At 68.3% G+C, this 56,941-nt stretch carries 55 protein-coding genes, 1 rRNA gene and 1 riboswitch; of the genes, 43 read left to right on the forward strand and 13 right to left on the reverse strand.

From position 1 onward, the window contains the following. The first annotated feature begins 3 nt into the window (after window positions 1–3). Together rrf and ACWPOC_RS03335 are read left to right on the forward strand one after the other, a co-directional pair. Window positions 4–120, forward strand: a 5S ribosomal RNA gene (gene rrf / locus ACWPOC_RS03330). Window positions 121–287: 167 nt separating this feature from the next. Then, a complete protein-coding gene (locus ACWPOC_RS03335; protein ID WP_183070782.1) occupies window positions 288–794 on the forward strand; it encodes a putative immunity protein in 507 nt (168 codons plus the stop codon). 99 nt (window positions 795–893) lie between these two features. On the opposite strand, the gene ACWPOC_RS03340 is transcribed toward ACWPOC_RS03335, so the two are convergent. Next, window positions 894–1,661, reverse strand: a complete 768-nt coding sequence (locus ACWPOC_RS03340; protein WP_060653486.1) for an SDR family NAD(P)-dependent oxidoreductase — start codon at window positions 1,659–1,661, stop codon at window positions 894–896. Then, window positions 1,651–2,946 (reverse strand): cytochrome P450, encoded by a 1,296-nt coding sequence (locus tag ACWPOC_RS03345; RefSeq protein ID WP_120281237.1) that lies wholly within the window; start codon window positions 2,944–2,946, stop codon window positions 1,651–1,653. Before ACWPOC_RS03345 ends, ACWPOC_RS03340 begins: the two co-directional genes overlap by 11 nt. Window positions 2,947–3,173: 227 nt before the next feature. On the opposite strand from ACWPOC_RS03345, the gene ACWPOC_RS03350 reads away from it, so the two are divergent. From ACWPOC_RS03350 to ACWPOC_RS03395, 10 genes are all read left to right on the forward strand, one after another. Next, window positions 3,174–3,803 carry a TetR/AcrR family transcriptional regulator gene (locus ACWPOC_RS03350; protein WP_120281238.1) on the forward strand — a complete coding sequence of 210 codons (630 nt, stop codon included), beginning with the start codon at window positions 3,174–3,176 and terminating at the stop codon, window positions 3,801–3,803. A gap of 390 nt (window positions 3,804–4,193) precedes the next feature. Continuing rightward, the gene (locus tag ACWPOC_RS03355; RefSeq protein ID WP_120281239.1) at window positions 4,194–5,027 is read left to right on the forward strand and encodes an MlaE family ABC transporter permease; all 834 of its coding nucleotides are present in this window, start codon (window positions 4,194–4,196) and stop codon (window positions 5,025–5,027) included. Window positions 5,028–5,029: 2 nt separating this feature from the next. After that, window positions 5,030–5,884, forward strand: coding sequence for an ABC transporter permease (locus ACWPOC_RS03360; protein WP_120281240.1), 855 nt, complete (start codon window positions 5,030–5,032; stop codon window positions 5,882–5,884). 2 nt (window positions 5,885–5,886) lie between these two features. Beyond that, on the forward strand, window positions 5,887–7,203 hold the full coding sequence (locus ACWPOC_RS03365; protein WP_120281241.1) for an MCE family protein: 1,317 nt from the start codon (window positions 5,887–5,889) through the stop codon (window positions 7,201–7,203). Next, complete coding sequence (locus ACWPOC_RS03370) at window positions 7,200–8,237, forward strand: MCE family protein (RefSeq protein ID WP_120281242.1); 1,038 nt, start codon at window positions 7,200–7,202, stop codon at window positions 8,235–8,237. Before ACWPOC_RS03365 ends, ACWPOC_RS03370 begins: the two co-directional genes overlap by 4 nt. Before the next feature lie 4 nt (window positions 8,238–8,241). Continuing rightward, entirely contained in the window at window positions 8,242–9,264 is a 1,023-nt protein-coding gene (locus ACWPOC_RS03375; protein ID WP_455408016.1) for an MCE family protein, read from the forward strand. Beyond that, window positions 9,261–10,367, forward strand: a complete 1,107-nt coding sequence (locus ACWPOC_RS03380) for an MCE family protein (RefSeq protein ID WP_120283905.1) — start codon at window positions 9,261–9,263, stop codon at window positions 10,365–10,367. The genes ACWPOC_RS03375 and ACWPOC_RS03380 overlap by 4 nt, the downstream gene beginning before the upstream one ends. Beyond that, entirely contained in the window at window positions 10,364–11,485 is a 1,122-nt protein-coding gene (locus ACWPOC_RS03385) for an MlaD family protein (protein ID WP_120281243.1), read from the forward strand. The genes ACWPOC_RS03380 and ACWPOC_RS03385 overlap by 4 nt, the downstream gene beginning before the upstream one ends. Further along, window positions 11,482–12,744 carry an MlaD family protein gene (locus tag ACWPOC_RS03390; protein WP_120281244.1) on the forward strand — a complete coding sequence of 421 codons (1,263 nt, stop codon included), beginning with the start codon at window positions 11,482–11,484 and terminating at the stop codon, window positions 12,742–12,744. The genes ACWPOC_RS03385 and ACWPOC_RS03390 overlap by 4 nt, the downstream gene beginning before the upstream one ends. 39 nt (window positions 12,745–12,783) lie before the next feature. After that, window positions 12,784–13,350 (forward strand): hypothetical protein, encoded by a 567-nt coding sequence (locus tag ACWPOC_RS03395; RefSeq protein WP_120281245.1) that lies wholly within the window; start codon window positions 12,784–12,786, stop codon window positions 13,348–13,350. 12 nt (window positions 13,351–13,362) lie between these two features. Here ACWPOC_RS03395 and ACWPOC_RS03400 read toward each other — a convergent pair whose 3' ends face one another. Then, window positions 13,363–14,742, reverse strand: coding sequence for a M1 family metallopeptidase (locus tag ACWPOC_RS03400; protein ID WP_120281246.1), 1,380 nt, complete (start codon window positions 14,740–14,742; stop codon window positions 13,363–13,365). Next, window positions 14,709–18,614 carry a Pls/PosA family non-ribosomal peptide synthetase gene (locus ACWPOC_RS03405; protein WP_120281247.1) on the reverse strand — a complete coding sequence of 1,302 codons (3,906 nt, stop codon included), beginning with the start codon at window positions 18,612–18,614 and terminating at the stop codon, window positions 14,709–14,711. Before ACWPOC_RS03405 ends, ACWPOC_RS03400 begins: the two co-directional genes overlap by 34 nt. Window positions 18,615–18,779: 165 nt before the next feature. Next, a riboswitch (SAM riboswitch) is annotated at window positions 18,780–18,897 on the forward strand. 68 nt (window positions 18,898–18,965) lie between these two features. Between ACWPOC_RS03405 and ACWPOC_RS03410 the strand changes: the two genes are divergently transcribed. Continuing rightward, window positions 18,966–20,279, forward strand: a complete 1,314-nt coding sequence (locus ACWPOC_RS03410) for an aminotransferase class V-fold PLP-dependent enzyme (RefSeq protein ID WP_120281248.1) — start codon at window positions 18,966–18,968, stop codon at window positions 20,277–20,279. A 207-nt stretch (window positions 20,280–20,486) separates the two neighbouring features. Then, window positions 20,487–21,119: a hypothetical protein gene (locus ACWPOC_RS03415; protein WP_174246946.1), complete on the forward strand. Its 633-nt coding sequence runs from the start codon at window positions 20,487–20,489 to the stop codon at window positions 21,117–21,119. Between the two features lie 61 nt (window positions 21,120–21,180). Here the strand turns inward: ACWPOC_RS03415 and ACWPOC_RS03420 are convergent, their stop codons facing one another. Together ACWPOC_RS03420 and ACWPOC_RS03425 are read right to left on the reverse strand one after the other, a co-directional pair. Further along, complete coding sequence (locus ACWPOC_RS03420) at window positions 21,181–21,711, reverse strand: winged helix-turn-helix domain-containing protein (RefSeq protein WP_120281249.1); 531 nt, start codon at window positions 21,709–21,711, stop codon at window positions 21,181–21,183. Between the two features lie 219 nt (window positions 21,712–21,930). Beyond that, entirely contained in the window at window positions 21,931–22,404 is a 474-nt protein-coding gene (locus tag ACWPOC_RS03425; protein WP_120281250.1) for a YbaK/EbsC family protein, read from the reverse strand. A gap of 113 nt (window positions 22,405–22,517) precedes the next feature. Between ACWPOC_RS03425 and ACWPOC_RS03430 the strand changes: the two genes are divergently transcribed. Next, window positions 22,518–23,348, forward strand: coding sequence for a crotonase/enoyl-CoA hydratase family protein (locus ACWPOC_RS03430; RefSeq protein ID WP_455408017.1), 831 nt, complete (start codon window positions 22,518–22,520; stop codon window positions 23,346–23,348). 68 nt (window positions 23,349–23,416) lie between these two features. Here ACWPOC_RS03430 and ACWPOC_RS03435 read toward each other — a convergent pair whose 3' ends face one another. After that, on the reverse strand, window positions 23,417–23,908 hold the full coding sequence (locus tag ACWPOC_RS03435; protein ID WP_016933994.1) for an inorganic diphosphatase: 492 nt from the start codon (window positions 23,906–23,908) through the stop codon (window positions 23,417–23,419). A gap of 262 nt (window positions 23,909–24,170) precedes the next feature. On the opposite strand from ACWPOC_RS03435, the gene dacB reads away from it, so the two are divergent. The 21 genes from dacB to ACWPOC_RS03540 all read left to right on the forward strand — a co-directional run bounded on the left by dacB (window position 24,171) and on the right by ACWPOC_RS03540 (window position 46,296). After that, the gene (dacB, locus tag ACWPOC_RS03440; RefSeq protein WP_120281252.1) at window positions 24,171–25,514 is read left to right on the forward strand and encodes a D-alanyl-D-alanine carboxypeptidase/D-alanyl-D-alanine endopeptidase; all 1,344 of its coding nucleotides are present in this window, start codon (window positions 24,171–24,173) and stop codon (window positions 25,512–25,514) included. Continuing rightward, the gene (locus tag ACWPOC_RS03445; RefSeq protein ID WP_174246945.1) at window positions 25,511–26,560 is read left to right on the forward strand and encodes a zinc-dependent metalloprotease; all 1,050 of its coding nucleotides are present in this window, start codon (window positions 25,511–25,513) and stop codon (window positions 26,558–26,560) included. The genes dacB and ACWPOC_RS03445 overlap by 4 nt, the downstream gene beginning before the upstream one ends. A gap of 2 nt (window positions 26,561–26,562) precedes the next feature. After that, a complete protein-coding gene (gene tilS / locus ACWPOC_RS03450; RefSeq protein ID WP_455408018.1) occupies window positions 26,563–27,615 on the forward strand; it encodes a tRNA lysidine(34) synthetase TilS in 1,053 nt (350 codons plus the stop codon). After that, a complete protein-coding gene (gene hpt / locus ACWPOC_RS03455; protein ID WP_060653514.1) occupies window positions 27,597–28,151 on the forward strand; it encodes a hypoxanthine phosphoribosyltransferase in 555 nt (184 codons plus the stop codon). Before tilS ends, hpt begins: the two co-directional genes overlap by 19 nt. A gap of 251 nt (window positions 28,152–28,402) precedes the next feature. After that, window positions 28,403–30,958 (forward strand): ATP-dependent zinc metalloprotease FtsH, encoded by a 2,556-nt coding sequence (gene ftsH, locus ACWPOC_RS03460; RefSeq protein ID WP_455408019.1) that lies wholly within the window; start codon window positions 28,403–28,405, stop codon window positions 30,956–30,958. Window positions 30,959–31,008: 50 nt separating this feature from the next. Continuing rightward, window positions 31,009–31,695 (forward strand): GTP cyclohydrolase I FolE, encoded by a 687-nt coding sequence (gene folE / locus ACWPOC_RS03465; protein ID WP_269072366.1) that lies wholly within the window; start codon window positions 31,009–31,011, stop codon window positions 31,693–31,695. Between the two features lie 32 nt (window positions 31,696–31,727). Then, complete coding sequence (gene folP / locus ACWPOC_RS03470) at window positions 31,728–32,549, forward strand: dihydropteroate synthase (RefSeq protein WP_174247090.1); 822 nt, start codon at window positions 31,728–31,730, stop codon at window positions 32,547–32,549. Beyond that, window positions 32,546–32,929, forward strand: a complete 384-nt coding sequence (gene folB, locus ACWPOC_RS03475; RefSeq protein WP_120281258.1) for a dihydroneopterin aldolase — start codon at window positions 32,546–32,548, stop codon at window positions 32,927–32,929. Before folP ends, folB begins: the two co-directional genes overlap by 4 nt. Beyond that, window positions 32,926–33,450 carry a 2-amino-4-hydroxy-6-hydroxymethyldihydropteridine diphosphokinase gene (gene folK / locus ACWPOC_RS03480; protein ID WP_120281259.1) on the forward strand — a complete coding sequence of 175 codons (525 nt, stop codon included), beginning with the start codon at window positions 32,926–32,928 and terminating at the stop codon, window positions 33,448–33,450. Before folB ends, folK begins: the two co-directional genes overlap by 4 nt. 11 nt (window positions 33,451–33,461) lie before the next feature. Next, window positions 33,462–33,938, forward strand: a complete 477-nt coding sequence (locus tag ACWPOC_RS03485; protein ID WP_120281260.1) for a DUF3180 domain-containing protein — start codon at window positions 33,462–33,464, stop codon at window positions 33,936–33,938. A gap of 74 nt (window positions 33,939–34,012) precedes the next feature. Continuing rightward, window positions 34,013–35,194 (forward strand): DUF6779 domain-containing protein, encoded by a 1,182-nt coding sequence (locus ACWPOC_RS03490; protein ID WP_183070633.1) that lies wholly within the window; start codon window positions 34,013–34,015, stop codon window positions 35,192–35,194. A 159-nt stretch (window positions 35,195–35,353) separates the two neighbouring features. After that, entirely contained in the window at window positions 35,354–36,289 is a 936-nt protein-coding gene (locus ACWPOC_RS03495; RefSeq protein ID WP_120281262.1) for a DUF2520 domain-containing protein, read from the forward strand. Beyond that, window positions 36,282–37,220 (forward strand): pantoate--beta-alanine ligase, encoded by a 939-nt coding sequence (gene panC / locus ACWPOC_RS03500; RefSeq protein ID WP_120281263.1) that lies wholly within the window; start codon window positions 36,282–36,284, stop codon window positions 37,218–37,220. The genes ACWPOC_RS03495 and panC overlap by 8 nt, the downstream gene beginning before the upstream one ends. 44 nt (window positions 37,221–37,264) lie before the next feature. After that, entirely contained in the window at window positions 37,265–37,702 is a 438-nt protein-coding gene (panD, locus tag ACWPOC_RS03505; RefSeq protein WP_060653532.1) for an aspartate 1-decarboxylase, read from the forward strand. A 2-nt stretch (window positions 37,703–37,704) separates the two neighbouring features. After that, a complete protein-coding gene (locus ACWPOC_RS03510; protein WP_006550509.1) occupies window positions 37,705–38,538 on the forward strand; it encodes a type III pantothenate kinase in 834 nt (277 codons plus the stop codon). A 93-nt stretch (window positions 38,539–38,631) separates the two neighbouring features. Then, complete coding sequence (locus ACWPOC_RS03515) at window positions 38,632–39,084, forward strand: rhodanese-like domain-containing protein (protein WP_455408020.1); 453 nt, start codon at window positions 38,632–38,634, stop codon at window positions 39,082–39,084. A 98-nt stretch (window positions 39,085–39,182) separates the two neighbouring features. Continuing rightward, window positions 39,183–40,649 (forward strand): lysine--tRNA ligase, encoded by a 1,467-nt coding sequence (gene lysS, locus ACWPOC_RS03520; protein ID WP_455408237.1) that lies wholly within the window; start codon window positions 39,183–39,185, stop codon window positions 40,647–40,649. A gap of 95 nt (window positions 40,650–40,744) precedes the next feature. Next, on the forward strand, window positions 40,745–41,104 hold the full coding sequence (locus tag ACWPOC_RS03525; RefSeq protein ID WP_006550504.1) for a histone-like nucleoid-structuring protein Lsr2: 360 nt from the start codon (window positions 40,745–40,747) through the stop codon (window positions 41,102–41,104). A 150-nt stretch (window positions 41,105–41,254) separates the two neighbouring features. Next, window positions 41,255–42,685: a phospholipase D-like domain-containing protein gene (locus tag ACWPOC_RS03530; protein ID WP_120281266.1), complete on the forward strand. Its 1,431-nt coding sequence runs from the start codon at window positions 41,255–41,257 to the stop codon at window positions 42,683–42,685. A 270-nt stretch (window positions 42,686–42,955) separates the two neighbouring features. Then, on the forward strand, window positions 42,956–45,499 hold the full coding sequence (locus ACWPOC_RS03535; protein ID WP_455408021.1) for an ATP-dependent Clp protease ATP-binding subunit: 2,544 nt from the start codon (window positions 42,956–42,958) through the stop codon (window positions 45,497–45,499). Between the two features lie 152 nt (window positions 45,500–45,651). Then, a complete protein-coding gene (locus ACWPOC_RS03540) occupies window positions 45,652–46,296 on the forward strand; it encodes an MBL fold metallo-hydrolase (protein ID WP_455408022.1) in 645 nt (214 codons plus the stop codon). A 63-nt stretch (window positions 46,297–46,359) separates the two neighbouring features. Here the strand turns inward: ACWPOC_RS03540 and ACWPOC_RS03545 are convergent, their stop codons facing one another. After that, window positions 46,360–46,986: a TetR/AcrR family transcriptional regulator gene (locus ACWPOC_RS03545; RefSeq protein WP_060653547.1), complete on the reverse strand. Its 627-nt coding sequence runs from the start codon at window positions 46,984–46,986 to the stop codon at window positions 46,360–46,362. Window positions 46,987–47,105: 119 nt separating this feature from the next. Here ACWPOC_RS03545 and ACWPOC_RS03550 point away from each other — a divergent pair, with 119 nt between their 5' ends. The 3 genes from ACWPOC_RS03550 (at window position 47,106) to ACWPOC_RS03560 (ending at window position 49,710) form a co-directional block, all read left to right on the forward strand. Further along, the gene (locus ACWPOC_RS03550; protein WP_120281269.1) at window positions 47,106–48,404 is read left to right on the forward strand and encodes an oxygenase MpaB family protein; all 1,299 of its coding nucleotides are present in this window, start codon (window positions 47,106–47,108) and stop codon (window positions 48,402–48,404) included. 117 nt (window positions 48,405–48,521) lie between these two features. Further along, window positions 48,522–48,962 carry an OsmC family protein gene (locus tag ACWPOC_RS03555; protein ID WP_060653552.1) on the forward strand — a complete coding sequence of 147 codons (441 nt, stop codon included), beginning with the start codon at window positions 48,522–48,524 and terminating at the stop codon, window positions 48,960–48,962. A gap of 61 nt (window positions 48,963–49,023) precedes the next feature. Next, on the forward strand, window positions 49,024–49,710 hold the full coding sequence (locus ACWPOC_RS03560) for a DsbA family oxidoreductase (protein WP_120281270.1): 687 nt from the start codon (window positions 49,024–49,026) through the stop codon (window positions 49,708–49,710). Here the strand turns inward: ACWPOC_RS03560 and ACWPOC_RS03565 are convergent. Beyond that, entirely contained in the window at window positions 49,700–50,230 is a 531-nt protein-coding gene (locus ACWPOC_RS03565) for a DUF1990 family protein (RefSeq protein ID WP_120281271.1), read from the reverse strand. The genes ACWPOC_RS03560 and ACWPOC_RS03565 overlap by 11 nt on opposite strands. A 1-nt stretch (window position 50,231) precedes the next feature. After that, window positions 50,232–50,537, reverse strand: a complete 306-nt coding sequence (locus ACWPOC_RS03570) for an antibiotic biosynthesis monooxygenase family protein (protein ID WP_006550495.1) — start codon at window positions 50,535–50,537, stop codon at window positions 50,232–50,234. A gap of 33 nt (window positions 50,538–50,570) precedes the next feature. Here ACWPOC_RS03570 and ACWPOC_RS03575 point away from each other — a divergent pair, with 33 nt between their 5' ends. Then, entirely contained in the window at window positions 50,571–51,329 is a 759-nt protein-coding gene (locus ACWPOC_RS03575) for an alpha/beta fold hydrolase (protein WP_120281272.1), read from the forward strand. 97 nt (window positions 51,330–51,426) lie between these two features. Here ACWPOC_RS03575 and ACWPOC_RS03580 read toward each other — a convergent pair whose 3' ends face one another. Beyond that, window positions 51,427–52,311, reverse strand: coding sequence for an HhH-GPD family protein (locus tag ACWPOC_RS03580; RefSeq protein WP_120281273.1), 885 nt, complete (start codon window positions 52,309–52,311; stop codon window positions 51,427–51,429). Between the two features lie 93 nt (window positions 52,312–52,404). Between ACWPOC_RS03580 and ACWPOC_RS03585 the strand changes: the two genes are divergently transcribed. Both ACWPOC_RS03585 and ACWPOC_RS03590 read left to right on the forward strand, forming a co-directional pair. Next, window positions 52,405–53,034: a carbonic anhydrase gene (locus tag ACWPOC_RS03585; protein WP_120281274.1), complete on the forward strand. Its 630-nt coding sequence runs from the start codon at window positions 52,405–52,407 to the stop codon at window positions 53,032–53,034. A gap of 102 nt (window positions 53,035–53,136) precedes the next feature. Then, window positions 53,137–53,880: a hypothetical protein gene (locus ACWPOC_RS03590; RefSeq protein ID WP_120281275.1), complete on the forward strand. Its 744-nt coding sequence runs from the start codon at window positions 53,137–53,139 to the stop codon at window positions 53,878–53,880. Window positions 53,881–53,903: 23 nt separating this feature from the next. On the opposite strand, the gene disA is transcribed toward ACWPOC_RS03590, so the two are convergent. After that, entirely contained in the window at window positions 53,904–54,986 is a 1,083-nt protein-coding gene (gene disA / locus ACWPOC_RS03595; protein ID WP_120281276.1) for a DNA integrity scanning diadenylate cyclase DisA, read from the reverse strand. Between the two features lie 93 nt (window positions 54,987–55,079). On the opposite strand from disA, the gene ACWPOC_RS03600 reads away from it, so the two are divergent. Next, window positions 55,080–55,643, forward strand: coding sequence for a PaaI family thioesterase (locus ACWPOC_RS03600; protein WP_120281277.1), 564 nt, complete (start codon window positions 55,080–55,082; stop codon window positions 55,641–55,643). Between the two features lie 26 nt (window positions 55,644–55,669). Here ACWPOC_RS03600 and dinB read toward each other — a convergent pair whose 3' ends face one another. Next, window positions 55,670–56,926, reverse strand: a complete 1,257-nt coding sequence (gene dinB, locus ACWPOC_RS03605; protein ID WP_120281278.1) for a DNA polymerase IV — start codon at window positions 56,924–56,926, stop codon at window positions 55,670–55,672. Window positions 56,927–56,941 lie beyond the last annotated feature (15 nt).

Consider the following 56,941-nt stretch of genomic DNA (forward strand, 5'->3'; position numbering starts at 1 on the left):
AGTTACGGCGGCCATAGCGACAGGGAAACGCCCGGTCCCATTCCGAACCCGGAAGCTAAGCCTGTCTGCGCCGATGGTACTGCACTCGACAGGGTGTGGGAGAGTAGGACACCGCCGAACACCCGTTACCGAAGACCCCCAACATTGTTGGGGGTCTTCGGCTTTGAGAAGGGGACCCGCTTTCGCGGGTCCCCTTTTCTCGTATGCGGACATCCGGTCGACCTATGCTCGGAGATGTGGGACGGATCGAGCCGGCGACAAGCGTGTTCGGTGATTTCGAACTCACCATGGACGAACTACGGGCGGTCGCCCGATATGTGGCGGAGAGTGCACAGGCCGTGCTCCCCGTCTTCGAGGAGTCCGTGCCCGACGACCGTCGTCCACGTGCAGCACTCGACGCGGCCCGGGAATTCGTCGACGGTGCGCGACGAACGAGACTCCAGCGCGTCACCGCCCTGGATGCCCACCGAGCTGCGAAGGACGCACCGACCGAGGAGGCTTCCCTTGCCGCACGGTGCGCCGGCGATGCTGCAGCGGCTGCCTATCTGCACCCGATCGCGAAGGCGACCCAGGTCGGGCACATCCTGCGTGCCGCCGCGAGTGCCGCTCGCATCGCCGAACTCCTGGCTGACGGCGACCCGGGAGCAACGGAGGACGCGCTCGACGACGCCCGGCGACGCGCGACTCCCGAGGTGGTCGACGTCCTCTCCCGTTATCCGCTCGCACCCACCTCGAGAACTCGGGTCGGAGAGTTGATGAACGCACTGGATGCGTCTCTGCGTCGCGCGAACTAGGCAACGTCCGGAGGGGGACCCGGTGTTCGGGTCCCCCTCCGGATCTCCATCCCCCGCGACCGGTGCCCATCTCACCGGTCGCCGTCCGGAAGATCACGCCTACAGGTACCACCCGCCGTTGACGCCGATGGCCTGCCCTGTGATGAAGCCGGCGTCGTCCGTGCACAGGAAGGCAGCCGCCGCGGCCACGTCGTGCGGCGTGCCGGTGCGGCGCACCGGAGTCATGGTGGCCAGCACGTCCAGGTCGATCAGCTGACCGGGCTGTTCCTCGGCCCGCGCCATCGGTGTGTCGATGATCGACGGTGGAATCGTGTTGGCGGTGATGCCCTTCGGGGACAGCTCGAATGCCAGCGCCTTCGTCAGCGCGATGACACCGCCCTTGGATGCGACGTAGTGTGCGCGATCCGGTGCGCCGGACTGCGCGCTCGACGATGAGATCGTCACGATGCGGCCCCATCCTGCTTCGAGGAGGTCGGGCAGTGCCGACTGGATCGTGTTGAAGGTGCCGGTGAGATTGACGTCGAGGGTCCGCTGCCACGACTCCGCGGTAATCTCGCCGAACGGTGCGCTCTCCTGGATGCCGGCACTCGTGACGATGATCGAGATCGGGCCGAGTTCGGCGCGTGCCTTCTCGACGGCCGCATCGACGCTCGCCCGATCCGAGACGTCCACCTCGAGCCCGATCACCCGAGCTCCGTCGTTCGCCAGTTCGTCCGCTGCGGCCCGGACGGCGTCGCCGCTGCGGTCGAGCAGAGCGACGGGGTGGTTGCGTCCGGCAAGTTCTCCGGCGATCGCTCGTCCGATGCCGGATGCGGCGCCCGAGACGATGGCCACCCGATCTGCTGCCGTGCTGTTCTCAGTGGACATGGGCGCTTCCTTCCGTGACGGAGACGGGAGTGAACTCGAGATGGATCTCGGTCAGTCCGCGGAGGATGTAGGTCGGTTCGTAGGCGAAGTGCCGGTCGTCGGCGGGTCCGTGCTTCTCTTCCGAGATCCGAATGTCGCCGAGTCGGTCCAGCAGCCGCTCGACGGTGACACGTGCTTCCACGCGCGCCAGCGGACCGCCGGGGCACGAGTGGACACCGCGCCCGAAGGCGATGTGCTCGCGGGAGTTCTCCCGATCGATCCGGAACTCGTGGGGATCGGTGAATCTGCGGGGATCGCGGTTGCCCGCCGGCAGGGACACCATGACGGTGGTGCCCGCCGGTATCTCGACGCCCCCGAGGTTCGTCTTCTTCCTGGTCAGTCGGAAGTCGCTCTTGACCGGACCTTCCAACCGGAGCGCTTCCTCCACGAACTGCGGTACGAGACTGCGATCCTCGCGGAGTTGCTTCTGCAGGTCGGGGTTCTCGGCGATGAGCCGGAAGGCTGCCGTGATCAGGCGTGCGGTGGTGTCCTGCCCGGCACCGAACAGGAAGGTGGCGAGCCGGACGAGATCGACGACCTCGGGAGTATCGCCGTCCGCGTAGGTGGATCCGGCGAGGATCGACAGGACGTCCTTCCCCGGGTTCTTCCGCCGGTCCTCGATGTAGGCCGAGAACTTCGAATCCAGGAACTCCAGCGGATTGGTCCCGAGGGCGCCGTCCTCGGCCATCGCCCCGGGTGTCTGCGTCGACAGGTGCGCGACGAAGGCGGCGTGGTCCTCCTCCGGTACGCCGAGGAGATCGGCGATGGTGAGCAACGCGAAGGGTTGCGCGTACTGGTGGAGCAGCTCGACCTTGCCGGACTCGTGGAAGGTGTCGATCAGGCGATCCGCGAGCCGCCACATGAAGTCCTCGTTCTCGGCGAGACGTCGCGGGGTGAACAATCCGCCGAGCAGTCGCCGGACACGGGTGTGCTGGGGCGGATCCATCGTCACGAGGTGCTCGTTCAGCGGGATCTCGGGACGATGACGTTCGATCTGTTCGCCGATGTCGTCGCCCTCGGGTTCGAACGGCATGCCGGGGAACGGTCCCGTCGCGGCGTTGATGTTCGAGTACGTCGCCGTATCGCGAAGTACGGCAAGGCATTCCTCGAATCCGGTCACCGCGACCACGTTGCGTGGACCGGTGAACCGCACCGGGCATTCCGAACGGAGGTGATCGAAGTAGGGATGCGGGTCGGGGATGAAGGACGGATCCGTGAAGAAATCCTTGGAATCGAAGTCGTTCACTCGGGCTCCTGACGTCGTGCGCACACGAGGTGCGCAACTGCGGTGTTTTCCGATGAGAACGCCAGCCTCGCCCGATGCTGAGCGCCTGCCTAGCAGTGCTGGTTACATGGATAGCACGGGGGCCGAATGTGGTCAAGAGCACACTCGCCGGTGTGGTTACGATGAGCACGCATCGGTGCGCCGCACCGGCCGCGCGAAGCGGACGCCGACGACCACGGAGGTAGGGGATGACGTCGTCGAGGCGGATCGGCTCACCGGATGCGAAGAACAGGACCGTTCTGCTCGACGCGGCCGAGCAGTTGATGATCGAAAAAGGCTACGCAGCAGTTACTTCGAGACGTGTCGCCGAACGTGCCGGACTCAAGCCGCAACTCGTGCACTACTACTTCCGGACCATGGACGATCTCTTCCTCGAGATGTTCCGCCGGCGCGCCGAAGAGGGCCTGGCGGTCCAGGCCGAAGTGGCGAAGTCCCCCAACCCTCTTCGGGCCCTCTGGGAGTTCAGTACCGATCCCGCCGCGGTGGCCGTGACGATGGAGTTCATCGCGATGGCGCGTCATCGCGACGCGCTCCGCTCCGAGATCGCGCGCTATTCGGAGCTGTTCCGCGTCGGGCAGCGGGATGCCGCGCGCGCCGCTCTCGCACGGTCCGGATACGACCTGGCGCGGATTCCCCCCGTGGTGCTGTCGGTGCTGATGACGAGCATCTCGCGAGTGCTCGTGATGGAGGAGTCCCTCGGTCTGACGGCGGGTCATGCCGAGACCTACGAACTCGTCGAGTGGTGCCTGTCGATGCTCGAAGGTGGTGCCGACAGCGGCGGAACGGAATCTGCTTTCCAACGCCGTGACCTGGCCTGATGCGCCGCGGTAGGGGTCGGAGATCGAAGTCGTCCGAAATCGTGTATTGCAACTACGAGAATAGTATTCTACTTTTGGCTCGGGCAGACAGCCCGGCTTCGGCACCCGATCGCCCGCGGGTCGCCGAGGCGCTGCGCCACCGTGCGTGACCCGGCATCGGCCGGTCCCGCCCGTGCGCTCCGGCCGGCGATGCGCTCGTCGTGCCGGATCTCGAAAAAATTCTCGAAAAGTCTGCGAACACAGTCTGTTTCGGCGATGCTTGCGACCGTTCGATGGTCGGCGTCGTCCACGCTCATCTACTCCTGGAGGGGAGCAGCCGTGACACCTGCGAGGTGGGGGTCGTCGAGACGGTGGTGTGTGCTCGATGTCGGATCGGTGCGGTAGGCCGGAATGAGCACGACGGCCACGAAAGAGATCGGCGCGTGGGCCCGCGGCTACCTCCGCCGGCATCCGATGGCGGCGCTCGAAACCGTCGGTGGTCAGTGTGTGCTGGGCATCCGTGCCCTCCAGTACCTGATCCTCGACATCGCCACCCTCCGGTTCCCGTTCGCCGAGTTCGTCCGCCAGGCGGCCTTCATGGCCTCGGCTTCCGCGCTGCCCACGATGTTCGTCGCGATCCCGATCGGGGTGACCCTGTCGATCCAGTTCGGGCTGCTCGCCGGTCAGGTCGGCGCGACCTCCCTGGCCGGTGCGGCGAGCGGTCTCGCGGTCATCAAGCAGGGCGCACCCATGGTGGCCGCCCTGCTCATGGCGTCGGCAGCCGGTTCCGCTGTCTGTGCCGATCTCGGCTCCCGCAAGATCCGCGACGAGATCGACGCCATGGAGGTGATGGGCCTGTCGGTCGTCCGACGCCTCGTGGTGCCGCGCCTGGTGGCCGCAGTGGTGGTCGGTCTCGCCCTCACCGGCCTGGTCTGCTTTGTCGGCTTCCTCTCCGGATACATCTTCAACACCTTCGTGATGAACGGAACGCCAGGCAGTTTCGTCACGACGTTCGCGTCCTTCGCGACGATCGGTGACTTCGTGCTGACCATGATCAAGGCGGCGGTCTTCGGTGCGATCGTCGCGGTCGTCGCCTGCCACAAGGGTCTGTCGACGCGCGGCGGACCGGCGGGCGTCGCCGACTCGGTCAATGCGACCGTCGTCGCGTCGATCCTGCTCCTGATGATCGTCAACGTCGCCTTCACGCAGCTGTACGTGCTGCTCTTCCCGAAGACGGGGTTCTGACGATGGCGTCCCGGTACTTCCCCCCCGGCACCCGGTCGTTCGTCGTCGTCGCGACGGCGCAGGTCCGTTCGGTCCAGCGTCTCGGCCACATGGTCGTCTTCCTCCTGCGTGCCGTTGCCGCGATCCCGACGACCCTGCGGCACTACCGGAAGGAGTTCCTGCGCATCCTCTCCGACGTCACCTGGGGCAACGGCTCTCTCGTGGTCGGAGGCGGCACGGCCGGGGTGATCATCGTCCTGGGTGCGTCGGCGGGTGCGATCGTCGCCATCGAGGGATACAACGCGCTGCACCTGCTCGGGCTCGAACCCGCGACGGGAATGGTGTCCTCGACCGCCACGACCCGCGAACTCGCGCCCATCATGGCCTCGCTCGCGTTCGCCGCGCAGGCCGGGTGCCGGTTCACCGCCCAACTCGGTGCGATGCGCATCTCGGAGGAGATCGACGCCATGGAGTCGCTGGCGATCCGGTCGATCCCGTATCTCGTCACGACCCGGCTGCTCGCCTCGGTGGTCGCGGTGGTGCCGCTGTATCTGGTCTGCCTCACCGTGAACTACGTTGCCGTGCAATCGGTGATCGGGCTGACCGGGGGAGTGTCGGCCGGCACCTACGGCCACTACTTCTCCCTCGTGCTCAACGGCACCGACATCGCCTATTCACTGCTCAAGACCGTGGTCTTCGTCGTCATCACCACCACGATCCAGTGCTACTACGGCTTCTACGCCGCCGGTGGGCCGCAGGGTGTGGGAACGGCGGCCGGCCGCGCCATGCGGGCGAGCATCTCTGCGATGATCGTGGTCAACCTCCTCATGACCGTCGCCCTCTGGGGTATCGGTTCGGGCGCAAGGCTCGGAGGGTAGGCATGTCCATACTGCTCGAGAGCGACGTCGGACGGGCGACCCCCACCAGGCTGTTCGTCGCGGGCGCGGTGGCACTGCTCCTCGGTGTCCTCGGGGTGGGGGCCGTCGTGGCGAAGGCCGACGGCAGATTCACCCGGACGGTCGATGTGGAGGCCGTGCTCTCGGACATCGGTGACGGCCTCCCGGCGCGCTCGGACGTGAAGTTCCGGGGTGTCCTGGTCGGTGAGGTCGGCGAGGTCGTCCGTCCGGACGACATGTCCTCCCTCGTCGTGAGGATCGCGCTGAAAACCGGACATGCGCACTCGATCCCGAACACCGTCACCGCACGGGTCGTGCCGAGCAACGTGTTCGCGGTGTCGTCCGTACAACTCGTCGACAACGGTCCGGCACCAGCCCTTTCCGCCGGGGCGACGATTCCGCAGGACACGGGCCTCGAGACCGTCCAACTGCAGACCGCGCTGACGAAACTCCGCGACATCACCGCGGCGACCGCCCGCGTCGACACCCGGCACACCCTCGGCATCCTCGCGACCGTGGCCGAGGCGACCGATCGCCGAGGCGCCGACATCGTCGCCGCCGGAGAGAAACTCGACCGGATGGTCCGTGAACTCGGAGCGGTCCTCACCCCCGACGGCGGGCCCTCGACGCTGGTCGCACTCTCGGATGCCGTGCGCGGGCTGCAGGAATCCGCACCGGATCTGCTCGACGCCGTGAACCATGCCGTGGTCCCCATGCGGACCCTGGCGGAGAAGCAGGCGGAGTTCGGGACGTTCCTGACGGCGAGCGCCACCACTCTCGACCACGTGGCGAACGGCTTCGAGAAGCACATCGACCAGGTCATCGGGGTGACGACCTCCCTCACGCCCGTGCTGGGGGTCATGGCGGACGGAGCCGACGAGTTCCCACGCATCACCACACGGATGCGTCGCATCTCCGACAAGTGGTTCGAAACCTTCTGGCCCCACGGCGCACCGCGCGGGATGGGCAAGTTCATCTTCCAGTTCACGCCGCACCGGATGTACACGCGTGCCGACTGCCCCCGCTACGGCGACCTCGCCGGTCCGAGCTGTGAGACGGCACCCGAGACCGGGGCACCTCCGGTCTCGTCGTTGAACACCGGCCCCCGGAGCGGAACGCAGGTACTCAGCAGCATCCCCTCCGGCGGCAACGTCGGCCCGGTGGGCAGCGACGAGGAGAAGAAGCTGCTCGGTGCCCTCCTCGGAGGCGATCCGTCGGCCGCCGCCGAAGTACTGCTCGGACCGGTGGCGCGCGGAGCGATGATCTCGATCCTCCCGGACGAGGGGAGTGGACCGAGGTGAGCTATCGCAAGCCCCTGATCGGCCTCGTCCTGTTCTTGGTGCTGGCCCTCGCGGCGACGTGGCCGGTGGTCGTCACCCTCCAGCGGAACGTCCACGGCGACACGGTCGGCTACAGCGCGGTCTTCAGCGACGTCTCCGGCCTGCGGGTGGGTGACGACGTCCGGATGGCCGGCGTGCGGGTCGGACGCGTCGACGCGATCGAACTCGACGGGTCGGTCGCGAGGGTGGCGTTCCGCATCGAGGCGGGGCAGACGATCCACGACGACACCGAGGCCGCGATCACCTATCAGAACATCATCGGTCAGCGATATCTGGGACTCTCCCGCGGAGAGGGCGGCTCCGGGGCACCGGCCCCGGAGAACTGGGAGATCCCCCTCGAACGCACCGATCCGTCGTTCGACATCTCCGTGCTGCTCAACGGATTCGAGCCCTTGTTCAGCGTGCTCGACCCGGAACAGGTCGACCGCATCACGAGCGCGATCATCGCGGCACTGCAGGGGGACGGTGGTGCCGTCACGGCCCTCGTCGCCGAAACATCACGTCTCGCAGAGTCGCTCGCCGAGCCCGACCGCATCCTCGGTGACATCATCGTCAACCTGGACGCGGTCATCGGCGACCTCGCGACGCAGAGCGAGGACGTCGACGCCGTCCTGACCAGTGCCCGTGCGATCTTCTCCGAACTGTCGGCGCGGCGCGACGAGACGATCGGCTCGCTCGACTCCCTGTCTGCGACCGTCGACCGGATCGCGGCGATGAGCCGGGAGGTGCACCCCGACCTGCATGCGATGATCAGCCGCCAACCCGGTTTCACCCGGCACTTCCTCGACAACAAGGACAGCTTCGGATATTTCGGGGCGAATCTGCCGGGGCTGCTCAAGGGCCTCGCGCGCGTCAGTCAGGAGGGCAGTTACCTGAACACCTACCTGTGCAACTTCAACGTCACCCTGATCCCCGAAGTGGGATCGATCATCCCGTCCGTCGTCTCCGAGGTCACGCCCGAAGGGCGGATCACGCATTCCCCGGTGTGCAGGTGAGACCGTGACGCGGAAACCGACCCTCGAAGATCGCAATCCTCTGGTCATCGGGACCGTGGCGGTCGTGGTGATCGTCCTCGCGCTGGTCGCCACCGTCGTCGTCTCCCGCATCGGATTCTCCTCCGTGCGTTACGAGGCCGAGTTCGCGCAGGCGGCCCGGATCAGCGCCGGCGACGCCGTGACGATCGCCGGTGTCCAGGTGGGAACCGTCGAAGGAGCGCGACTCGCCGGGGATCACGTGGTGGTGGCGATGGACATCGACCGCGACGTCGAACTCGGATCCGGCACCGTGGCGTCGATCAAGCTCACCACACTGCTCGGATCCCGCTATCTCGAACTGCAACCCGCAGGAGGAGAACCCCTGACCGACAACAGGATTCCCCTCGATAACACCGTCGTTCCCTACGACCTGCAGGAGCTGCTCGCGGACGCGACGACCACCTTCGAGCAGGTGGACGCCGAACGTCTCGGGGAGACGATGACGCTGATGGCGGACGAACTCCACGGCGTACCCGAGCTTCTCCCGCAGGTCCTGCAGAACATCGAGAGTCTCTCCGGCACCCTCGCCGACCGACGCAGGCAGATCGGGTCGATCCTCGAGGCGACCGCGTCGATCACCACCATCGTGCGCGCCCAGCAGGACAGTCTCGGTGTCCTCGTCCGCGACGGGTACAGCATGCTCGCCGAGATCGAGAACCGCCGCAATCTGGTTCAGCGCCTGCTCGATTCGACCACCCGGCTCGTCAACTCCCTGCACTCGGTCGTCGTGGAGGACCGGACGCACGTCGACGCGATGATCGCCGATCTCGACGAGTTCCTGCAGACCCTCGCGAACAACGACGCGTTGCTCCGCAACATCCTCCAGATCCTGCCCGTCCCGATCCGGAACTTCACCAACGCGTCGGGGACGGGCAACGAGGTCGACTTCACGGCGCCGGCCGGACCGATGATCGACTCCTGGATGTGCGCCCTCGTGGGGCAGACCGGCGAGCCGAGCCTGCGCGACTATCTCGGGGAGTGCCGATGACGGTGAAGACGATGGTGAAGGGGATCGTGCTGGTCGCGATCGTCGCACTGGCGGGAGCCCTCGTGCTCGACCGGGTCCTGTCACCGGATCGGCCCGTCACCGTCACCGCACGGTTCGACAACGCCGCCGGTCTGTACGAGGGGAACGAGGTGTCGATCCTCGGGATACCGGTGGGGCGCGTGCTGACGATCGAACCGCAGGGCACTCACGTCGCGGTCGCGATGGAGATCGACGCCGGTGTCGACGTACCTGCCGACGTCCGGGCGGTGGCCGTGTCGACCTCCGTGCTCACCGACCGGCATGTCGAACTGACCCCCGCCTACCAGGGCGGACCGACCCTCGCGGACGGCGCGGTGATCGACCTGGACCGGACCCGGACCCCGATCGAATTCGACCGCCTGCTCGCGATGGCCGACACCCTGGCCCTCGAACTCGAGGGCGACGGGACGGGCGACGGACCGGTGGCACGACTGCTCGATGTCGGAACCGGGATGACTGCAGGCAACGGCGTCGGTATCAGGGCCGCTCTCGGCCGTCTGTCGGACGCACTGCGGATGAGCGCCGAGAAGGGCGCGGTGACGGGCAACGAGATCACCGCCATCGTCGACAACCTCTCCGCCCTGACGGACATCGCCGCCGCCAACGACGTCGAGATTCGCGAATTCGGCGAAGCCACGCGAAGACTCAGCACGGTCCTCGCCGACGCCCGGGTCGGAGCCGGCGACACCGGAACGAAACTCAACGAGATCCTCGCGCACGCCGAGCAACTGCTCGAGACCCACCGCGACGAGGTGCACTCGACGGTGACGAACGCCGAATCGGTCACCCGCGCGCTTGTCGACTACCGCAACGAGGTCGCCGAATTCCTCGATCTGTCACCGCTTCTCCTCGGCAACGCGTACAACGCGATCGACCAGGAACACGGTGCGGCCCGCGTCCACGCCCAGCTCGAGAAGGTCTTCTTCGACGGACATCTCGTCTCCCAGGTATGCGCGGCGCTGGAGATGCGCGACCACGGGTGCACCTCCGGAAACCTGAAGGACTTCGGCCCGGGCTTCGGCATCGCCTCGATGCTCGAGGGGATCGCGGGGTTGCCACGATGAGACACCGACACACCACCGGGCGACGACGGACGCGGGCCGTGGTCGCGATGATCGCCGCGTCGGTTCTCGGCACCACCGCCTGTTCGGTCGGCCTCGAGAGGCTTCCCCTTCCCGAACCGGGCGTGGACGGCGAGTCCTATCTGCTCCACGCGACCTTCGAGAACGCGCTCAACCTGCCGACGAAGGCCAAGGTGAAGCTCGCGGGTGCGGACGTCGGGGAGGTCGCGTCCATGCGGGTGGAGGAGTACTCCGCGATCGTGACCATGCGCATCGCCGAGGATGTGTCCGTCCCGGTGGGAACCGCCGCCGAACTGAGATCCGCCACGCCGCTCGGTGACGTGTTCGTCTCGCTGCAGCCCCCGGTGGATGCGGGCGGTGCCGCGGCCCTCGCTGCGGGGGACACGATCCCGTTGTCGTCGACTGCGGCAGCAGCGACCATCGAGGAGGTGCTGTCCACCGCATCGGTTCTCGTCAACGGTGGAGCGCTGCGGAACCTCACGAAGATCGTCGACGGGCTGGGGGAAGCGGTGGGGGATCGCGGCGACCGGCTCGGGACGCTCGTCGACGAGTCGACGCGGCTGGCGGGCCTCATCACCGCACGCACCGCCGAAATCGAGGAGTCCCTGACCCGCACCGACCGGCTCGTCGCGACCCTTGCGGAGCGTCGGTCGACGATCGACGAGGTGATGCTGGCCGCGCGCCCGGCGCTCGACGTCGTGGCCTCCGACACCGCGCAGCTGCTCGACCTCGTCGGGCAGGTCGACCGGATCGGGCAACAGATCGGGAAGTTCCCGTCCGTGCAGGGCACCGACACCCGCAGCACCCTCGCGGATCTCGACCGGATCGCCGAACAGCTGAACGCCGCCGCGACCCATCCGGACGCCAGCCTGAACTCGGTCAACCGGTTGCTCGCACCGATCATGCGGGTCACCAACAGCACGTCGGCGAACGTCGACGCCGACCTCGAGCAACTGGTGATAGGCGCTGTTCCCGCGCCCGGACATTCGGGAGACCCGGGCAGTCGCCTGCCCGACGAGACCGACTGGCAGGCGTTCGTGGGAACGCTGACGTACACGCTGATGCGATTGCAGCAGCGACTGGACGGAGAGGGTCCGTGAGCCGCCGCGGCCCCGTCGAGGTCGCCGCCGGCGGCATCGTCGCGGGGGTACGCTACGGCTACGCGCGTCGGCTGGGACTGTCCGTGGTCGCCCTCGCCACCACCTTCGTCGTCGGGATGACGTACCTGGTGTTCGGTGTGTTCGACGCGGGCCCGACGGCCGAGACCTACCGGATCCGGGTGCACTTCGACGAGTCGGGCGGCTTGCTGCCCGGCCGGGACGTCACGCTGCGCGGTGTTCCCGTCGGTACGGTCTCGTCCGTCGACCTGACGGAGGGCGGAGTGATCGCGGTCGCCGAGATCGATTCGCGGGCACGGATTCCGGCGGGTGGAGAAATTCGCGTCGCGGGCCTGTCGCTCGCGGGCGAGCAGTATCTCGACCTGCGTCCCGACAGCGACGACGGCCCCTATCTCGAGGACGGCGCCGAGATCTCGGCCGAGGATACCGCGACACCCGTTCCGCTGTCGACCCTCATGCACGACCTCGACGGCATGCTCGCCCAGATCGACCCCGACTCGCTGCGGGTGATCGTGGAGGAACTCGGTGTCGGGCCGGAGGGTCCGCGCAAACTCACCGACATCGTCGAGGGCGGAACCTTCCTCATCTCGACGCTCGACGGGGTTCTGCCGCAGACGGTCTCGTTGTTGCGCTCCGGCAGGATCGTGCTCCGCACACTCGCGGATGCCGCACCCGGACTGCAAGGCATGTCGGGGGAGATGTCGACCCTGCTCGGCGGAGTCGAATCGATGGACGAGGGATTCCGCAGTTTCGTCGACAGGACACCCGCGACGATGCACTCCGTCGACGCTCTCCTCGCGGAGAACTCCCCGACGATGGTGCAACTGCTGGGCAACCTGACGACGGTGGCGCAGATGGCGCACGTGCGTGTCCCCGCCCTGAACGAGTTCTTCTTCCCGAGCGATCGGGACGGGTCGACGCTCGAAGCGCTCATGACCGCCTTCCGCGACGGCGGCATCTGGGCGCTGGTGAACATCTATCCCCGCAACTCGTGCGACTACGACCTGCCGCGACGACCACCGACGATCGCGGATCATCCGGAGCCGTATCTGTACACCTACTGCACCGACCCCGACCCGTCGACGCTCGTGCGCGGCGCCCGCAACGCGCCGCGTCCTCCCGGTGAGGAGGGCGCCGCGACCATGCCGCCCGGCGTCGATCCGCTCCGTACGTCCGACCCGGCTCCCGTCGGGCCGTACAGCGTCCCACTCGACTACGGCGGACCGACAGTGCCGAACTGACCTGTGCCCGACGATCGTGCAGAACCCAGGAGAACCGACATGAGCACCGACACCGCGACCCGCACGGACGGAACCGAGACGACCGACGACACGGATACGGGTGCATCCGAAAAGAATTCGAGAAGAAGGTGGTTCGCGCGGATTCCCCTCCTTCTGCTCGTGCTCGTCGCGGTGGCGGGACTGGTGGCCGCAGCGGTGCTGGGAACCCAACTCCGGAACGCCCGCGCCGTGGAGGACGCCGCCCGCGCGGCGTCGGAGGCTGCACGGCAGTTCGCCGTGACGTTGACGTCGGTGGACTCGGCGGACCTCGACGCCGACTTCGCCGCGGTACTCGACGGAGCCACCGGCGAATTCGAGAAGATGTACGCCGAGTCGAGTGCACAACTCGAACAGGTGCTGATCGACAACCAGGCACGCTCGGAGGGTGTCGTCGTGGAGTCGGGTATCAGATCCGCGACCACGACGAAGGTCGAGGTCCTGTTGTTCGTCGACCAGAGCGTCACGAACACTCTCGTTCCCGAACCGCGACTCGATCGCAGCCGCGTGGTCATGACGATGGAACTCGTCGACGGCCGGTGGCTCGCGTCGCAGGTGGATCTGCCCTGAGCCGGTGTCGAGTCAGGCGGTCGGTGCCGGAGGGAGCTCTCGCGTGCTCAACCATGCCTCCCACAGCGGCCGGAGCGAGACGTCCGAGAAGCGTGCGGCGAGATCCTTGAACTGCGCCGTCGTCACGTTGCCGTGCCGGTGTTCCTCGGTCCACGTCCGCAGGAGGGTGAAGAACGGCTCGTCGCCGAGCTGCAAGCGCAGGGCGTGCAGGGTCAGTGCCCCGCGCTTGTAGATGCGGTCGTCGAACATGTCCTTCGGGCCCGGATCCTCGAGCAGGATGTCCTGCGGCTTGCGGGCCAGTCCCCGGTGGGCGTCGAGCGCGTGCGCGTGGGCCGGCCTGCCGCCCGAGTTCTCCGACCACAGCCACTCCGCGTAGCACGCGAATCCTTCGTGGAGCCAGATGTCGCACCATCGGTTCAGTGTGAGGCTGTTGCCGAACCACTGGTGCGCCAACTCGTGTGCGACGAGCCGTTCCTCGCGGCCGGTACCGTCGCAGAAGTTCGCGCCGAAAATCGACAATCCCTGTGCCTCGAGGGGGATCTCGAGGTCGTCGTCGGTCACCAGAGCGGTGTAGTGCGCGAACGGGTACGGGCCGAACAGGCGTGTGAACAACTCGAGCATCTCGGTCTGGCGAGCGAAGTCCCGATCGAACTCCGCGCGCAGGCGAGGCGGGTGGATTCCGTACTGCGGTACGGGTTCCGTTGCGAGGGTGCGTATCTCGTAGTGTCCGGTCTGGACCGTGGCGAGATAGGTCGCCATCGGTTCGGGTTGCTCGTACACCCGGGTGGTGCGGCTCGCCTTCGTGGTCTTGTGCACCAGCGTGCCGTTCGCGATCGCGACGAACGGAGCGTCGGCGGTGACCGCGATGCGGTAGGTGGCCTTCGAACCGGGATGGTCGTCGCAGGGGAACCAGGTGGGTGCGCCGTTGGGCTGGCTCGCGACGAGCGACCCCTCGTCGAGTTCCTCCCAGCCGACCTCACCCCACATGGTCCGCAGCGGGATGGGAGTCCCCGAGTACTGCACACCGAAGACGAGGACCGCCCCGGCGGGCAGTTTCTCGGCGGGGGTGACGGTGAGCTTGCCACCGCGATGCGCGAACTTGGCGGGACGTCGGCCGTTGACGGTCACCTTCGCGACCCGCATCGATCGCGCGAGATCGAGCGAGTACTCGGCGCGCACGTCCGTCGTCGTGGCGATGATCTTCGCCCGGCCGTCGAGTCGGTTGGACACGACCTTGTAGGTGAGTTCGAGTTCGTAGCGGGAGACCCGGTAGCCGCGGTTCCCGCTCTCGGGCAGATAGGGGTCGAGCGGCCGGTCCGCGGCGACCGGCGCGACGGGCTTGGCGGCCTTGATGGGCTTCACCGCGGTGACCAGTCGTTCGGCGTGGTCCACGGCGTGATCGGATTGCCCTGCCAGCGAGTGGACGGCGGGACGACGTCACCGCGCATCACCAGCGAGGCCGGGCCGACGGTGGCACCGTCGCCGATGCCCGAGGCGGGCAACGCGACGCATTGGGGGCCGAGCGTGGCGCCGGCGCCGAGGGTCACGGTGTCCATGGACATGATCCGATCATGGAACAGGTGGGTCTGTACAACACAACCGCGTTCGACGGTCGCACCGTCGCCCAGTGACACCAGGTCGGCCTCGGGCAACCAGTAGCTCTCACACCACACACCGCGGCCGATCCTCGACCCCAGCGCGCGCAGCCACAGGTTCATCACGGCGGTGCCCGCCGCGGCCCGGGCGAACCACGGTGCCGCGACGGTCTCGACAAAGGTGTCGGAGACCTCGTTGCGCCACACGAACGAACTCCACAGCGGGTGCTCGACGCGTCCGATCCGACCGACGACGAGCCACTTCGCGATCACGGTCACGAGGCACGCCACGGCTCCGGCCACCATGAGCACGAGACCGCCCAGCAGCGCAGCGGCGAGATAGCCCAGGTGCACGGCGAGGGTGTTGAGGGCGAAGAGCACACCGAGCCCGATGCCGTAGGTGACGACCATGGGCACGAGCCGGAAAGTCTCCACCGCGCCACGCGCGATCTTGAGTTTCAGCGGCGGTTCGAAGGTGCGACTCGCGTCGCTGTCGCCGCTCGCGCGCCGCAGGCGCACCGGGGGACTGCCCAGCCACGACGAGCCGGATTTCGCCTTCTCCGGAGCCGCGGAGAGCACCGCGACGAGCCCGTGCTTCGGGACCCGGCGACCCGGCGCCGCCATGCCCGAGTTCCCGAGGAAGGCGCGCTTGCCGACCTTCGCATGCGAGATGTACAGCCATCCGCCGCCGAGTTCGTAGGAGGCGACCATCGTGTCGTCGGCAAGGAACGCTCCGTCGGCGACCTTCGTGAACTTGGGGACCATCAGCACGGTCGACGCCTCGACGTCCTTGCCGATGTCGGCGCCGAGCAATCGGAGCCAGATCGGGGTGAGCATCGACGCGTAGAGCGGGAACAGGAAGGTGCGCGAGGAATCCATGAGGCGCTCGGTGAACCACACCTGCCAGCCCACGCGGCTGCGCACGGGATGCCAGCCCTCTGTCATCCCGACGGCGAGCAGTCGCACCGCCATCAGGGTGAGCAGGGCGAAGACGAACATCGTCAGCAGCGCCGCGACGGGCAGCATCGCCAGGGAGTGCACCACGGCGTCGGAGACGGTGGGGGTGTCGTGCACCCACCACACGAGCAGCGCGACCCCGGCGGCGATCGAGACGACGGGCAGGCCGCCGAGCAGGATCGACGACAGCGCGTAGACCGGCACCCACCTGTCGCCCCGCGGCGGAGTCGCGGCGGGCCACGGCCGGTCGGCCTTGCCGGCCTTGCGGGCGGGGGAACCCGACCAGTTCTGCCCGGCCTTCACGCGACCGAACACCGCGGATCCGGCCTCCACTTCGGCGTTCTTACCGATCCGCGCACCGGGGGCCAGGAACGATCGGGCGCCCACCGTGGCACCGGCACCGATCCGGATGCTTCCGATGTGGACGACGTCGCCGTCCACCCAGTAGCCACCGAGATCCACCTCCGGCTCGACGGCACAACCGTCGCCGAGTTCGAGGAGGCCGGTGACGGGCGGAAGACTGTGCAGGTCGACGTCGCGGCCCACCTTCGCTCCCAGCGCCCGCGCGTACTGGCGCATCCAGGGAGCGCTCGAGATGTTCACGGCACCCACGGCCTCGGACAGTCGCAGGGCCGTCCACAGCCGGAGGTGGACGCTCCCGCCGCGGGGGTAGCTTCCGGGCTTCATGCCGCGCAGGAGCAGACGCGAACCCGCGACGGAGATCGCCATGCGTCCGACGGGCGTGAGGAACAGCAGGACACCGAACGCGACCCACCACCACGACAGGGTGACGGTCCACGGCACGTCCACGACGAACGCGACGACGTTGTTCAGGATCGCCAGCCACGTCACCCACTGCAGTCCGGTGAGGGTGGTGAGGACGGCGGTCACCGCGATCTGCCCGAGCTGGGCTAGTCGCGGCACCGGCATCACCTCACGCGGTGTCGCCGCTTCCGTCGGCGCGAGTTCGTCGAGATAGACGGCGAGCGATCCGAGCCTCGGGTGGTCGTACAGTTCCGCGACCGTCATCTCCGGATACCGGCTCCGCAGCGCCGTGACGAGTTGCGCCGCCGCGAGGGAACCACCGCCGAGTTCGAAGAAGTCGTCGTCGACGCCCTCGATCCGGGCGCCGAGGATGTCGGTCCACAGTTCGGCGACCCATTCGGCGGTGGGATCGAGACCGAGTGCTTCCACCGAGTCGGCATCGGCGCCGGGCAGCGGCCACGGCAGGGCGTTGCGGTCGACCTTGCCGGACGTGCGGGTGGGCAGTTCGTCGACGAGCGCGAGTCGCGGGACGAGCGCGGCCGGGAGTTGTTCGGACAGCAGGTCGTGGGCCGACGCGATGTCGAAGTCCGGATCGGTGGAGGCGATGTATCCCACGAGGATCGAATGCCCCGCGACCGTCTTGCGGACCGCGCACGCGCCGCCCGCCACACCGGGCAGGTTCTGCAGCGCGTTGTCGACCTCGCCGAGTTCGATGCGGCGGCCACCGATCTTGACCTGGTCGTCGGCGCGCCCCTGGAACAGCAGGCCGGCGCGGTCGAGCGTCACGAGATCACCGCTGCGGTAGGCGCGGTCCCAGCCGAGAGTGGGCATGGGAGCGTACTTCTCGGCGTCCTTCGCCGGATCGAGGTAGCGCGCGAGACCGACACCGCCGATGACGAGTTCACCGGTCGCGCCCTCCTCGACGGGGTTGCCGTCGGCGTCCACGACGGCGAGATCCCATCCGTCGAGGGGCAGGCCGATGCGGACCGGTCCGGTGCCGTCCATCAGCGACGCGCAGGCCACGACGGTCGCCTCGGTGGGTCCGTAGGTGTTCCACACCTCGCGTCCCGGAACGGCGAGACGTTCGACGAGATCGGGTGGGCAGGCCTCGCCCCCGAAGATGAGCAGACGCACCGCCTCGAGGGCTTCGGCCGGCCACATCGCCGCGAGGGTGGGCACCGTGGAGACGACGTTGATGTTGCGCGAGACGAGCCACGGCCCGAGATCCATGCCGGAGCGGACCAGCGCGCGGGGCGCCGGAACCAGACAGGCGCCGTGCCGCCACGCGAGCCACATCTCCTCGCACGAGGCGTCGAACGCTACCGACAGGCCGGCCAGGACCCGGTCGCCGGGACCGAGCGGCGCCCCCTGGCAGAACATCCGTGCTTCCGCGTCGACGAAGGCCGCCGCGTTGCGGTGGGTGACGGCGACACCCTTCGGTGTCCCGGTCGAACCGGAGGTGAAGATGATCCACGCGTCGTCGTCGAGGTTCGGACCCCGTACCACCGGGGTGCCCGACGGTGCGGCCGTGCCCGGTCCGATGCCCTCGTCGGTGACGATGGCGGTGACCTGCGCTTCCGAGAACACGAGTTCGGCCCGCTCGTCGGGATCGTCGGCGTCGACGGGGACGTACGCGGCGCCCGCGGCGAGAATGGAGAGAATCGTCACATACAGGTCGCTGCGCCCGGAGGTCATGCGCACCCCGACCCTGTCGCCGGCCCCGACACCCGCGTCGTTCAGCGCATACGCACCCGCGATCACCGCCTCGGCCAGTTCGGCGTATTCGAGGACCGTCGAGCCGTCGTCGATCGCGGGGGCGTCGGGATGTGCTTCGGCAGTGCTCCGCAGCAGGTCGACGAGGGTGCGGGCGGGTGGAGCGTGCGACGCGCGGAGGAACTCGTCCGGGATGGGGGACCGGCCGACGGGGGTCGAGGTTATGGCTGGCAACTCCGCGGGTCCTTCTGCTCGATGGTGCTTCCGGTTATCTCACGTCCGGGTGGACGGCAGGTGAACGTTCGGCGCGCAGAACGCGTGTCGGCGTCGTGCGGTGCCGGGCGACGCGGAGCGGTGCGGGGTTGACACGGCTCGGTCGTCCTGCCATTCTCTTCGCCAGGTCATGAGTACCAGCGTCAAGCCCCGGCTAGCTGGTCGGCAACCCTCCAACCGCGGTGGGGTGCTCCGGGTGACGACCGGGCCGTGAATCCACTACCGGACACGGCAAGCGCGGACTCCGCCGGCGACGAGAATTCTCCGTCGTAGGCGTCACCGGCGGGTCCCCGAGTACACGAGGGATTTGTCATGACTGCTGTAGCCGCCACCACCTGCATCGCTCCGTTCGCCACCGTTTCCGGCTGTGACGTGCAGGTTCCGCTCGTCCAGGGTGGTACCTGCACCTACGCGAACTTCGACTACGCGGCGAGCGCACCGGCGCTGTCCGCCGTCACCGACCGCATCACGGAGCTGCTGCCCTTCTACGCGAGCGTGCACCGCGGCGCCGGATACGCCTCGCGGATCAGCACCACCGCCTACGAGGACGCCCGCACGTCCGTCTCGCGCTTCGTCGGCGCGGCCGACGACCAGGTCGTCGTCTTCACGCGCAACACCACCGATTCGCTGAACCTGCTCGCGAGTGCGGTGCCCGGCGATGTCGTCGTGCTCGACATCGAGCATCACGCGAATCTGCTGCCCTGGAAGAATTCTCGCATCGTCGAGGCCGCGGACACCGTCTCCGAGACGGTGTGGCGCCTCGCGGTCGAACTCCAGCGCGCCCCCGCGGCCCTGCTCGCCGTCACCGGTGCTTCCAACGTCACCGGTGAGGTCCTGCCGATCGCCGAACTCGCCGAGCTCGCACACGCTTCCGGCGCCCGGATCCTCGTCGACGGTGCGCAGCTCGTGCCCCACCGCCGTGTCGATCTCGCCGAGCTCGGTGTGGACTACCTCGCGTTCTCCGGCCACAAGCTGTACGCGCCGTTCGGTGCGGGAGCGCTCGTCGGCCGCCGAGACTGGCTCGACGCCGCCGAGCCGTATCTCGCCGGTGGCGGCGCGGTGCGCGAGGTGCGCCTCGATCACACCGAATGGGCCTGCGCCCCTGCACGTCACGAGGCCGGCACCCCCAACGTGCTCGGTGTCGCCGCTCTTGCCGCCGCGTGCGATGCGCTCGCCGGTTTCGACTCCGACGCGGTGACCCGTCACGAGGAGGCCCTGTGCGCCCTGCTCGTCGACGGTCTGCAGACCATCGACGGTGTGGAAGTGCTTCGGCTGTGGAACGATTCGGCCGACAGCGTCGGCATCGTCACCTTCACGGTCGACGGTTACGAGCCCGGCCACGTCGCCTCCTATCTGTCCGCCGAGCACGGCATCGGCGTCCGTGACGGACGTTTCTGCGCCCACCCGCTGCTCGCGCGGGTCGGTCGCGCCGGCGGTGCCGTCCGGGCGTCGCTCGGGCTCGGCAGCTCGTCCGCTGACGTCGAGCGGCTCCTCGGAGCGCTCCGGTCGCTGGTCGAGAGCGGGCCGACGTGGGTGCACGCGAAGACCGACGGCGTGTGGAATCCCTCGCCGGAGACGCGTCCCGGTCTCGGGGCGACCGATGGCGACGCATCTCCGTGCGTCTAGCGGTCGACAATTCCCCACAGGATAAGTAGGGTAATTCGCATGGAACGGACGAGGGCGATCGCTGCGGCACGCTGGTGCCGTCGCCATGTCGACCTCTGCCGTACGGCATCGGGAATCTGTCCGGACTGAAGGTCTTCTCCTCACAGTCTTCCGGCTCACAGGCCGATCCCTCCGTGCCGCTCCGCGGCCCGTACCGAGAGGCACCCCATGTCCGTCGCATCCACCGTCACCCCTGGATCCGCAGATCCGGCCACCGCAGACCCGGCCGTCGTCGAGTCCGAAACCGTCCGGCCGTTGCGTGTCGCCGTCGAACTCGCCGGTCACTCCGGGCCCGACTACTGGGCCGACCTGACCCTGGGGCGTGCCGGCGACCCGCCGCTCGACCTCAGCGCCGATGCATCCAACGTCGTGCGGGTGCGTGCCGCCGACCTGCGTGAGGCCGGGAAACTGCGCGACCGCATCCGCGCGGAGGCCGCCGGGGAGGGGCGCGATCCCGATTCGGTCACGGTGCTCGTCGACGTCGAGGTCGTCCTCGCCTCCGATGCCCGCACCGCCCGCACCCGGCGCACCCGCCCGGAATCGACTCGCGGGGAGGCCGGCACGCTGTCTTATGTCGGAACGCCGCACGGTCTCGCCGGGTTGATCGCCGACATCCATGCCGTGCAGGTCGCCGACGGCGTCACGCTGATCCCGCTCGCCGCGCCGTTCACCGTCGAGCATCTCGTCGACGGAACGCTGCCGTGGCTGGAGTCGCGCGGCCTCATCGAGGTCTCACCGACCGTCGTCGAGGTCCTGCGCCGGTTCGGCGAAGGTGCCCAGGCGTCCGTGCGCGCTTCCTGACATCGGTCGGTATCACGAAGGAGGGGCAGGTGTTCGACTCCTGCCCCTCCTTCGCATGCGTTCACGCCGTGCGGCGGTCGAGTACTTCGACGACGTGCACGCGCGGATCGGGATCGAACCGGTAACCCGAACCACGCACGGTCGTGATGATGTTGCCGAAACGTCCCAGCTTGGAACGGATCCGGGAGACGTGGACGTCGACACTGCGGTTGCCGCGGTCGGTGTCGACGTCGTCGTTCTCGGAGTAACCGGCGCCGAGCGGCCGCAGCGCCGCGCGGGACACCACGACGCGGGGCCGGCGAACCAGATGCGCGAGGATCTCGAACTCGCTGTGACTCAACTCGACCCGCTGATTGTCGAGCACCAGTTCGCGGGCCGGCAGATCGATCACCAGAGGGGTCGGGCCGGGACTGAGGAGGGTGTGGGTGCGCGCACCCGGGAGCAGATCGAGCGCGGTCTCCCGCAGGGCGTCGGCAAGGGCTGCGAGATCGCCCGCCGATCCGGCGTTCGTGTCCGAGATCTGCACGATGAGAACGAGTTCGGGGGAATCGACCGAGCTGCCGGCCGGGTTCTCGATGGAGGACGTGGTCATGGAAGGGCTCCGCTGGTCGGAAGGTGAACGGCGCCGGGCAGGCAACTACCCGCAGCAGTGCGGCGCCGGGAAAGAGGAAGGGATGGTGCGGATCTCAGAACGCACAGAGGCACGAGCGGGTACGGCACAGGTCGACATGCCTGCGGCTCCACGCTCGGACTGTCACGACGGAGAGTGTACCCGGGTGGAGATGCCGGCGGTACCGGTAGGTGGACGGTCTCAGTCCACGTCGACGTCGATCGCTGCGGTGATGCGCATGAGCTCCGAATAGACGGTCCGGAACAGTGTGTTCGGGCACCCACCCGATGCCCACAGATCCGGATAGTGCTGCAGCGCACGGTCGATGTAGGTGGGCAGGTTCGTGGGGTGACCGAGCGGTGCGACGCCACCGAGTGGCTGACCCGTGACCTCCGTGACCAGATCGGGGGAGGCCGGCACGAGTTCGCCGCCGAGACGCTCGCCGGTCCGTTCGACCGACACGCGGTGCGCGCCGGACACGAGCAACAGGATCGGGTCGTCGTCGAGCAGGAAGACGAGCGACTTCACGATCGCGCCCACCTCCACACCCACCGCGGCAGCGGCCTGCTCGGCGGTGTGCACGGTCTCCGGCTGCTGGACGATCAGACCGTGATGGCCGCGGGAGATGAGCGTGTCCGACACGCGGTGGGCGTTCGGATGCAGCGACCTGGTCATGGATCAAGAGTAGGAAAATCGCCGCGCGATGGGTGCGGTTCCGAGGACGCGTCGTCGTCGTGTCGTGTCGTGGGGTCGGTGCGAAACGAAGATCCACAAGTTACTCTTCAGTAATGTCCGATCACTCGCCCTGGAAAGCGTTCACCGTCGAACGCAAGGATCACGTCGCACAGGTCACGCTCATCGGCCCCGGCAAGGGCAACGCCATGGGTCCCGACTTCTGGGCGGAACTGCCCGTCCTCTTCGGTGAGCTCGACGCCGACCCCGAGGTCCGCGCCGTCGTCCTCGCCGGTTCCGGCCGGAACTTCTCCTACGGCCTCGACCTCGTCGCCATGGGCGGCAGCCTCGGCGCCGTCGTCTCCGGCAAGGCGCTCGCGAAGCCGCGCACGGACTTCCACACGTTGATCAAGAACATGCAGGCGGCCATCACGGCCGTCGCCGACTGCCGCAAGCCGGTCGTCGCCGCGGTCCAGGGCTGGTGCATCGGCGGAGCGGTCGATCTCATCTCCGCCGCCGACATCCGCTATGCGAGCGCCGATGCGAAGTTCAGCGTCCGCGAGGTCAAGGTCGGAATGGTCGCCGACGTCGGCACCCTCGCCCGGCTCCCGCTCATCATCGGCGACGGTCACGTCCGCGAGCTCGCGCTCACGGGCACGGACATCGACGCCACCCGCGCCGAGAAGATCGGTCTCGTCAACGACGTCCACGACGACGCCGACGCAGTGCTGGCCGCCGCCCACGCGACCGCCGCGGAGATCGCCGCCAACCCGCCGCTCGTCGTCCAGGGCATCAAGAACGTCCTCGACCACACGCGCTCGCCGCAGGTCGACGACAGCCTCCGCTACGTCGCGGCGTGGAACGCGGCGTTCCTGCCGTCGGAGGACCTCACCGAGGCGATCACCGCCGTCTTCGAGAAGCGCCCGCCGCAGTTCAAGGGCGAGTAGACCCCGCATACGACGGATCCCCCGGACGATCACATCGTCCGGGGGATCCGCGTTGTGGAGGCTCGGTGTCAGTGCCCGCCGTTGTTCTTCAGGCGCTCGACCGACGCGGTCACCTCGGCCTCGGCCTCGGCGCGACCGACCCAGTCGGCGGCCTCGACGTGCTTGCCCGGCTCGAGATCCTTGTAGTGCACGAAGAAGTGCTTGATCGCGTCGAGCTCGAACTGCGAGACGTCGCTGATGTCCTGGACGTGATCCCACCGCGGGTCGCCGGCCGGGACGGCCAGGATCTTGTCGTCGCCACCGGCCTCGTCGACCATCTTGAACATGCCGATGGGGCGGGCCTCGACGATCACGCCGGGGAAGACCGACTCGGGCAGCAGGACCATGCAGTCGAGCGGATCGCCGTCCTCACCGAGGGTGTTCTCGATGTAGCCGTAATCGGCCGGGTAGCCGAACGAGGTGTACAGGTAACGATCGAGCTTGACGCGTCCGGTCTCGTGATCGACCTCGTACTTGTTCCGCTGTCCCTTGGGGATCTCGATGGTGACCTCGAACTCCACGCCTTGCCTCACTTCGTCGGTGTTTTTCCGGCGGATACGACATCCGTATCTGCGGTGATGGTCCGCAGAGAGGATAACGGTCGCGGCGCTAGGCTGGAGGTGCAGGTACCGGGGCCCCGAGTGCGTCACAGCAGTATGCGGCCGGCAGCGGGAAGTGCGGGTGGCTGGTCGACCAGTGTGTGCAGGATGCAGCGGAGGCGTGTTGACGGGGCAGGGTGGCAACAAGAAGCAGGGTTCACTGGCAACCAGGCGACGACGGAACATGAAGATCCTCTTCGGGATCTGGGGTGCGGGTTTCCTCGCTCTCGTCGTGGGCGGGGCCTTCGCGATCTACGACGTGCGGGCGTCCGCCGGCGCGGTCGTACTCCCCGCCCCGGCGCCGGTGGTCGCGACCCCCGCGGTCGCCGCGGTCTCGCCCGACGCTCCGATGCCCGACCCCACCTCGCTGGCGGCGGCACTCGACCGGGCCGTGAACAATCCCGGCCTCGGTGACTTCGCCGGGTCGATCACCGACCCCACGACCGGCACGGTCCTGTGGTCGAAGGACGCCGATCGCGCGCTGATCCCGGCCTCCACTACGAAGATCCTCACCGCCGCGGCGGCCATGCTCGTGCTGCCCTCCGACCATCGGATCACCACGCGCGTCGTCGAGGGTTCGAAGCCGGGGGAGATCATCCTCATCGCCGGTGGCGACCCCACCCTCTCGGCGATGCGGCCCGGACAGGAGAGCTTCTACCCGGGTGGCCCCCGCGTCGCCGACCTCGCCGAACAGATCCGGCGCAGCGGCGCGACGGTCGAGACCGTCCTCGTCGACACGAGCCTGTACAGCGGAGATCCGCTCGCGCCGGGCTGGTTCCCGCAGGACGTCGGCGACGGCTACGTCGCGCCCATCGAACCCGTGATGCTCGACGGCGGCCGGTCGAACCCGCTCGAGGACGAATCGCCCCGCAGCGCGACGCCCGCTCTGGACGCCGGACGCGCACTGGCGACCGCGCTCGGCGCCGATCCGGCGCGAGTCGCGCCCGGGTCCGCCTCGCCGGGCGCGGCGCCCATGGCGTCGGTCCAGTCGGCGCCGCTCACCGTGCGTCTCGGCCAGATGCTGCGCCGATCCGACAACGTCCTCGCGGAGACGATCGGACGGGAGGTCGCGGTCGCGACCGGCAACGAGCACTCGTTCGAGGGCACGACGAAGGCTGTGACCGGTACCCTGCAGCAAGCGGGTCTGGACGTCACCGGAGTGACGTTGCGCGACGTCAGCGGGCTCTCGGTCGAGAACCGGATCCCCGCTCGCACGCTCGATCGCGTGATCTCGGAGGCGGCCGGACCGGACAGGACGGAGCTGCGGCCCATGCTCGACTATCTTCCCGTCGCCGGAGCGACCGGCACGCTCGCCGATCGCTACGGCACCACGACCCGTGCCGGAGCCGGATGGGTGCGCGCGAAGACCGGCACGCTCACCGAGGTCAACGGACTCGCCGGATACGTCGTCGACTCCGACGGCCGCGTGCTGTCGTTCGCGCTGCTCTCCAACGGCAGGTCCCCGAGCGAGGCCCGGCCCGCCCTCGACGCCGTGGCGTCGGTACTCCGTGAGTGCGGTTGCCGATGACCGGCAAGGAGCGGGCACTCGGCGACGCGATCGACTGGTCGTTCGCGGCCGGGGTCGGCGTGCGCCTCACCCGCTCCGAACCCGCGATGTCGCGGTACACCCGCGACGCGGTGCAGGACGAGTTGTTCTCGGCCGCCGCGCGCGCCGAGGGACCGGTGCGCGAGCACACACGTCTCGACGACGGAACCGAGCCGCCGCCCGCGCAGGTCGTCGACCGGCCGGGCTGGGTGCGTGCGGCCGCAGCGTCGATGGCCGACCTCACCGCGACATCGGGCGACGATCCGGCCGGCTCCTCCCGGCGCTGGGTGGGCAAACCGGCGGGCGCGCAGGCCGGCGCCATGCTCGCCTACCTGTCGTCCGCGGTGCTCGGACAGTACGACCCGTTCTCCCGTTCGCTGCTGCTCGTCGCGCCCAATGTCGTCGCGGTCGAACGCGCCCTGAAGGTACCGCCCGCCGACTTCCGGCTGTGGGTGTGCCTGCACGAGGTGACCCACCGCGTGCAGTTCGCACAGGCACCGTGGATGGCCGAGCTGATGCGCGAGGCCGCCGCCGACCTCGCCACCGCGGTCGAGGAACCGATGGGCGACGTCGCGACCCGCGTGGTGTCGGCGGTGAAGGACCTGCGCACTCCCGGCGACAAGCCGATGTCGGAGCGGGGCATGCTCGGTGTCGTGCGGGCGCTGCAAGCACAGTCTCAGCGCGAGTCGTTCGACCGGATCCTCGCGCTCGGAACGCTGCTCGAAGGACACGCCGATCATGTGATGGACGGTGTCGGCCCGGCCGTGGTCCCGTCGGTCGCGCGGATCCGGCGCGCGTTCGACAACCGGCGGCACCGCAACAGCAGCCCGGTGCATCGCCTCATCCGGCTCGTCCTCGGCATGGACGCCAAGATGGCCCAGTACGTGCACGGCAAGAAGTTCGTCGACGCCGTCGTCGCCAAGGTCGGCATGGACGACTTCAACGCCGTGTGGTCCGGTCCGGACGCCCTGCCCACCCTGACCGAGATCGACCATCCCGACGCGTGGATCGCGCGGGTGCTGAGCTGATCGTGGCTTCACCGTCGGCCGATCGTCCGCTGCTGCCCGAGGCCCCGGCGATCCACGAGGTGCGACTCGCCGTGCGGGCCTGGCTGGGCGCGCACCCGACCGCTGCGGTGACCGTCGCGCTGTCGGGTGGGGCCGATTCCGCAGCCCTGACCGCCGCGGCCGTCGCGGAGACCGACGCGGTGCATGTCGTCGTCGTCGATCATCGTCTCCAGTCCGGTTCCGAGGTCGTCGCCGCGCGGGCCGCGGAGTTCGCCCGGGCCCGCGGCTGCGCGACCGTCACGGTGGTCGGCGTGGACGTCACCGGCGGGGGAGGCATCGAGGCCGCCGCGCGCGCGGCCCGCTACCGGGCGCTCGACGAGAACCGCGACGGACGGCCCGTGCTGCTCGGGCACACCCTCGACGACCAGGCCGAGACGGTGCTGCTCGGTCTCGGCCGCGGATCGGGTCTGCGTTCGATCCGCGGGATGGCACCCTTCGACCCGCCGTGGGGCCGGCCGCTGCTCGGCGTGCGCCGCGACACGACCCGCCGGGCGTGCGACGAACTCGGCTACCGCCCGTACGAGGATCCGCACAACGCCGACGACCGGTTCACGCGCGTGCGTCTGCGCCGCGAGGTACTGCCGCTGCTCGAGGACGTGCTCGGTGGCGGCGTCGCCGAAGCCCTCGCGCGCACGGCCGGGCAACTGCAGGACGACGGTCACGCCCTCGATGTCTGGGCCGACGACCTGCTCGTGACGGCGCGGCGCGAGGACGACCTGCTCGACACCGACGCACTCGCGGCGGCTCCCGCCGCAGTACGACGCAGAGCCCTCCGATCGTGGCTGATCGATCACACCGCCACGCCGAACGAGACGATGCTGCGAGCGGTCGACGACCTGGTAGTGGCGTGGCGCGGACAGGGCCCGGTCGCGGTCGGGCGGGGCCCGCGGACGGGGACGAGGTTGGTGGTGTCGCGTCGGCGTGGCACGCTTGCCGTGGAGTACGTCGACCGGGCGAGACCCGGGCGACCGGCAGCAGAAGGTAGGGAAGGACCCCGGTGTACGAGAACGACATAGCGTCGGTGCTGATCTCCGAGGAACAGATCAAGGAGCGGACCGCAGAGCTGGCGCAGTCGATCGCCGAGCGTTACCCGGTGGGTGCGCCGGAAGGCGATCTGCTGCTCATCGGGGTGCTCAAGGGCGCCATCTTCTTCATGACCGACTTCGCGCGCGCTCTGCCGATCCCCACGCAGATGGAGTTCATGGCCGTCAGCTCGTACGGGTCGTCGACCTCGTCCTCGGGTGTCGTGCGCATCCTCAAGGACCTCGACAAGGACATCGCCGGTCGCAACGTCCTCATCGTCGAGGACATCATCGACTCGGGTCTGACGCTGTCGTGGCTGCTCAAGAACCTCTCGACGCGCAACCCCGCGTCGCTCGAGGTCGTCACGCTGCTCCGCAAGCCGGAGGCCGTGAAGATCGACGTCGAGGTCAAGGACGTCGGATTCGACATCCCGGACGAGTTCGTCGTCGGTTACGGCCTCGACTACGACGAGCGCTACCGCGACCTGCCCTACATCGGCACGCTGGATCCCAAGGTCTACAGCAGCTGACCTCCGGTCGAGCCGGGTGGTGAGTTCCCCGGCCCGGGGAACTCCGGTTCCGTCCCGATCGTTGTCGATTACGACGTCTTCCCGGTGCCGGCTCCGGCCGGTGCCGGGGCGACTGCTCGTTGCTACGCGGTAACCTTGCGTTGCCTGGTCAGTGACCGTTGCGGCATGCGGCCACCCCGGGCGCGAAGCGCCGCGACTGCGAGACCCCGACGAACTCGATCGAAAGGACCGGCCGCTCGGGCCGAACCTGTATGAACCGCAAGACAGTGTTCCGTAATCTGGCGATCGTCGCCGGCATTCTGCTGGTGATCTACGCCTTCAGTTACTTCGGCGACGACACGCGCGGTTTCACTCAGGTGGACACGTCCGTCGCGGTGGCTCAACTCGAATCGCAGAACGTCAGTGAAGCCCGCATCGACGACCGCGAGCAGCAGGTGCGCTTGTGGCTCGAGAACGGCAACGACGCGACCGAGGGCAGCACCGAGATCATCGCGAAGTATCCCGCGTCGGCCTCCGAGCAGATCTTCGACCTCGTCGCCGCGTCGGGCGCGCAGAAGTACGACACGAACGTCACCCAGGAGAGCTGGCTGACGTCGATCCTTCTGTTCGTCCTGCCGATGATCATCCTGCTCGGCGTGTTCTTCTTCGTGATGAGCCGCATGCAGGGCGGTGGCCGCGGCGGCATGATGGGCTTCGGCAAGTCGAAGGCCAAGCAGCTGTCGAAGGACATGCCCAAGACGACCTTCGCCGATGTCGCCGGCGCCAACGAGGCCGTCGAGGAGCTCTACGAGATCAAGGACTTCCTGCAGAACCCGGCGCGCTACCAGGCACTCGGCGCGAAGATCCCCAAGGGCGTGCTGCTCTACGGCCCTCCCGGCACCGGTAAGACCCTCCTCGCACGCGCCGTCGCCGGCGAGGCGGGCGTCCCGTTCTTCACGATCTCCGGTTCGGACTTCGTCGAGATGTTCGTCGGTGTCGGCGCCTCCCGCGTGCGCGACCTGTTCGAGCAGGCCAAGCAGAACGCCCCCTGCATCATCTTCGTCGACGAGATCGACGCGGTCGGCCGCCAGCGCGGCGCCGGCCTCGGCGGTGGGCACGACGAGCGCGAGCAGACCCTCAACCAGCTCCTCGTCGAGATGGACGGCTTCGGCGACCGCTCCGGCATCATCGTGATGGCCGCGACGAACCGCCCCGACATCCTCGACCCGGCGCTGCTGCGCCCCGGCCGGTTCGACCGTCAGATCCCGGTCACGAACCCCGACCTCGCCGGTCGCCGGGCGATCCTCGCCGTGCACTCGAAGGGCAAGCCGATCGATCCCGATGCGGATCTCGGTGCGCTCGCCAAGCGCACGGTGGGCATGTCCGGCGCCGACCTCGCGAACGTCGTCAACGAGGCCGCCCTGCTCACCGCCCGTGAGAACGGCACGGTGATCACCGAGGCGACCCTCGAGGAATCGGTCGACCGCGTCATCGGCGGTCCCCGCCGCAAGAGCCGCATCATCAGCGAGCACGAGAAGAAGATCACGGCCTACCACGAGGGCGGTCACACCCTCGCCGCGTGGGCGATGCCCGACATCGAGCCCGTCTACAAGGTCACCATCCTCGCCCGCGGCCGCACCGGCGGTCACGCGATGACGGTGCCCGAGGACGACAAGGGCCTGATGACGCGTTCGGAGATGATCGCGCGCCTCGTCATGGCGATGGGTGGTCGTGCCGCGGAGGAGCTCGTCTTCCGCGAGCCCACCACCGGCGCCTCGTCCGACATCGACCAGGCCACGAAGATCGCGCGTGCGATGGTCACCGAGTACGGCATGAGCGCGAGGCTCGGCGCCGTCCGCTACGGCCAGGAACAGGGCGACCCCTTCCTCGGCCGGTCGATGGGGGTGCAGTCCGACTACTCGCACGAGGTGGCACGCGAGATCGACGAGGAGGTCCGCAACCTCATCGAGGCCGCGCACACCGAGGCGTGGGCGATCCTCAACGACTACCGCGACGCCCTCGACGTGCTGGCGGCCGAGTTGCTCGAGCACGAGACGCTGACCCGCAAGGACCTCGACCGGATCCTGGCCGACGTGAAGAAGCGTCCGCGGATCACGACCTTCAACGATTTCGGTGATCGGGTCCCGTCCGACAAGCCGCCGATCAAGACACCCGCCGAGCTCGCGGCCGAGCGTGGCGAGCCGTGGCCGCCGGAACCGCCGTCGCTGACGAAGCCGGCGCATCAGCATCCGCAGTATCCGGGCCAGGGCGAGGTGCCCGCTCCCGCCGGTTACCAGCCAGGCGCGCAGCCGCAGTACCAACCTGCGAACGGCTACCCCCAGCCACAGACGCAGGCACAGCCCCAACCGCAGTCGCAGCCGGTCCCGGCCTCCGAGCCGCTTCCGGGCTTCCAGCCGGCGGCTCCGTACCCGGGTGGTCCGCGGCACGCGACGCGGCCCGACTACGGCGCTCCCGCCGGATGGTCGGCTCCCGGCTGGCCGCCGCGCGAGCAGACCCCGCAGGAACAGCAGGGGCACGGGCCGCAGAGCTCCGGACAACCGCAGGGTTACGGGTATCCGCAGGGACCTCAGGGTCAGAACCCCCAGAGCTACGGACAACCCAGCTACGGACAGGCCCAGGAAACGCAGAGTTTCGGGCGTCCGCAGGAGCCGCAGGACGCCGACCGCCCGGCGGACTCGGGCGACAACGGTGCGGGAGATGCGCACCGCGGGGAGAACCACGTGGGAGACTCGCAACCGCGCGATGGTTACGGCACTCCCGAGCCTCCTCCCACACAACGGTGGGAAGGCCCGGCCGGCCGGCACTGATCCGTGTCGGTGAGTCCGGTACCGGGCGCACATCGGGACCGTCGGTTCCGATGGAGACGAGTGAGCGAAGAGTGGAGGGCGAGCGGGTGTCGGTGAACCACCTGAAATCGGATACGGGTTCCGACCCGGAGGACGTGACGACCCACGAGTTGAGCGTGGACGCGGGACGTACGTTCGACCGGGCCCGAGCCGAAGCGGCCGTGCGCGAACTGCTGATCGCGGTGGGTGAGGATCCGGACCGCGAAGGTCTGCGCGACACCCCGTCCCGGGTGGCCCGCGCCTACCGTGAGGTGTTCGGGGGACTGTTCACGGACCCGGACGAGGTCCTCGACACGACCTTCGACGAAGGTCACCAGGAACTCGTCCTCGTGCGCGACATCCCGATGTACTCGACGTGCGAGCACCACCTCGTGTCGTTCCACGGGGTCGCCCACGTGGGCTACATCCCGGGCCCGACGGGACGCGTCACCGGCTTGTCGAAGCTGGCGCGTCTCGTGGACCTCTACGCCAAGCGCCCGCAGGTCCAGGAACGCCTCACCAGCCAGATCGCCGACGCGATGATGCGCAAGCTGCAGCCGCGCGGTGTGATCGTCGTGGTCGAGGCCGAGCACCTGTGTATGGCGATGCGCGGCATCCGCAAGCCCGGCGCCAGCACCACCACCTCCGCCGTGCGCGGGTTGTTCCAGACCAGTTCGGCGTCGCGTGCCGAGGCCCTGGATCTGATCCTGCGCCGGTGACCGTCTTCCCCGCAGAACAGTGGCCCGTCGTGATGGGCGTACTGAACGTCACCAGTGATTCCTTCTCCGACGGCGGTCGCTATCTGGACCGCGAGACCGCGATAGCCCGCGGCTTCGAGCTGCGCGAGCTCGGCGTCGACATCGTCGACGTGGGTGGCGAGTCCACCCGGCCGGGCGCGGTACGCGTCGACCCGGAGGTCGAGGCGTCCCGGGTGGCGCCGGTCATCGCGGCCCTGTCGGAGGCGGGTATCCCCACAAGTGTCGACACGATGCGTGCCTCGGTCGCCGAGGCGGCGATCGAGGCCGGGGTGACGATGATCAACGACGTCTCGGGTGGGCGTGCCGACACCGACATGGCCGCGGTGGTCGCCGAGGCCGGGGTGCCGTGGATCCTCATGCACTGGCGTCCCCTCGGTGAATTCGTCCACGCGGGCGGTTCGACGCACTACGACGACGTCGTCCGTGATGTCCGCGACGAGCTGCTCACACAGGTCGACATCGCGGTGGCCGCAGGCGTGGACTCCGAGAAGATCGTGCTCGATCCCGGTCTGGGCTTCGTGAAGGAACCCGACCACAACTGGCAGTTGCTGCAGCGTCTGCCCGAGCTCACCGACCTGGGTTTCCCGGTGCTGATCGGGGCGTCCCGGAAGCGGTTCCTCGGGTCGCTGCTCGCGGCGCCCGACGGCACGGTCCGCCCGCCCGCGGGTCGCGAGGTCGCCACGGCGGTCGTCTCGGCGCTCGCCGCCACCCACGGCGCGTGGGGTGTGCGCGTCCACGACGTGCAGGCATCCCGCGACGCGCTCGCGGTGGTGCGTGCCTGGCAGCGCGGCAGCGCGGAAGGAGTGCACGCGTGAGCGACCGCATCGAACTACGGGGACTGAGGGTCCGCGGCAACCACGGTGTCTTCGAGCACGAGAAGCGGGACGGTCAGGACTTCGTCGTCGACGTCGTCGTGTGGCTCGATCTCGCACCGGCCGCGGCGTCCGACGAACTCACCGACACCCTGCACTACGGCGAACTCGCCGAGCGTGCTGCGGCAATCATCGCCGGTCCGGGTCGCGATCTCATCGAGACGGTCGCCGGTGAGATCGCTGACGAGGTACTCGCCGACCCGCGTGTTGCCCGGGTGGAGGTCACGCTCCACAAGCCGTCGGCACCGATCCCGCTGACCTTCGGCGACGTCGCCGTGGTGATCGACCGCTCCCGCAGCGACGCGGCGGGGAACGCCTCATGAGTCGTGCCGTGCTGTCCATCGGATCGAACATCGGCGACCGGCTCGCGCACCTGCGGTCGGTCGTCGATGCATTGGGCGAGCGCGCCGTCGCCGTCTCGGCGGTGTACTCGACGGCACCGTGGGGCGGGGTCGTGCAGGAGGACTTCCTCAACGCCGTCGTCGTCGCGGAGGACCCCGCGTTCGGTCCGCGCGACTGGCTGCGGTTCGGTCAGGAGCTCGAGGAGGCCGCAGAACGCGTCCGGATCCAGCGCTGGGGTCCGCGCAGCCTCGACGTCGACGTCGTGACCTGCGACAGCGGCGACGGTGAGGTGCGCAGCGACGACCCGGAACTGATCCTGCCGCATCCGCGCGCACACCAGCGGGCGTTCGTGCTCGTCCCGTGGCTCGACGTCGAACCCGGAGCGGTGCTCACCGCCGACGGCCGGCAGTTGAGGATCGGCGAGTGGCTGGGCGAACTCGCCGCCGCCGAACGTGAGGGTGTGCACCGCACCGACCTGACGCTGACCGGGCCGACGACCTAGGGGCGCAGCGAGTGCTGAAACAGACCCGGATCCGAGATCTGCTGGCACTGGCCGTGCTGGCAGCGATCGTCGCGTGGCTGCTCGTCCGCACGATGTACGGCTCGCTGCCGCCCATCCCCGTCTACGCGGGCGCCTCGCTGTATCCCGTTGCGATCATCGAAGTGGTCCTGGCGTTCATGATCCGGTCGCGGGTGGGCAAGCACGAGATCGGTGAGGGACCCGGCAGGCTGCATCCCATCACCGCGGCGCGTGCGGTCGCGCTCGCCAAGGCGTCCGCACTGGTGGGTGCCGCGAGTGCCGGAGTGTGGGTCGGCTTCCTGCTGTATCTCGTGCCGCAGCGCGGAGTCGTGCAGGCCGCCACCGACGACACCTCGGGTGTGCTCGTCGGAGCCCTCGCCGGTATCGCATTGGCGGCGGCCGCACTGTGGCTCGAATACTGTTGCCGGACACCGGAAGATCCCGACGAACCGAACGAACCGGCGCTCTGACCTCGGATTTCGCGGTGGGGCAGGGCGTGTCGTCCGGCTCCGATCGGTGGACCCCTCCAAGTACCCTGATGGTCATGGCAACTTCGGCGCGACCAGACAGGAATCGCCGTCCGTGGCGCAGTACCGGCTCGATGATCGTGGCCGGTCTGCTCGCTCTGGCGATGATCGCCTCCCTGCTGTTGATCTTCAGTGAGAGCGTGCAATTGCTGCGCGTCGCGGTGGTCGTCGCCCTGTGGGCCGCGACCGTCGGAGCCATCGCGATGAACAAGTACCGCCGCGAATCGGCGCTCGATCGGGCGAAGGCCGACGACCTGAAGACGGTCTACGAGCTGCAGTTGCAAAGGGAGATCGCGGCGCGACGCGAGTACGAGCTGAGCGTCGAGGAGAAGGTCCGCGCCGATCTGAAGCTCGACGCCGGTGAGATGGCGGCCCTGCGCACCGAACTGGCCACCTTGCGTCGCACGCTCGAGATGTTGTTCGACGGCCGGTTGCCCGACGACGTCGTCGCCCTCGAAGGTCAGGCCGAGAAGCTGCGTGAGCTGAGCGAGGCGGCGCGGGTGTCCGCTCCGCGTCCGTCGGGGCCGGCCTTCGCGTCCCCCGACGACGAGCCGGTCACCGCGGAGACCGAATCGGTCGAGGCGGCCATGCGCGCGGCGAAGGCGTCGGAGAAAACGCCCGGAAAGGGTGATGTCGAAGAACCGCGACCCGAGAAGCAGGCGAAGGACAAGGCTGCGACTGGGAAGCCTGCGACCGGAAAGACGGTGACCGGAAAGACGGCGACCGGGAAGGGAACGGCCGAGAAGTCGACGGCGGGGAAGGCGACGGCTGCATCGGCGACCGCAGGACCGGATGTCCAGGATGCCGAGATCGAGGACGCGGAAGTCGAGGACCCGAAGACCGGGAACGCGAACACGGGGGACACGAAGACCGGGGACACGAAGACCGGGGACGCGAAGGTCGCGAGCGCCGAGAAGACGGCGGGCGGGAAGTCGGAGCCGCAGAAGCCCGGTAACCACGAGTCCGACTCCGACCCCGTCCCGCAAACGGACGCAGACGAAGCCGGAGCGAAGACGAAGGGCGATGACCCCGCGGAAGGGAAGAACACCGCCGCGAAGGCCGATGGAGCTGCGGAAACGATCGAGGAGAACGACGAGGACGATGACGAATCGTCCGGACGTCGCTCCCGTCGTCGTCGCGCCGACGGCGAGGGCCGGACGGTCGCCGAGATCCTCGCGTCGTTGTCCGCCGAGCGCTGATCGCGGGGCGCCCGCAAGGCAGGTCACGGCCACCCCACCTCGGTCGATGAGGCGCAGATCACTCGGCCCGACCGTGGCGAGCCCCGGAAAGCGCGCGCTATTGTCGAGCGGAACGTCCGGTACCCGCTGAGCGGGACTGGAACGAACGAGAGGACTCCCGTGAATTCCTTCGGGATCACCAACGCACCCGCGCCTGCGCGCCTGTCGGTAGGAATCGTGTCCGCCGGACGGGTCGGCACTGCACTCGGCGCAGCTTTCGAACGCGTCGGTCATGTCGTCGTGGCCTGCTCGGCCGTCTCCGACGTCTCGCGGCACCGTGCCGCCACCCGCCTGCCGGATTCGCAGATCCTGCCGGTCGACGAGGTTGCCGGCCGCTGCAATCTCCTTCTTCTCGCCGTTCCCGACACCGAACTGTCGTCCCTGGTCAAGGGCCTTGCAGCCACCGGTTCGGTCGCTGCCGGCACGATCGTCGTCCACGTCTCCGGTGCCCACGGCACCGCGATCCTCGAGCCGCTGACCGAGCAGGGCGCCGTGCCGCTCGCGATCCATCCCGCGATGACCTTCACCGGCCATGACGAGGACATCGACCGGCTCTCCTCCGCGTGCTTCGGCATCACGGCCGCCGACGAGATCGGCTACGCCATCGCGCAGTCCCTCGTCCTCGAGATCGGCGGCGAGCCGGTCCGCGTCCCCGAGGCCATGCGCACGACCTACCACGCCGCGCTCGCGCACGGCAGCAACCACTTGGTCACGCTGGTCGCCGACGCCGTCGAGGCGCTGCGCAGCGCCCTGCAGGGGGAGGAACTGCTCGGCCAGCAACTCGTCGACGCCGCCCCCGGTGGAGTCGCCGAGCGGGTGTTGCAGCCATTGCTCTCCGCGGCGCTCGACAACGTGCTGCGGCGCGGGCCTTCGGCCCTCACCGGGCCGGTCGCGCGCGGCGATGCCGACGCCGTGGCCGCGCACCTGCGTGCGCTCGAGGCCGTCGACCCGCAGATCGCCGCCGGGTACCGCGCGCTGTCGCTGCGATCGGCACAACGGACCGGGTCGAAGCCGGAACTGATGGCAATTCTCGAAGGAGCTGAATACGGTGAGTGAAGCAGGACAGCGCGGATACGTGCGAGGTGAACTGACCGTTCACCACGATCCCGCAGGCCTGACCAAGGTCACCCGGGCTCTGCGCGGCGTCGGCCGCACCGTCGCACTCGTGCCGACGATGGGTGCGCTGCACACCGGTCACCTCGAACTCGTGCGCCAGGCCAAGCTCACCGGTGCCGTCGTGGTCGTGTCGATCTTCGTCAACCCGCTGCAGTTCGGGAAGAACGAGGACCTCGACGCCTACCCACGCACTCTCGACGCCGACCTCGAACTGCTCCGCGAAGCGGGCGTCGAACTCGCCTTCGTGCCGACGGTCTCGGCGATGTACCCGCAGGGCCCGCGCACAACGATCCACCCGGGTCCGCTCGGGTCGGAGCTCGAAGGTGCTTCGCGCCCCGGGCATTTCGCGGGTATGCTGACGGTCGTCGCGAAGCTGTTCAACATCGTCGGTCCCAACACGGCGTTCTTCGGTGAGAAGGACTACCAGCAGCTCACCCTGATCCGTCAGATGGTCGCCGACCTGAATCTCGACATCCGCATCCTCGGCGTTCCCACCGTGCGCGAACAGGACGGGCTCGCACTGTCCTCCCGCAACCGCTATCTCGACCCCGAGCAGCGCGAGATCGCGACCACGCTGTCTGCGGCGCTCGTCGCCGGCGCACACGCCGCAGCAGGCGGATCCGAGGCGATCCTGTCCACGGCACGCGACGTGCTCGCGCAGAGCCCGCAGATCGAGGTGGACTATCTCGAGGTGCGCGGCGCCGATCTGGGGCCGGCACCCGAACGCGGCGACGGCCGACTGCTCGTCGCCGCACGGCTCGGCTCCACACGCCTCATCGACAACGTCGGGGTTGCCGTCGGCACCGGTTTCCTCGAACGAGCCACCGGCCCGGTGGATCCCGACGCCGAAGACAACCTGACGAACCGCTGACCCACCGATCGAATTCGGAAACGAGAAAGAAACCGAGGACGAGCATGTTCCGCACCATGATGAAGTCGAAGATCCACCGCGCCACGGTCACCCACGCGGATCTGCACTATGTCGGTTCGGTGACCGTCGACCAGGATTTGATGGACGCCGCGGATCTGCTCGAGGGCGAGCAGGTCTGCATCGTCGACATCGACAACGGCGCCCGGCTCGAGACGTACGTCATCGCCGGTGAGCGTGGATCGGGCGTCATCGGGATCAACGGTGCCGCAGCACGTCTCGTCAGCCCCGGCGATCTCGTCATCCTCATCGCCTACGGCGTGATGAACGAGCAGGAGTGCAAGGACTACAACCCGCGCGTGGTGTTCGTCGACGCCGACAACCGCCAGGTCGAGCTCGGCAACGATCCCGCCCACGCTCCCGAGGGCTCGGGCTTGATCACGCCGCGGATGCTGTCGACCCTCGACTCGCCGTCCCTGGTCTAGAGGTGCTCCTCACCGTCGACGTCCGCAACACCAATATCGTCCTGGGGGTGTTCGCGGGCAGCGGCTCGCACGCGCGGCTGCTGCGCGACTGGCGCGTCCGTACCGACCCCAGGATGACCGCCGACGAGATCGCCCTGCTGTTCCGCGGTCTGCTCGGCGAATCCGCCGAGCAGGTCACTGGGGTGGCGGCGCTGTCGACCGTGCCGTCGGTGCTGCGCGAGCTGCGCGTCATGCTCGACCGATACTGGTCGTCGGTGCCGCACGTCGTGGTGGAGCCGGGGGTGCGCACGGGAGTGCCGCTGCTCGTGGACAACCCGAAGGAGGTCGGCGCCGACCGCATCGTCAACAGTCTGGCGGCCTACCACTTCTACGGATCCCCGTGCATCGTCGTGGATTTCGGGACGTCCACGTGCGTCGACGTCGTGTCGGGCAAGGGGGAGTTCCTCGGCGGGTCCATCGCTCCGGGTGTGGAGATCTCGATGGATGCGCTGGCGTCGCGGTCGGCGGCACTGCGGAAGGTCGAATTGCTCCGTCCCCGAGGTGTTCTGGGCAAGAACACCGTCGAGTGCATGCAGTCCGGGGCCGTCTTCGGGTTCGCCGGGATGGTCGACGGCATCGTGCGGCGGATCTGCGCCGAGGTGCCCGGTTTCGACGGCGACGACGTGGCTGTGATCGGCACCGGCGACAGTGCGCCGCTGATCATGCCGGAGTCGCGCACTCTCGAGCACCACGAGCCGGATCTGACCCTCGAGGGACTGCGTCTGGTGTACGAGCGGAACCAGGTGAGACGAGCGGCACGCGGAACTGCGGGTTCCGCTGAGCGCCATTCTGTGTAAAAATGTTCTTCGTGATCCGTTGCATGAGCACCCAGGAGTGTTGTCGAGGCTGACCGCCGCCTCGACCGATAACACATTCCTGGGAGTTTTCTCATGCGCGCTGCGCTTCTTTCCACCACTTCTGTTTCCACCGCTGCTCCGGTCGCCTTCCACCGGCTTGCCGTCGAGCGCACGTACCCCACCGAACTGTCCGCAGCGGTCGCCCGCGGAGCCGTCGTCGTCGACATCCGCTCGAACGCCGAACGTGCCGCTCAGGGAACACTTCCCGGTGCACTGGCCATCTCCGTCGATCTCGTCGCCGAGCGACTCGATCCGAGCGGCCCGGGCCGTCTCGCCCTCGCCGTCGACCGCGACGTCGAATGGATCCTCGTCTCGTCCGACGGCGTGAGCTCGCACGGTGTGGTCACCGAACTGCACGCGCAGGGTCTGCGCAGGGTCACCCACCTCGTCGGAGGCTACGACGCCATCCGCGCGGCCCGCCTGGTCGGCGCAGTCGCCGAGGCCCAGCACGTCGCGCAGGACGTGGCGCGGGTCACCGCTCACTGAAAGCGCGCATCTGCAGGAATAGTGACCTCGGGTGTCCGATAGTCTGGTTACCCGTGAGTGATGCCACCGTTCAGCAGCCCGACGACACCCCCGAGCAGATGCGGGTCCGCCGCGAGAAGCGCGAACGGCTCCTGGCACAGGGCTCGGACGCCTATCCCGTCGAGATCCCGCGCACCCATACGCTCGCGGAGATCCGCGCCGAGTATCCCGACCTCGAACCCGACACCGCCACCGGCACCGTCGTGGGCGTCGCCGGCCGCGTGATGTTCTCGCGCAACACCGGCAAGCTGTGCTTCGCGACGCTGCAGGAGGGCGACGGCACCCAGCTGCAGGTCATGCTCAGCCTCGCCGGCGTCGGCGAGGAGGCGCTCGCCGCCTGGAAGTCCGAGGTCGACCTCGGCGACATCGTGTTCGTGCACGGCGAGGTCATCAGCTCCCGTCGAGGTGAGCTCAGCGTCATGGCCGACTCGTGGACCATGGCGTCGAAGGCGCTGCGTCCGCTGCCGGTCGCGCACAAGGAGATGAACGAAGAGGCACGGGTGCGTCAGCGCTACGTCGACCTCATCGTGCGTCCCGAAGCGCGCCGCAACGCGCGCATGCGTGTCGCGGTGGTGCGCGAGCTACGCAACGCACTCGAGCGTCGTGGCTTCCTCGAGGTCGAGACGCCCATGCTGCAGACCCTGCACGGCGGCGCGGCGGCCCGTCCGTTCGTGACGCACTCGAACGCGCTCGACATCGATCTGTACCTGCGTATCGCGCCGGAGCTGTTCCTCAAGCGCTGCGTGGTCGGCGGTATCGAGAAGGTCTTCGAGATCAACCGCAATTTCCGTAACGAGGGTGCCGACTCGACTCACTCGCCGGAATTCTCGATGCTCGAAACGTACGAGGCGTACGGCACCTACGACGATTCGGCTCGGATGATCCGCGAGATCATCCAGGAGGTCGCGTTCGCGGTCTTCGGCAGCCATGTGGTGACGCTCGCCGACGGTACGGAATACGACCTCGGGGGTGAATGGAAAACCCTCGAAATGTATCCCTCGCTGTCCGAGGCGATCGGCGCGGACGTGACCCCCGACATGACGCTCGAGGAATTGACGGCTCTCGCGGATCGCGTCGGTCTGGAGATTCCCGAGGGTAAGGGCTGGGGCCACGGCAAGCTCGTCGAGGAACTCTGGGAGCACATGTGCGGCGACCAGCTGAACGAGCCGACCTTCGTGCGTGATTTCCCCGTCGAGACGTCGCCGCTGACACGCGACCACCGCAGCGTGCGCGGGGTCACCGAGAAATGGGATCTGTACGTCCGCGGTTTCGAACTCGCCACGGGTTACTCGGAACTCGTCGATCCGGTGATTCAGCGCGAGCGCTTCGTCGACCAGGCACGCCTGGCCGCGGAAGGTGACGACGAGGCAATGGTCCTCGACGAGGATTTCCTCGCCGCGATGGAACAGGGAATGCCGCCGACCACCGGTACCGGAATGGGAATCGACCGTCTGCTGATGGCACTTACCGGTCTGGGAATCCGCGAAACAATCCTGTTCCCGATTGTCCGACCGAACACCCGTTAATCGGATTTCGCCGCTCCATATTGCGATGCGTTAATCGGCGGGTAGTGTGGTGCCCGTCCCGCGGGGGGAAGCGCATGCGAGAGGATTTACACCACATGGCGAAGAAAGTCACTGTCACCCTGATCGACGATGTGGATCAGGAATCGGCGGCGGACGAATCGGTGGAGTTCGGTCTCGACGGAGTGACGTACGAGATCGACCTTTCCGAGGACAATGCGGCACGGCTGCGCGAGCAGTTGGAATTCTGGATCGAACACGCTCGCAAGGTCGGCGGCCGTAAGCGGAGCAAGACCGCGGCCGGAACTGCGCCGGCTGCGCGCAAGAGCGGATCCGGAAGTGCGGGTCGCGAGCAGACGGCCGCTATCCGTGAATGGGCACGGAACAACGATCTGCCGGTTTCGGCGCGTGGCCGAATCTCTGCGGAGATCGTCGAGGCGTACAACAAGGCGCACTGACGACATCCTCGTCCGTGGGGCGTCGTCCATCCGTGGACGGCGCCCCACAGTCGTCGGTGGACGGGTTCGGTTGCGACACAGTGGCGCCCGTCACACCACCCGATCGTGCGGTCGAGCCGGCACGATGCGGTCGGGGAGTAGCATCCGCTCATGGCCGAGACCGTGCTCGAACCTGGTTCCACCTGCTGGCGAATCGCGCGAGCGGAGAGGTTGACCTGCATAGTCGACGCGGCCGACTATTTCCGTCACGCCAAGTCGGCGATGCTCCGCGCGGAAAAGCGCATCATGCTGATCGGATGGGATTTCGACACCCGGATCAAGTTCGAACCCGACGGCGCGACTCTCGAGGGACCGAACAAACTCGGTGAATTCCTCGAATGGCTTCCCGAACGACGTCCCGATCTCGATATTTATCTCCTCAAGTGGAACATCGGTGCGTTCAGTGCCCTCGCGCGCGGAATGACGCCGGTGTTCGTGCTCGATTGGCTCACCGACCCACGCTTGCACTTCGAAATAGACGGGGCGCATCCCGTGGGCGCGGCGCATCATCAGAAAATTCTCGTCGTCGACGACAGCATCGCTTTCTGCGGCGGTATCGATATGACCGTCGACCGCTGGGACACCCCGGATCATCCCGACCGGAGCAAATACCGGCGCGAGCCGAGCGGTAAACGCTACGGGCCGTGGCACGACGTGACGACCGCTGTCGACGGTGATGCCGCGCGGGCCCTCGGCGACCAGGCCCGCGCCCGGTGGAAGGCGGCCACGGGGGAGGAAATCGAGCCCGTGCCGGAGCCGGAACCGATCTGGCCCGACGATCTCGAACCGACCCTCCGCGGTGTCGACGTGGGCATCGCTCGCACCCTGCCCACCTACGACGGGAAGGACGGCGTCCACGAGATCGAGGCGCTGTACCTGTCGGTGATCGAGAAGGCCCGGCACACCCTCTACCTCGAGAGTCAGTACCTGGCCTCGCGCAGGATCGCGGACGCGCTCGCCGAACGACTGCAGGAACCGGACGGCCCCGAGATCGTGGTGGTCATCCCGCGCAACGCCGAGGGCTGGCTCGAACGCAAGGCGATGGACGGTGCCCGGCGTGCCCTGCTGCACATGCTGTGGGAGGCCGACGTGCACGGCCGATTCGCCGCTTACTATCCCGTCACCGCCGGCGGTGAGCCGATCTACGTGCACGCGAAGGTCGTCGTGATGGACGAGACGCTGCTGCGGATCGGGTCGTCGAACCTGAACAATCGTTCGATGGGCTTCGACACCGAATGCGACCTGGCGATCGAAGCCGCCGAACCCGGGGACGCGGTCGGCCGCGCGGCCGTCGAGCTGCGCAACATCCTGGTGGCGGAACACCTCGACGTCGACCCCGAAGCGATCGCCGAGGCCACGAAGGACGGCGGCTCGCTCATCTCCACCATCGAACGGTTGCGTGGCCCGGGACGTTCGCTGCGGCCGTTCGAACCGGGTACGGTGTCGGACGAGGACAGTGTCCTCGCAGAAAGTGCTCTGGCCGATCCCGAACGCGCCTCGCGGAGCCTCGGACGCAGGATCGAGCGATTCTTCGCCCGTTGATCTTCCACTGCCGCTGTTCGCTTGTGGCGTACAGCTTGCGGAAACGTATCCGCCACGTGCAGCGTTAACTTCTGAAACCGGGTTTTCTCGCCGCCTTCCGAAGGGTAGAGGGAAAGCGAGTCGATACCACGACCACTAGAGTGTGGAGTGGGAGCTTGGAACCTCTGAAAGGTTCCGACGAACGACTCGAGTGCCGGAGCTTAAGAGCGGCAGCAGGGTGCGGGACGATCGGCGTACCGGACCGGCGGCCGGAGAGTGTGAGGGAGTGCGATGTTCGAAAGGTTCACCGATCGCGCGCGGCGCGTCGTTGTCCTGGCTCAAGAAGAGGCCAGGATGCTCAACCACAACTACATCGGCACGGAGCACATCCTCCTCGGCCTCATCCACGAGGGTGAGGGTGTGGCGGCGAAGTCGCTCGAGTCGTTGGGTATCTCCCTCGAAGGTGTGCGCAGCCAGGTCGAAGAGATCATCGGCCAGGGTCAGCAGGCGCCCTCGGGGCACATTCCCTTCACTCCTCGTGCCAAGAAGGTCCTCGAGCTGAGCCTTCGCGAAGCGCTCCAGCTCGGACACAACTACATCGGTACCGAACACATCCTGCTCGGTCTCATCCGCGAGGGTGAGGGCGTGGCGGCGCAGGTGCTCGTCAAGCTCGGCGCCGACCTCAACCGGGTGCGTCAGCAGGTCATCCAGCTGCTGTCCGGTTACCAGGGCAAGGAGCCCGCAGAATCCGGCACGAGCCGTGGCGAGACCGGCACTCCGTCCACGTCGCTCGTCCTGGACCAGTTCGGCCGCAACCTCACGCAGGCAGCTCTCGAGGGCAAGCTCGACCCGGTCATCGGCCGGGCGAAGGAGATCGAGCGCGTCATGCAGGTGCTGTCGCGTCGTACGAAGAACAACCCGGTGCTCATCGGCGAGCCGGGTGTCGGTAAGACCGCCGTCGTCGAGGGCCTCGCGCAGGCCATCGTCAACGGTGAGGTCCCCGAGACCCTCAAGGACAAGCAGCTCTACACGCTCGACCTGGGCTCGCTCGTCGCCGGCAGCCGTTACCGCGGCGATTTCGAGGAACGCCTGAAGAAGGTCCTCAAGGAGATCAACAGCCGCGGCGACATCATCCTGTTCATCGACGAGCTGCACACGCTCGTCGGTGCCGGTGCTGCCGAGGGCGCGATCGACGCCGCGTCGATCCTCAAGCCCAAGCTCGCCCGCGGTGAGCTGCAGACCATCGGTGCGACGACCCTCGACGAGTACCGCAAGTACATCGAGAAGGACGCCGCTCTCGAGCGCCGCTTCCAGCCGGTGCAGGTCGGGGAGCCGACGGTGGAGCACACCATCGAGATCCTCAAGGGTCTGCGCGACCGCTACGAGGCGCACCACCGCGTCTCGATCACCGACAAGGCGCTCGTCGCGTCGGCCACTCTCGCCGACCGCTACATCAACGACCGCTTCCTGCCGGACAAGGCGATCGACCTCATCGACGAGGCCGGTGCACGCATGCGAATCCGTCGCATGACCGCGCCGCCGGACCTGCGCGAGTTCGACGACAAGATCGCCGACGCCCGTCGCGAGAAGGAATCGGCGATCGACGCGCAGGACTTCGAGAAGGCCGCGAGCCTGCGCGACAAGGAGAAGCAGCTCGTCGCGCAGCGTGCCGAGCGCGAGAAGCAGTGGCGTGCGGGCGATCTCGACGTCATCGCCGAGGTCGACGAGGAGCAGATCGCCGAGGTCCTCGCCAACTGGACCGGTATCCCGGTGTTCAAGCTCACCGAGGAGGAGACCACGCGTCTGCTCCGCATGGAGGACGAGCTGCACAAGCGGATCATCGGCCAGGAGGACGCCGTCAAGGCCGTCGCCAAGGCGATCCGTCGTACGCGTGCCGGCCTGAAGGACCCGAAGCGTCCGTCCGGTTCGTTCATCTTCGCCGGCCCGTCCGGTGTGGGTAAGACGGAGCTGTCCAAGGCGCTCGCGAACTTCCTGTTCGGCGAGGACGACGCGCTCATCCAGATCGACATGGGCGAGTTCCACGACCGCTTCACCGCGTCGCGCCTGTTCGGTGCTCCTCCCGGCTACGTCGGATACGAAGAGGGCGGCCAGCTCACCGAGAAGGTGCGCCGCAAGCCGTTCTCCGTGGTTCTGTTCGACGAGATCGAGAAGGCCCACCAGGAGATCTACAACACCCTCCTGCAGGTCCTCGAGGACGGTCGCCTCACCGACGGCCAGGGACGCACGGTCGACTTCAAGAACACCGTGCTGATCTTCACGTCGAACCTCGGCACCGCCGACATCTCGAAGGCCGTGGGGCTCGGTTTCTCCGCCGGCACGGGCGAGGCGTCGAACTACGAGCGGATGAAGAACAAGGTCCACGACGAGCTGAAGAAGCACTTCCGGCCCGAGTTCCTCAACCGTATCGACGACATCATCGTCTTCCACCAGCTCACGCAGGAGCAGATCATCCAGATGGTCGACCTCATGGTCGGACGTGTGGAGACGCAGCTGAAGAACAAGGACATGGGTATCGAGCTCACCGAGAAGGCGAAGTCGCTGCTCGCCAAGCGCGGCTTCGACCCGGTGCTCGGCGCACGTCCGCTGCGCCGCACGATCCAGCGCGAGATCGAGGATCAGCTCTCCGAGAAGATCCTGTTCGGCGAGATCGGCGCGGGCCAGATCGTCCTCGTCGACGTCGAGGGCTGGGACGGCGAGGGCGCCGGCGAGAACGCGAAGTTCACGTTCACGCCGAGCGAGAAGCCGGCCGAGGTCCCGGACACCCCGGCGGTCGCGCTGGCCAAGTCCAGCGAGGGCGAGTCCGAATCCGGATAAGCGTCCGCTGCCTGTGAGAGCAGGCGCCTGCTGTACCGAGAGGGGCGGCACCCGAGAGGGTGCCGCCCCTCTCGCCGTCCGACGCGCTTGACCTCCAGTCGGCTCGAGGTTGCACGGTGGTGGTGACCGGACGACGACCAGGAGGTATCGCGATGCGGCAAGTACTGCCCGATCTGTGGGAGACACAGGAGGACAACCCGTTCCCGGGGCTGAGGACGCACGCCTATCTGTGGACCGGGAAGAACAACGTGCTCTTCTATTCGGTTGCCGGTGAGTCCGATTTCGACGCACTGGACCGCCTCGGTGGGATCACCGACCAGTACCTGTCCCACCAGGACGAGGCCGGCCCGATGCTCGGCAGGATCGCCGAGCGCTTCGGGTCGAGACTCCACGGGGCAGCGGCGGAGACCGACGTGGTCGGCCGGCACGCCCGCATCGACGTCCCGCTGACGGACCGTCACGTGGACGACAATGGAGTGGAGATCGTTCCGACGCCCGGGCACACGGTGGGGAGCATCTGCTATCTGGTGCCCGGCGCGGACGGGACCCGCTACCTGTTCACCGGCGACACGCTGTACCGCGGTGCTTCGGGGAAGTGGCGGGCCGGCTACATCGAGGGGATGAGCGACGCCCGTGCGCTCGCCGACAGTCTGCGCCTGCTGGCGACGACGGAACCCGATGTGGTGATCTCGAGTGCGTTCGCGGGGGAGTCGGGCGTGCACCGGATCGACCCCCGGGAATGGCCCGCCCACATCGACCAGGCGCTGACCGGGTTGTCGGCCGCGGTGCAGGGCTGAGCAGAGATCTTCTTTCCGGACGATCTGCCCTGCCGCGGGTCGCGGCCGACCTTGCCGGCCGGCTCATCTGCCGATGGTCGGCATGTGCGCGGTGAGTGTCGACAGGGTGCTGGCGACGATCTCGGTGAGTTCGTCGGGGCGGATGTCGAGCGTGCCGTCGAGCCAGCCGCGGACGAGCTCGACGGCACCGGCCATGACGACCACCGCGCACAGTTCGGCCTGCCGGGAGTCGAGGCGGGTGCCCACCGCGTCGCTCTGCTTGGCGAGTTCGTCGGCGGCGGACCGGATGAACGCGCTCTTCCGTTCGGCGAGCGGGGGTGCGTCGGAGATGAGGAAGCGACCCTGCTGGGGGTTGCGTTCGACGGCGCCGACGATCGCTCCCACCGCGGCGCGCGCCTTGGCGTGCAGCTCGTCGGGGGCCGCCGCGATGGCGTCGACGGCGCGTTCGAGCAGGGTCGCGCCGAGCTCGTCGTAGGCGGTGGTGACGAGGTCGGTCATGTCGGTGAAGCTCTCGTAGAAGAAGCGCGGGCCGACTCCCGCTGTGGCCGCGACCTTCCGTACCGTCGCCGCCGACCAGCCCTCGTCGGCGACGACGTCGATCACCGCGTTCTGGAGACGCTTGCGGCGTTCGGCGCGCCGGTCGGCCGGGGCGACGCCGCGATACGCGCGGGTGGCTTCGGGCTCGGACACATCGTCGAGTGTGGCACAACACCACCGACCTTCAGGAATCGATCAATTCCGGAATCAAGTGTTTACTAATTGCGGAATCCTTGTCATAGTCGATCCCCGAATCCGGACGAGGAGGAAACGTGACGATCGATGCCCCGTCGACTGCCCACCTGCACGACCGAACCGATCGACTCGCACCGAAGCCGATCCTGCGAGAGGGCGGCCCGCGTCTGGCGATGTCGTTGCTCGCCGGCGACTCGGTGCGACCGACCCGGGCCCAGGCCCGGGCGTTCGCCAAGTTCGCGCACACCTGCGATCCCGTGGCCGACGATCTGGTCGCCGCGATGCGCCGCGACCGGCTCCGCATCCGCACACAGTTCGAGCAGGCACTCGAACACGGCATCGAGACCGTGGACGATCCCGCACCCGAGGTGGCAGCGTTCATCGCCACCCTCGACGACGTGCCGTTCTGGGTCGACTACGACAAGCTCGATCTCGCCGCGCGGGCGATCGCACGGATGCCGATGAGCACCCTCATGGCGTTCACCACCGCCATCGCCTTCCCGGCCAGCTACGTCTCCCCGCGCGTCAACGACGTGCTGTTGCGCGGCGGCGACCTCGCGAAACGCGCCGCGGGTCGGATCGTCGAGACGGTCTCGTGGTCGATGGACTGCACGGCGCCCGGCGGAATGGAGCGCTTCGGAGCGGGGACGAAGAACACCGCCCGTGTCCGCGTCGTGCACGCCTACATCCGTGCCGGGATCGATCGGGTCGACGACTGGAACACCGACACGCACGGCCGGCCCGTGAACCAGTTGCACTACTGCGTGACGATGATCCCGATCGCCGGGGTGGCCCTCGCCGTCATGGCGGCCGGGCACTGGTACTCGCGACGTGAGCGCGACGCGATCGTCCACCTCTACCGCTACGTCGCCCACACCATGGGCGTGACGGCGGAACTGCAGGTCACGTCCTTCGACGAGCTCCTGCGTCTGATCTGGCTGGCGGTCTGGTCGGAGGTCGACCCCGACGACTCGTCCGCCGCTCTCACCGAGGCCGCGCTGAAGGCCGTTCCCCGCATCTACGGGGTCGACGGCCCCGGCGCGGCGAACCGCATCAGGAGCTGGGCGCACTACCACTTCCACGCCGACCTGGCCCGCCTGTCGCTGGGCTCCGGATACGCCGACGCCGTGGGCGTTCCGCGACTGAGCCCGATGGCGGCGCTGTATCCGGTGTGGTTCGCGCGCAACCTCCTACGCGACCGCCTGAGTGTCCTGGTGCCCGGTGGTGCCGGACGCGCCGCCCGGCGGGGTCACGCCGAGCGCATGCGGGAGATCGCCGAGGTGAAGCGGCGGCTCGAAGTACGGCCCTACGAACGGGACGGAGCCGTGCAGTCGATCCGCGAACGCGACCGCGAACTCCGGGCGCGATCGGCCTGATCCGGACATCGGGAACGCTCTGGCGCGAACAGCCCTCGCCACCATCGCGACTCTGCAAGTGTGGTTCGTGAAGGAACTGTCGCATGCAGAGCTGTCGCACGCAGAGAAGGAGAGGTCATGCCCACTCGTACCGCACGGACCGCATGGAACGGGGATCTGCAGAAGGGCTCCGGTCAGGTGGAGCTCACCAGCTCGGGCCGTGGCACGTTCGACGTGTCGTTCCCGAAACGCTCGGCGGAGAACGCGGACGGCACCACCAGCCCCGAGGAGCTCGTCGCCGCCGCGCATTCGTCGTGCTACGCGATGCAGTTGTCCGCACTGATCGCGGAGGCGGGCGGCACACCGCAGAGCCTCGAGGTCACCGCCGACGTCTCGCTGGGGCCCGACCCGGCGGGCGGATTCCGGCTCACCGGAATCGAACTGAAGGTGCGGGGTGAGGTCGACGGCCTCGACGCCGACGGCTTCGTCAAGGCCGCAGAGGACGCGAAGGCGGGATGTCCCGTGAGCAAGGCACTCACCGGCGTCGAGATCTCCCTGGACGCCGCCCTCGAGAGCTGACCGGGTTCATGGACCGATCGGCCCGGGAACAGAGCACGTCAGGGCCGGGTTGTACCCGAATATGAGCATGCCCGACGTACTTCTCCCCACAGCCCACATCGAGATCTGGTCCGACATCGCCTGCCCCTGGTGCTACATCGGCAAGCGGCGCTTCGCGGAGGCGCTCGAGTCCTTCGACGACCGCGACCGGATCGAGGTCACCTGGAGGTCGTACCAGCTCTCGCCCGACACACCGGTCGGGCGACGGGTCCCCGAGATCGAGGCGCTCGTCGCGATGAAGGGGATGCCGGCCGAGCAGGTCCGGCAGATGTTCGCCCAGGTCTCGGACACCGCTGCCGACGTGGGACTCGAGATCGACTTCGACAACGTCGTCGCCGCCAACACCTTCGATGCGCATCGGCTCGCGCATCTGGCCGGCGACAAGCGCGACGAGGTCCTCGAGGCGTTGTTCCGTGCGCATTTCGTCGACGGCGAGGTGGTCGACGATGTGGATGTCCTCGTGAAGGTCGCCACCGAGGTCGGGCTCGATCCGGAGTCGACGCGCGCAGCCCTCGACGGCGACGATCCCGCCGGTGAGGCCGCGGCCGACGCCGTGACCGCCGATCTCTTCGACGCACGACGGATCGGCGTGCAGGGGGTGCCGTTCTTCGTGGCCAACCGCGCCGTCGCAGTGTCGGGTGCGCAGCCGGTGGACGTCTTCCGTCAGTTCCTGCGCAAGGCCGTCGACGATGTGACGGTCAAGCTGTGAGTGCCGCGAGATAACGTCGCGCGATCTGCTGCTGGAGCAGGTGCCCGACGGGACCGGCCAACTTTGTATACCAGCGGGCGGGGCGGGAGAACGCGAGCACCGTGCCCCGCACCCGCCCGTCCGCGGTGCGCTCGACGACGAAGGTCTCCTCGCCGCATTCGGGATGACCCGGGAGTGTGCCGTAGGTGAACCCGCGTACGTCCGGGGTGTCGACGATGTCGATCACGCGGCACCGCGCCGACGCGCGCACCGGACCGAGACCGAAGCCGAGATCCACTTCGACGCCGGGTACTGCGAGGGGCGTACCGGCCGGGATTCGTATGCCCGCGCCGCGATGCATGTCCCACGAGAACAACCGGGCAGCGGCGACCTCGAACACGGTGTCGCCGCTGCCCAGTTCGCTCTCGACCTTCAGGTGCCGATAACCGGAGGGGAGCGGTGCCTCGCCGCGGAAGGCACGCAGGCTCGCTCCCACCTCCGGATAGGTGAACTCACGCCCGGACCCGCCGGACGCGGACATCTCAGGACTTCTTGACGTCGAGGACGACCTCGAACTCGAGGAGCGAGGCGCCGGTCGCGACGGGCTTCTTCGCCTCACCCGCGTGGGCGGCACGTGCGTCGCCGTCGCGCCACGCGGCGAAGTCCTCCTCGGACTCCCACTGCGTCACCACGAAGTACCGGTTCTCGCCGGCGGTGGGACGGAGCAGCTGGAAACCCAGGAAGCCGGGGGAGTTGTCGACGGTGTGCGCCCGATTGGCGAATCGCTTCTCCAGCTCGGGGCCGGCGCCTTCGGGAACTTCGATTGCGTTGATCTTCACGACTGCCATGCGCGAGAGCCTACTCCGCTAACTTGGTCGATTGTGTTGCACGACGAGGGCGGAACCGGACGACCCATCCTGCTGTTGCACGGCCTCATGGGCAGCGCCCGCACGTGGCGTCGTCACGTGCCGTGGTTACGCGGGCACGGGCACGTGTACACCTTCGACGCCGCCGGTCACGGCCGTCCCGCTCCCGACGAACTCACCACCGAAGCGTTCGTCGCCGATCTCGCAACCCAGCTCGCCGGGATCACCGAACCACTCGTCGTGATCGGGCATTCGATGGGCGCCCTGCACGCGTGGTGCTTCGCCGCCGCCCATCCCGAGCGGGTCACCGGGCTGGTGCTCGAGGACATGGCGCCCGACTTCCGGGGACGCACGGCCGCGAACTGGGCGGCGATGATCACGCAGTGGCCGCAGCCGTTCCCCACCGAGGACGCGGTGTTCGATTTCTTCGGGCCCGTCGCGGGGCGCTACTTCCTCGATTCGTTCGTCCGCCGCGACGACGGCTGGTATCTGCACGGCGACGTCGAGACCTTCCGCGACATCTCGGAAGAGTGGGGGTCGCGGCACTTCTGGGACGAGTGGAACTCGATCCGCGTGCCCGCGCTGCTGCTCGAAGGCGAGTTCACCATCACCCCCGAGGGACAGATGCGACGGATGGCGACGCGACCCGGCACCGACCACGTCCTCGTCGACGGCGCCGGGCATCTCGTGCACGACGACCGGCCCGACGAGTTCCGCACCGCCGTGGAACACTTCCTCACCGCGCACGCACTGTCGGCGAGCCGACTCGAGTAGCACTGTCGGCGAGCCGACTCGAGTAGCACTGTCGGCGAGCCGACTCGAGTAGCACTGTCGGCGAGCCGACTCGGGTAGCACTGCCGGTAAGCCGACTCTAGGAGGTCGAGCCCTCGCCGGCGAGTGCGAACCGGCCGTCGTCGGTCTGCTCGACGAGACCGTCCACGAGCAGCGAATGCAGGGCGCGGTCGCGCTGGCCCGGATCCGTGGTCCACACGCTGTCGAGAACGGGTCGCTCCACAGGGACGCTGCTCTCGCGCAGTACCGCCATCAATCGTCCTCGCACCTGCCGGTCGGTGCCGGCGAACTTCTGCACCTTCCGGGGCGGTCCGTCGTGGGCGGGTCGCCCGGCCTGCACCCACGCGCACTCGGGCAGCGGGCAGCGCCCGCAGTCGGGGGTGCGGGCGGTGCACACGGTCGCGCCGAGTTCCATCAGTGCCGCGGAGAAGGTCGCCGCACGCGCACGCTGACGCGGAAGGATCGCCTCGACATCGGCGAGATCCCGCGTGGTCGAGGGGTTTCCGGGTTCCGCCCGGCCGTGGACGGCGCGGGCGACGACACGACGCACGTTCGTGTCCACCACCGGCACACGCTGCCCGTACGCGAAACACGCCACCGCTCGCGCGGTGTATGCGCCGACGCCGGGCAGAGTCAGCAGGACGTCGACGTCCTCGGGAACCCGATCGTCGTGCTCGGCGGCGAGTACGCCGGCGCACTCGTGCAGGCGCAGCGCGCGGCGCGGATAGCCGAGCTTGCCCCACGCCCGCAACACCTCGGCCCGACTCGAGACGGCCATGGCGGACGGCACGGGCCAGCGCTGCACCCACTCCTCCCAGATCGGGGCGACCCGGGCCACCGGCGTCTGCTGCAGCATGACCTCGGACATGAGGATCTGCCAGCCCGTCACCCCGTCGCGGCGCCACGGCAGGTCGCGCGCCTGGGCGGCATACCAGCGCAGCAACGACGGCGCATCCACGGACATCTCGGGTCTCCTCCGGTCACAGGGTCGGGTGTCGGGTTCCATCGAGAAGATGTCGAACGAAATCGGACATGGGTGCAGGTGAATAATGTACGCATGCCGAACTCCAATCCCATCTCCGCCTGGAAAGCCCTGACCGAGGGTAATCATCGTTTCGTCAGCGGCACCCCGCTGCACCCGAGCCAGGGAATCGACCGTCGCGCCGAGCTCGTCAACGGTCAGCATCCCACCGCCGTGCTGTTCGGCTGCGGAGACTCCCGCGTCGCCGCAGAGATCATCTTCGACCAGGGGCTCGGCGACATGTTCGTGGTCCGCACCGCGGGTCACGTCATCGACAGCTCCGTGCTCGGCTCCATCGAGTATGCCGTCGACATCCTCGACGTTCCGCTCATCGTCATCCTCGGCCACGACAGCTGCGGTGCCGTGGCGGCGACCATCGATGCCCTCGACAAGGGCACTGTGCCGGGTGGGCACATCCGCAGTCTCGTCGAGCGTGTCGCTCCGTCGATCCTCATGGGCCGGGCCGAGGGGCTGTCCACCGTCGACGAGCTCGAGGGTCGCCACGTGGTCGAGACGGGCAAGCTGCTCACGGATCGTTCCCGCATCATCGCAGAGCGCATCGCCGACGGCCGCTGCGCCATCGTGGGCGTCACCTACAAGCTCGAGGACGGCAAGGTGAGTCTGCGCGGCCACTTCGGCGACATCGGTGAGGTCTCCGACAACTGAAGACGTGTGCACCTGCCGGTCACAACGATGTGACCGCAGGTCACAGCGACACGCCGACGGCGGTGTAGCCGTGCGCCCCCCGCGGCACATACCGTGGGGGGCGTGCTTGAACCGACCGGTCCTCTGCCCCCCGAGATCTACTGGCGACGACGCATTCTCGCGATCGGAGTCTCGGTGGTCGTGCTGGCTCTGGTCATCTGGCTCGTAGTGGCGCTGACCGGCGGCGAGGACCCCGATCAGAATCCCGAACCCGCAGCAGCGGAGGTGACGACCTCCGCCACCACGACGGCGGCCGATGCGTCCGCCGACGCGGCATCCGCGAGCACCACCCGGAGCGGTGGATCCTCGGGTTCGTCCGGATCGGGTGGAGCGGAGGGATCGGCCTCGGACGACGCGGACGAGGACGACACGTCCACGTCCGCCACCACCTCCGCTGCTCCGGTTCCGCCGGGGCAGTGCTCCGATCAGTCGCTCGCCGTGCGGGTGACGGCGGACGAGCCGAACTACCGGGTCGGTTCCGAACCCGATTTCACGATCGTCATCACGAACATCGGCACATCGCAGTGCGAACGCGACCTCGGTGCGGGCCTGCAGCAGGTGCTCGTCTACAGCCTCGACGGCAACGAGCGGCTCTGGGCCAACACCGACTGCTTCCCCGAATCGACCGCCGACATCCGGTCGCTCGCTCCGGGCGACCAGGCGGCCTATTCCGTCAAGTGGTCGGCGACGACCTCCGAGCCCGGCTGCCAGGCGCCGCGCGAACCGGTGGGCCCCGGCGCATACACCGTGGTCGGGCAGCTCGGCGGCCTGCGCAGCGTGCCCGAGCCGTTCAACATCACGCCCTGATCTGCTGCTCGTCCGAGCGCTGTTCAGTCGTAGTGGTTGATCGCGGCTTCGGCGAGGCGCGACAGTCCCTCGCGGATGTACCGGGCCCACAGGGCGCCGACCCCGTCGACCGCCTGGAGATCGGCAGCGGTGGCCGCGAGCAGGCCCTGCAGCGTGCCGAACGCACCCACGAGCCGGTTGATCTGCCGGGTCTGCAGGCGCGGCACCCGATGGAGCACGCGATAGCCGCGCGGGCTCATCGAGGTGTCGAGGGCCTCGATGGTGCCCGAATAGCCGAAGGCGCGGGCAAGGCTGGTCAGATCGAGCAGGTCGACGTCGGTCAGGTGTGCGAGACGCTCGAGAGCCTGCTCGACCTCCTGCTGGGTGGGGACGTGCTCGCCCGCAAGGTAGTCGCGCACGATGAGCTGCCGGGCGAGCTGATTGTCGCCGACGAGTTCTTCGAGCTGGAGGGCCAGCTGGCGACCGTCGGTTCCGAGTTCGAGCACGTCCTGCTCGATCTCCACGGACAGGCGGTGCATCATCTCGAGCCGCTGCGCCACGGTGAGCGCATCGCGCAGCGTGACGATGTCCTCGATCTCGACCACGGACAACTGCCGGGTCACCTCGTCGAGGCGGGCCTTGTAGCGCTCGAGTGTCGCGACGGCCTGGTTGGCCCGCGACAGGATGGTCGCGGAGTCGTTGATGACGTGGCGGCGACCGTCGACGTACACGCTGACGATGCTCATCGACTGGCTGACCGAGACCACCGGATATCCGGTCTGGATCGCGGTACGTTCCGCGGCGCGGTGCCGGGTACCGGACTCCACGGTGGGAATGCTCGGATCGGGGACGAGCTGCACGTTGGCACGCACGATGCGCGAACCGTCGGTGGACACGACCACGGCGCCGTCCATCTTCGACAGCTCCCGGAGCCGGGTGGGGGCGAACTCGACGTCGAGTTCGAAGCCCCCGTCGCACAGCTCGGCGACCGTGTCGTCGAAACCGAGGACGATCAGGCCGCCCGTCCGGCCACGGAGGATACGTTCGAGACCGTCGCGTAATGCGGTGCCGGGCGCCAGACGAGCGATGGTGTCGCTCAGCGTCGATGCCGGCGCCGACTCGGTCATCTGGACTTCCTTCCCCTGTGCGGTCTGCGGTCGTCGTCACAATGCGCGGACTCCCTGATCGGCGCCCCGACCGCGCAACTACATTACTTGCTCATGCGCAGCACCTGGACTCTGCCCGACGACCTCGTCGTTCCCGATCTGCCGGAAGATCATCCCGGCCCGGGTGCGCCGGTACCGCAGCACTGGAACAAGTGCTTCGGGTGTGGTGACGACCAGCCCCACGGTCTCGCGATGGAGTTCACCGTCGGCGAGGGTCTCGAGGTGCTCGGCCGTCTCGACGTCGCCACGCGCTACCAGGGCGGACCGGGATTCATCCACGGCGGCATCCTCATGACGGCCTTCGACGAGGTACAGGGAATGGCGTGCAACGCCGCCCTGCGGACCGCCGTCGTCACCGGGCACTTCGAGACGGACTTCGCTCGTCCCATCCCGCTGGGTTCGGTGCTCGAGTTCCGCGCCCGTGTCGACGGCACGGTGCGGCGCAAGGTCTACACCAGCGCGGAGGCACGCATCGTCGACGGTCCGCTGGCCGACCCGGACGTCGTGGTGGCGTCGTCGGTCGGGCTGTTCGTCGTCGTCGGACACGAGCACTTCGCGAAGGGTCGCGACTACGCCGACGGCATCCCGCAGAGCGAGCACGACATCTCCGCTGTCTGAGATCTCTGCCGTTCAGGCTTTCTTGTTCAGGCCTCAGAGGCGTCGGGGAGCAACGGAACACCCGGCCGGTGGTCGCGTCCGAGCAATGCCGCGGACGTGACCGCGCCCGCGCCGTAGCGGGAGTGCAGATCGTCCAGGACGGCATCGAGGGCATGCCGGGCGACGGCGCGGTGCTGCGTTCGCATGTCTCCGGTACCGTCCCCGGCGGCCTCGACCGGCTCGTCGAACGGCAGCTCGAGTTGTTCGACGCCTTCGCCGACGAGATTCGTCACCGCGATCCCGATGAGGGTGAGGCCGCGCTCGGCGATGAGCGGCCGGGTCTGCTCGAGCAGGTCGCGCGACGCCGCCGACAGCAGATCGGTGCGTGCGGTGGCCCCGGGCAGCGTGTGCGAGCGGGTCGCGCGGTTGTAGTCGGCGAAGCGCATCCGCAGGACCACCGTGCGGCCGAGGCGTCCGGCCCGGCGCATCCGCCGGCCCACGCGGTCGACGAGCAGTTGCAGCGTCTCGCCGACCGACTCGATGCTGTGCGGCCCGCGGCCGAGCGCGTGCTGCGCGCCCATCGAACTGCGCCGCCGATGCCGGACCGGACGCGGATCGTGGCCGATCGCGAGCGCGTGCAGGTGGCGTCCCGCCGCGCGTCCGAGGAGCGAGACGAGATCGGACTCGGAGTGGGCGGCGACATCGGCCACGGTTCGTAGACCGTGTGCGTGCAACTTCGCCGCCGTCACCGTGCCGACGCCCCACAACCGCTCCACCGGCAACGGATGGAGGAACTCGAGTTCGGCGTGCGGAGGAACGAGGAGTATGCCGTCGGGCTTGGCCACCCCGCTCGCGACCTTGGCGAGGAACTTGGTGCGTGCGACCCCGACGGTGATCGGCAGCCCCACCTCCTCGGCGACCGTGCAGCGCAGACGTGCGGCGATATCGACGGGTCTGCCGGCGATGCGCCCGAGACCGGAGACGTCGAGGAACGCCTCGTCGATGGAGATCCCCTCCACGATGGGTGTGGTGCGATCGAAGATCGCGAACACGTCGCGGGACGCCTGCGCATAGGCCTCCATGCGGGGAGGCACCGAGATCAGTCCCGGGCACAGGGCGTGGGCGGCCCGGCCCGACATCGCGGTGACGATGCCGTGGGCCTTGGCCTCGTAGCTCGCCGCGAGCACGACGCCCCCACCCACTACGATCGGTTTACCGCGCAGCCACGGATCGTCGCGCTGCTCCACCGACGCGTAGAACGCGTCGAGATCGGCATGCAGCACCGTCGCATCGGACACGAACACATGTTCGCACCGACC

This window comes from Rhodococcus sp. 5G237 (genome assembly GCF_053764735.1).

Coding starts and splice junctions, on each gene's coding strand:
- ACWPOC_RS03335 (WP_183070782.1), top strand. CDS start 288: ATGGACGAACTACGGGCGGTCGCCCGATATGTGGCGGAGAGTGCACAG.
- ACWPOC_RS03340 (WP_060653486.1), bottom strand. CDS start 1,661: ATGTCCACTGAGAACAGCACGGCAGCAGATCGGGTGGCCATCGTCTCG.
- ACWPOC_RS03350 (WP_120281238.1), top strand. CDS start 3,174: ATGACGTCGTCGAGGCGGATCGGCTCACCGGATGCGAAGAACAGGACC.
- ACWPOC_RS03355 (WP_120281239.1), top strand. CDS start 4,194: ATGAGCACGACGGCCACGAAAGAGATCGGCGCGTGGGCCCGCGGCTAC.
- ACWPOC_RS03360 (WP_120281240.1), top strand. CDS start 5,030: ATGGCGTCCCGGTACTTCCCCCCCGGCACCCGGTCGTTCGTCGTCGTC.
- ACWPOC_RS03365 (WP_120281241.1), top strand. CDS start 5,887: ATGTCCATACTGCTCGAGAGCGACGTCGGACGGGCGACCCCCACCAGG.
- ACWPOC_RS03380 (WP_120283905.1), top strand. CDS start 9,261: ATGACGGTGAAGACGATGGTGAAGGGGATCGTGCTGGTCGCGATCGTC.
- ACWPOC_RS03385 (WP_120281243.1), top strand. CDS start 10,364: ATGAGACACCGACACACCACCGGGCGACGACGGACGCGGGCCGTGGTC.
- ACWPOC_RS03395 (WP_120281245.1), top strand. CDS start 12,784: ATGAGCACCGACACCGCGACCCGCACGGACGGAACCGAGACGACCGAC.
- ACWPOC_RS03410 (WP_120281248.1), top strand. CDS start 18,966: ATGACTGCTGTAGCCGCCACCACCTGCATCGCTCCGTTCGCCACCGTT.
- ACWPOC_RS03415 (WP_174246946.1), top strand. CDS start 20,487: ATGTCCGTCGCATCCACCGTCACCCCTGGATCCGCAGATCCGGCCACC.
- ACWPOC_RS03420 (WP_120281249.1), bottom strand. CDS start 21,711: ATGACCACGTCCTCCATCGAGAACCCGGCCGGCAGCTCGGTCGATTCC.
- ACWPOC_RS03425 (WP_120281250.1), bottom strand. CDS start 22,404: ATGACCAGGTCGCTGCATCCGAACGCCCACCGCGTGTCGGACACGCTC.
- ACWPOC_RS03430 (WP_455408017.1), top strand. CDS start 22,518: ATGTCCGATCACTCGCCCTGGAAAGCGTTCACCGTCGAACGCAAGGAT.
- dacB (WP_120281252.1), top strand. CDS start 24,171: ATGAAGATCCTCTTCGGGATCTGGGGTGCGGGTTTCCTCGCTCTCGTC.
- ACWPOC_RS03445 (WP_174246945.1), top strand. CDS start 25,511: ATGACCGGCAAGGAGCGGGCACTCGGCGACGCGATCGACTGGTCGTTC.
- ftsH (WP_455408019.1), top strand. CDS start 28,403: ATGAACCGCAAGACAGTGTTCCGTAATCTGGCGATCGTCGCCGGCATT.
- folE (WP_269072366.1), top strand. CDS start 31,009: ATGGAGACGAGTGAGCGAAGAGTGGAGGGCGAGCGGGTGTCGGTGAAC.
- folP (WP_174247090.1), top strand. CDS start 31,728: ATGGGCGTACTGAACGTCACCAGTGATTCCTTCTCCGACGGCGGTCGC.
- folK (WP_120281259.1), top strand. CDS start 32,926: ATGAGTCGTGCCGTGCTGTCCATCGGATCGAACATCGGCGACCGGCTC.
- ACWPOC_RS03490 (WP_183070633.1), top strand. CDS start 34,013: ATGGCAACTTCGGCGCGACCAGACAGGAATCGCCGTCCGTGGCGCAGT.
- panD (WP_060653532.1), top strand. CDS start 37,265: ATGTTCCGCACCATGATGAAGTCGAAGATCCACCGCGCCACGGTCACC.
- ACWPOC_RS03515 (WP_455408020.1), top strand. CDS start 38,632: ATGCGCGCTGCGCTTCTTTCCACCACTTCTGTTTCCACCGCTGCTCCG.
- lysS (WP_455408237.1), top strand. CDS start 39,183: ATGCGGGTCCGCCGCGAGAAGCGCGAACGGCTCCTGGCACAGGGCTCG.
- ACWPOC_RS03525 (WP_006550504.1), top strand. CDS start 40,745: ATGGCGAAGAAAGTCACTGTCACCCTGATCGACGATGTGGATCAGGAA.
- ACWPOC_RS03530 (WP_120281266.1), top strand. CDS start 41,255: ATGGCCGAGACCGTGCTCGAACCTGGTTCCACCTGCTGGCGAATCGCG.
- ACWPOC_RS03535 (WP_455408021.1), top strand. CDS start 42,956: ATGTTCGAAAGGTTCACCGATCGCGCGCGGCGCGTCGTTGTCCTGGCT.
- ACWPOC_RS03540 (WP_455408022.1), top strand. CDS start 45,652: ATGCGGCAAGTACTGCCCGATCTGTGGGAGACACAGGAGGACAACCCG.
- ACWPOC_RS03555 (WP_060653552.1), top strand. CDS start 48,522: ATGCCCACTCGTACCGCACGGACCGCATGGAACGGGGATCTGCAGAAG.
- ACWPOC_RS03560 (WP_120281270.1), top strand. CDS start 49,024: ATGAGCATGCCCGACGTACTTCTCCCCACAGCCCACATCGAGATCTGG.
- ACWPOC_RS03565 (WP_120281271.1), bottom strand. CDS start 50,230: ATGTCCGCGTCCGGCGGGTCCGGGCGTGAGTTCACCTATCCGGAGGTG.
- ACWPOC_RS03570 (WP_006550495.1), bottom strand. CDS start 50,537: ATGGCAGTCGTGAAGATCAACGCAATCGAAGTTCCCGAAGGCGCCGGC.
- ACWPOC_RS03580 (WP_120281273.1), bottom strand. CDS start 52,311: ATGTCCGTGGATGCGCCGTCGTTGCTGCGCTGGTATGCCGCCCAGGCG.
- ACWPOC_RS03585 (WP_120281274.1), top strand. CDS start 52,405: ATGCCGAACTCCAATCCCATCTCCGCCTGGAAAGCCCTGACCGAGGGT.
- disA (WP_120281276.1), bottom strand. CDS start 54,986: ATGACCGAGTCGGCGCCGGCATCGACGCTGAGCGACACCATCGCTCGT.
- ACWPOC_RS03600 (WP_120281277.1), top strand. CDS start 55,080: ATGCGCAGCACCTGGACTCTGCCCGACGACCTCGTCGTTCCCGATCTG.